We start from the raw sequence: 57,671 nt of genomic DNA, 5'->3' as shown, positions 1-57,671 counted from the left end.
AGCGCATTAAAATTGCTGTTCGGGCTGATACTGTTTGCGGCGCTGGGCATATTTGCACTCAACTGGTACCAGAAGCCCGTCGATCGTGAGGGCGAGGTCATCAGCTTCGGCTGGCAGCAGGAGATAGGCGTCGAGGAGTATAATACATACCGTGAAAACGGCTGGAACGTGCCGAGCGGCGGCACCGTCGTCTCGTCAAATCGTGAAGTGCGCTCTTATAAGCAAGTCCTCGACCACTACGAGACCAAAACCAAAAGGGTCGCCAAACAGGTAAAGGACGGCTACGATGTCAAGTATAAGGATATGGGCAACGGGCAGTACAAAGAGGTAAAAACGCCCCGCTACAAGACCGTCTACGAGAACAAGACCTACAAAGAGCCTGTCTACCGGAAAGAGCCTGTATATGACACCAAGTATTATTACGACATAGACAAATGGAAAGAGACCGATGTTCTGCGGACAAGCGCCGACGACCACGAACCGAAATGGGCAGAAACAGACCTGCCCGAGAAAGTTGATTCGCCAAAGTACGGCGATAAACGGCAGGGCAGCCGCAGAGGCAAATACTGGGTGATAATAAAGGACGATAAAGGCAACGAACAAAAGCTGGAACGGAGCCTGGACGAATGGAAAGATCTCAAAGAGGGCGACAAAGTCAAATATCAGACCCACCGCAATTCCGACGACCCTCTGTAAATATGAAAGGATAAAACTATGAAAGGTTACATACTTTCCCTTGACCAGGGTACAACATCTTCAAGAGCATTGATATTCAACGAAAAGGGCGAAAAGCTGTCCTGCTGTCAGAAGGAATTTCCCCAGATATTCGTAAAAGGCGGCTGGGTGGAGCATGACCCCAAGCATATCTGGCAAAGCCAGCTTGATGTTGCAAGGCAAGCCATAGAAGATGCAGGCATCACCCCCGGGGAGATAAGCGGGATCGGTGTCACCAACCAGCGTGAAACCACTATTTTATGGGACAAAACCACAGGCGAGCCTGTCTATAACGCCATTGTGTGGCAGTGCAGACGTACCGCCGATATGTGCGCCAGATTTACCCGGCAGGGGCTTGAAAAGTTTTTCAGCGATAAAACAGGACTTGTCATCGACCCCTACTTCTCCGCTACAAAAGTAAAGTGGATTCTTGACAACGTGGAGGGCGCACGTGAAAAAGCGCAGAACGGACAGCTGCTTTTCGGTACGGTGGATACCTGGCTCATATGGAACCTCACCGCCGGCAAGGTCCATGCCACCGACTATACCAACGCATCAAGAACTATGATGTTCAACATACACACCCTTCAGTGGGACGATGAGATACTGGGACTTCTGGGAATACCAAAGTGTATCCTGCCCAGGGTGGTGGATTCAAGCGGTGAGATAGGCGTAACAGACAGCTCACTGTTTGGTGCTCCAATAAAGATATGCGGCTGTGCAGGCGACCAGCAGGCAGCACTTTTCGGACAATGCTGCTTCAATAAGGGCGACGTTAAAAACACCTACGGAACAGGTGGTTTTCTGCTGATGAATACAGGCTCCGAGCCTGTGAAAAGCCGCAGCGGACTGCTTACCACTATCGCATGGGGTATCGGCGGAAAGATAAGCTATGCCCTTGAGGGCTCCGTGTTCGTAGCAGGCGCAGTTGTAAAATGGCTCAGAGATGAGCTTAAACTTATTGACTCCGCAGCCCAGACCGAGGAGCTTGCACGCAGCGTTGAAGATTCAGCGGGAGTCTATATGGTACCCGCCTTTGTGGGGCTGGGCACACCCTACTGGGATCCTAATGCCAGGGGCAGTATCTTCGGGCTCACACGAGGCTCCGGCAAAGCGCATATCGTCCGTGCCTGCCTTGAAGCTATCTGCTACCAGACCGCCGACGTTATCGACGCCATGGCAGAGGACACCGGCAGCCTTAATACTATCCGTGTTGACGGCGGTGCATCAGCCAACGATTTTATAATGGAGTTCCAGTCCGATATCCTTGGCAGAAGCATTATCAGACCTGAAAACGTAGAGTCCACCGCCACCGGCGCAGCCTTCCTTGCAGGTCTTGCCTGCGGAGTGTGGTCCTCAAAGGAAGAGATAATCCAGATATGCGCCATCTCCAAGGAGTTCCTCCCCTCCATGAACAGCGAAAAGCGCAGCTGTCTGAGAGCAGGCTGGAAAAAGGCTGTTAAAAGGAGCCTCGCCTGGGAGGACCGGTCCCCTATTGCTTGACTTTTCACGGCGTATATATTACAATATCAATGTAACATTACGGGCGTTTTCCGCCCCTATGAAAGTGAGATAACCACCATGAGTAAAAAGGTCTTTGACAACAGAGAGCTTTCCTGGCTTAAATTCAACCAGCGTGTGCTTGAGGAGGCACAGGACGAAAGCGTGCCCCTTATGGAGCGTCTGCTGTTTGAATCTATATATTCCAGCAACCTTGATGAGTTTTTTATGGTCAGAGTCGGCTCCCTTTACGATTCCTCCCTTGTGGACGACGACGAGAAGGATAATAAGACCAAAATGCGCCCCTCTGAACAGCTCAGTGCGATATTCGCCAGAGTCAGAGAGCTTGTTGCCGTCAGAGACAGGTCCTTTGAAGCGCTGATGAAGGAGCTGAAGGCAAAGGGTATACACCACCGCAGCATCAAAAACCTCTCACGGCTGGAAATGGAATTTATCGAAGGGTACTATGCCTATGAGATAAAGCCGTTTCTCAACGCCAACATCATAGATAAACGTCACCCGTTCCCCTTCCTTGCAAATAAAAGCATCTACGTCATCACCCGTCTTAGTGCAAAGGGTACAAAGTCCCTTGGCATGATATCCTGTACAGATAAATTTGACCGTGTGGTGTTTGTTCCCGACGAAAACAGCGGGGATATAAACTATGTGCTGGTGGAGGAGATAATCTCCCACTATGCAGACAGCATTTTTGAAAACTATAAGGTTGAAGAAAAAGCCCTTATGCGTGTGACACGAAACGCAGACATCGACGTGGACGAAAGCTACGATTCCGAGCTTGACTTCAGACAGAATATGTCCGTTGTCATAAGCAAGCGCAAAAGGCTCTGCCCCGTCAGACTCCAGATATCAAAAAATCTTTCGGACAACGTGATAGATACCCTTTGTGAAAGACTGGAGCTTTCCAAAAAACAGGTGTTTGTTGAAAAAGCCCCCCTTGATATGTCCTATGTGGGTGACCTTTTCGGCAAGGCTCAGAGCAAAAAGGGACTGTTCTTTGATGAGTTTGAGCCCCAGCGTTCACCTGTGGTGGATCAGCTGGAACCGATGATATCACAGATCGATAAGCATGACCTTTTGCTGTCATATCCCTACGAGTCCATCGACCCGTTCATACGACTGCTCAGCGAAGCCGCAGAGGATCCGCAGGTAGTGTCCATAAAAATGACGCTTTACAGAGTCGCCAAAAACTCAAAGGTAGTAAGAGCACTGTGCAAAGCAAGCGAAAACGGCAAGGAAGTCGTTGTGCTGGTGGAGCTTCGTGCAAGGTTTGACGAGGAGAATAATATCGGCTGGTCAAAAGCCCTTGAGGAATTCGGCTGCCATGTTATCTACGGACCGCCGAGAATGAAGGTACACTCCAAGCTCTGCCTTATAACCAGAAGCGTGGACGGTCAGGCTAAATACACCGTTCAGGTGGGCACAGGAAACTATAACGAAAAGACCGCAAAGCTGTATACCGACTTTTGTCTTATGACCTCAAACAGCGACATCGCAGCCGATGCCGCCCAGGTGTTCAGAGCACTTTCCATGGGTGAGCTGGTGGAGAACGCAAAAACGCTCCTTGTGGCTCCGAAATGCCTGCAAAACAAGGTCATCGAGTTCATGGACAACGAGATCGCCATTGCAAAAGCAGGCGGCGAGGGGTATGTTGCCGCTAAGCTCAACTCTCTCACCGATAAGGTGATAATCGACAAGCTTATAGAGTGCTCCCAGGCAGGCGTAAGAGTGGAGCTTGTGATAAGAGGTATCTCCTGCCTTGTTGCAGGGGTAAAGGATGTTTCCGATAATATAACCATACGTTCCATTGTGGGCAGATTTCTTGAACATTCAAGAATTTACATATTCGGCGCTGGCGTGAGAAAACAGGTCTATATCTCCAGCGCCGACTATATGACAAGGAACACCACACGCCGTGTGGAAGTTGCCGCACCTATCCTTGATGAAGACATAAAAAAGCGTGTGCTTGATTACTTTGATATACAAATGCACGACAACGTCAAAGCAAGGATAATGCAGCCCGACGGTACATATGTACGGGCATTTGACAGCAGCGCCCATTGCTGCGCCCAGGAGAAATTTATTGCCATGGCATATGAAAGCGCACCGGAGCTTGTTACAGCGCCTGCGCCCCAGCCAGTCCAGCCAACTCAACCTGCTGCAGCCGACTTATCGCAGCAGCAGCAAGCGGTACAGAAAAAGGGCTTGTGGGCAAAAATCAAAAGTTTATTCAGCCGTAAGAAGTAGCGGCATAAAGCGGGGAGCTTTCTCCGCTTTTTTCCTGACAAAAATCACCGGGAAGGAGTGACCGATAAATGTTCAGACTGGCAAAATATCTGAAAAACTATAAGCTGCAAAGCATTATCGGTCCCCTGTTCAAGCTTATAGAAGCCTGCTTTGAGCTTGCCGTCCCCATTATTATGGCGGACATAATCGATACGGGCATAAAAAATCAGGACTCGTCCTATATTCTGTGGCGAGGAGGAATACTGGTGCTGCTTGGGGTACTGGGGCTGAGCTGCTCGCTGACCGCCCAGTATTTTGCCGCCAAAGCCTCTGTCGGCTTCGGACAGGAGCTTCGTACTGCGCTTTTCAAGCACATAGGCACCCTTTCGTATACCGAGATAGATAAGCTCGGAAGCCATACCCTTGTAACAAGAATGACCTCGGACATCAACCAGGCGCAAACAGGCGTGAATATGATACTGCGCCTCTTTCTGCGCTCTCCGTTTATCGTCCTTGGCTCGGTGATAATGGCGTTTACCATATCTGTCAGACTCACGCTTATATTCCTGATAATGTCCCCTGCGCTTGCGTTTGTTATCTATAAGATAATGTCCTCCACCATTCCCCGCTATAAAAAGGTACAAAAGACCCTTGACAAAACAAATCTTATAACCTCGGAAAACCTGCTGGGTACAAGAGTGGTAAGAGCCTTTTCACGCCAGAAAGACGAGCAGGCGGAGTTTGAAAAGAATTCCGAGGAGCTTCGCAGAATGCAGCTCACCGCAGGCAGGATATCTGCCATAATGAACCCTGCCACATATGTGCTTGTGAACCTTGCAATAGCCGCAATACTCTGGTTCGGCGGAAAGACTGTCTATGCAGGCAGCATAACCCAGGGTGAGGTCATCGCACTTTTAAACTACATGAACCAGATACTCCTTGCCCTTCTGGCGGTAGCCCTGCTGGTTACCAATATTACAAAAATGTACGCCTGCGCAGGGCGGATAAATGAGGTCTTTGACGTACAGACTTCCGTTTCCGACAACGGCAATGAACCGGCTGCACCTGTAAACGGCGCAGCAAAGGTGGAGTTTGATAACGTCTGCTTCAGATATTCCGGCTCCGGAGAGCATATCCTTGAAAATATAAGCTTTAAAGCAGCCCCCGGAGAGACTGTAGGAATTATCGGCGGCACAGGCTCGGGCAAAAGCTCCCTGGTAAACCTTATCCCAAGATTTTACGATGCCTTTTCAGGCAGCGTTCTGGTGGACGGGGTAAACGTTAAAAGCTATCCCTTCGGGCAGCTGCGTGGCAAAATAGGTATCGTGCCCCAAAAAGCCGTGCTTTTCAAGGGCTCGATACGTGAAAATATGCAGTGGCGTGATAGTACCGCAAGCGATGAACAGATATGGCAGGCGCTTGATATATCCCAGGCATCAGAGTTTGTCAGACAAAAGGACGGACAGCTTGACTTTGAGATACTCCGTGACGGCAAAAATCTTTCGGGCGGTCAAAGGCAAAGACTCACCATTGCCAGAGCACTGGTGGGAAGCCCGGAAATACTTATTCTTGACGATTCCGCCTCCGCCCTTGACCTTGCCACCGACGCAAAGCTGCGCAAGGCGCTTAGCGAAATAGCAGGCAGCATGACCGTGTTTATCGTTTCCCAGCGTATTTCCTCCATCAGCAGCGCAGACAAAATAATAGTCCTTGACGACGGCGTGATCGCAGGCATAGGTACCCATGCTCAGCTTTATAAAAACTGTGGCGTGTATAAAGAGATATGCCTGTCTCAGCTTTCCGAAAAGGAGGTGGCACAGCATGGCTGATAAAAAGCTTTCTCCCAAAAAAGGCAGCGATTCAAGACAGGCGCTGCGGATCCTTATGGGTTATGCATCGCCGTATAAAAGCCTGTTTGCGCTGTCTCTTGTGTTTGCCCTGATAAGCGTCGGTGCGACCTTATATGCTCCTATCCTTATAGGTCAGGGCGTGGACGTTATTGTGGGCAAAGGTGATGTGGACTTTGATAAGCTTATCCCCATCATCATTATTCTGCTTGTCACCGTGGCAGTCACCGCACTTTGCCAGTGGCTCATGACTGTGTGTACCAACAAGATCACCTTCAATATCGTCCGTGATCTGAGGAACGAAGCCTTTGCAAAGCTTGAAAAGCTGCCCCTTTCATATATTGACTCCCACCCTCACGGTGACCTTATAAGCCGAGTGATAACCGATGTGGAGCAGATCTCCGACGGCTTACTCATGGGCTTTGCCCAGCTTTTCACAGGACTTTGCACCATCGTGGGCACCCTTATCTTTATGCTGACCATTAACCTGAAAATAACCCTTGTGGTAGTGCTTATAACTCCGCTGTCGCTTTTTGTGGCACGCTTCGTATCGGACAACACCTATAAGCTTTTCCATAAGCAGTCTGTTGCACGAGGCGAGCTTACAGGACTTATCGAGGAAATGACGGGCAACCAGAAAACCGTCAGTGCTTTCGGCTATGAACAGCAGGCACAGCAGCGTATGCAGGAGCTGAACCAGGAGCTTTCAAAGGTAAGCGTTAAAGCAATTTTCTTTTCAAGTCTAACCAACCCCACCACAAGATTTGTCAACGGGCTTGTTTACACAGGCGTAGGTATCGTAGGTGCCTTTACGGTCTTTTCCGGGGGCATGACCGTAGGTCAGCTCTCCAGCTTTCTCACCTACGCCAACCAGTACACCAAGCCTTTCAACGAAATATCCGGCGTTATCACCGAGCTCCAGGGCGCATTGGCATCAGCTCACAGGGTTTTCTCTCTGCTCAGCGAAAAGGAAATACCCGACGACAGCCGCTCAAAAGTCCTTGAAAAAATCGACGGAAGCGTGGATGTTGACTCGGTAGACTTTTCCTACACCCCGCAAAAGCCGCTTATACAAGGCTTTGACCTGCACGTTAAAAAAGGTCAGCGCACCGCTATCGTGGGACCTACCGGCTGCGGAAAGACCACAATGATAAACCTGCTTATGCGCTTTTACGACACCGACAAAGGGGAGATAAAAGTAAGCGGCGAAAACATACGGGATGTAACCAGAAAGTCCCTGCGTGCAGGCTATGGCATGGTGCTCCAGGAGACCTGGCTGAAAACAGGCACTATACGTGAAAATATCGCATACGGCAAGCCCGATGCCACCGACGAGGAGATCATCGCCGCCGCCAGGGCAGCCTATTGCCACAGCTTTATAAAGCGTCTGCCATTGGGTTACGATACGGTCATCTCCGACAGCTATTCCACCCTTTCCGCAGGGCAGAAACAGCTTTTGTGCATCGCACGTGTAATGCTTTGTGTTCCACAGATGCTCATTCTGGACGAAGCCACCTCCTCGATCGACACAAGAACGGAAATACTTGTCCAGAACGCCTTTGCCAAGCTAATGCAGGGCAGAACGAGCTTTATAATCGCCCACCGCCTTTCCACCATAAAAGAAGCGGATACCATAATCGTTATGAAAGACGGGACCATTATCGAGCAGGGCGACCACAAAAGCCTTATGGATAAAAACGGCTTTTACGCACAACTCTACAATTCTCAGTTCGCAATTTCCTGAAAAGGCGCATAAACAAAAGACTGCCGCATTTTTACGGCAGTCTTTCGTATTTTTGTGGAAGGAAGAAGAAAATTATTATAACAAATCTCCGCCTGACTCCGGCTAAGTAAGGGGGAGAAGTTCCCGGGCAGCCGCCCTGCAGCGAACCGCCCGGGGAGGTGTTTGTTTTGTCTATGTTTAAAGTATAACCGCCTTAGCTTAAATATACTTTAATCTAAAATGAAAGCTCTGTGAAAAAAGACGCAAAAAAATCTCCCCGGGAAAGGGGAGTTTTTTTATTCGTATTCGCCTATAAGCCGTGAGATCCCCGAGGACTTCACAAGCCTTATATAATCCTGTATGGTGTGTATTTTTTCATTAAATATCGTCACCCCGCAGCCTTTGTCCGCCGTGTCATGCCTGTCCGAGCCTGCGGTCTTTGTAAGCCCGTAGCTGTCAGCGTACCATAACGCACGGCGGTTGAACTGCGCATCATGATTACCCGCATTGAATACCTCCACAGCGTCCACCTCGTAAGGATACAGCCTTATGGTGTCAATGTACCATGCCTCTCTGAACGGGTGAGCGTGAACGATCATACCGCCGCTTTCGTGAACGAGCTTTATATACTCGTGAACATCTATCTCCATGACCTCAGGGTGTGCCTTCAGCCAGTCCTCGTCCACACCGTAAGTCAGCAGGTCTGTGCCCTTGTATGAATACTCAATACCGAACATGACCGTCAGACCTATCCGGTCGCCTACACGCTTTGCGTCTTTGTATCCGGCGCAGTAAAGCTCGCACCTTTTCTCCCAGTCAAGGCTCTGGTCGATGCAGGTGTTGCCATTGAAAAAATGGTCTGTGACAATAATGCCGTCATAGCCCCGGGCTTTGTAAAACTTTGCAAGCTCCCCTCCCGTCACCGATGCACAGGCACTTGCCTGAGAGGTGTGGCAGTGGGTCTCATACAAATATTCCATCAATCAGCTATCCTTCTTGCCTCAACATAATATCTCTTGTCCCATGCATGACCCATAGAGAAGGTCTTTCTGGGAAGCGCACCGTCACAGATAACTGTGGGGAAAAGCTCCGACTTTGCCATATCAGGCAGCAGCACTCCCAAAGCGTCACCGCTGTTTGAAAGGCTGTCTATTACCTCTGTTCCGTGGATATAGTCTATCTTTCCGCCGTTTTCCTTCATGTAAGCGTCAAGGAAATTCTGAAGCGAACCCACAGTCAGCTTTGAGCTTGGCTTGTGGATATAAAGATCTTCGTGCTTTGCGTCTGTAACAACGGTTATCTTCTGCTCGCTCGGCTCCTTTGAAAGCCCCAGAGCCTCGGTCATCTCAGCCATAAGCTTTGCTCTGTCAATGCCTGTGCAGATCCTGTGTATAGCCTCAAACTCCAGCGCAGGAGAATGAAGGTCAACTATCTCCACAAGCGCATACCTGCACCTTGCATTTGTCATGTCCTTGCCGGGGTTTTGCGCCTTCTGCTCCTCATAAAATGCCTTTGCCGTTGCCAGAGAGTGGTTTCCGTCGCCCATTGCAAAAGTAAGGGGAGCTTCGTTTTCGTAACCGTAACGCTCATTGAATTCAGCCTGTGAGTCCAGCTTGTCAAAAGCAGCAAGCAGCTCGCTCTGTGTCTGCTTGTCTATAAGCCAGCCGGTTATGTGACCGCCGTTTTTCATCATGTCAAAGTCATACACCTTTTCAAAGCTGTCCTTCTTTGCAGCCAGCGGCTCCACTACCTGCTTTTTCACATCGTCTATCAGTATCATTATGTGGGGCAGCTCCACAGGCGCACCACGCCTTACCTTTATTCTCGGTGGTATGCGCTCAACAACAGTTGCCTCGGTAGCCCTTACCTTGCTCTTTGACCCTTTGTTGTAGTCATATTCTTCAAGGTCGATAGCGCCCACAATGCCTGCTCTCACCTTTCCGTCCGCCTGAGTACGCTCAATATAGATAAGCGAATCCTTGTACTCGGTGAAGGAATCCTGTGCCGTGTACTCGTTCATCTTCTCGTGGATACGTGCGATACGTGTATCAACATCGTCTCCCTCAAGGTAAACCTCGGGCAGGATAAGGTCAAGGGTAGTTTTGCTGCCCTGAGTTATCTTTTCAACGTCCGCCCAGTACTGCGGCTCGCTGGTGTACTGGTCGCAGGCAACCACCGCCCACTTTGTCATATCCGTATTCTTTGGCAGAAGAATATCTGCCGGCTTGAATGCTGTCATTTTTATCAACCTTTCGTTATTGGATTTCAATTTATCATCAGCATAATGCTGTATATACTGTTCAAAAGGGCTTTTGCTGATTATTTTTACCGACAGCAGCAATGATTTTTAGCACTGCATTGCTTCCCCCTATCCAGCTGCATCTCGCTTTGCATCTGCACAAAGCCGTACTTTTCGTAAAGTGGTCTGCCCATATCCGTCGCCTCGAGCGTGATGTGCTCCACTCCCCTTGCCTTTGCGTCTTCAACCAGCAGCTCGAGCGTCTTGTAAGCAATACCCTGCCGTCTGTACTCGGGGTCGGTGTACATATTCATCACATACGCCTTTTTGCCTGTGGGCACATCACAGGTGGGCATAACGCTGTAATAGCTCATGCCGCCCGTACCGATAAGCCTGTCGCCGTCAAACACGAGATACGCCGTGTGGCTGCCGTCTGCAAGCGCTTTTTTGTAATACTCCCTCGACTGCGCCTCGATCTCGTTCATATCTGCATCATCAGGCAGCTTGTTCGCCGCCCTGAGCACCATTACCCTTGACGAAACAAGCATCTCAAGGTCGCCCATATCCGCCATTCTGTAAACGTACTGCATATTTATCTCCCGCCGAAATCATTGTTCTGATAATTGTTGTTCGGGTCGTATGGATAGTACCCATTGGGGTTATTCTGATAGTTCGGGTAATTCCCGTTCTGATAGCTGGGATAATTAGGATAGCTTACATTCTGATTAGGATAGTTCTGATAATTGGGATATCCACCGCCGGGATAGCCCTGATACATACTGTTATATTGTGTATTTACAGGGTTTGCATAAAACCCGTAGGGAACATTGTTCCGGGGCTTATCCTTGCTTTTGACGATGGCTCCGATAAGTGTTCCCATAAACTCCATAAACAGTATCGGCGATACGAGAAACAGCATCATAAAAGCGTATCCGAACTTGTCCGGTGCGTTTTGGCTATTAAAATAAACCAAACCGAAAATAAAATCTACCACAAAGCAAATTCCCGTAAATACCGCAAAGATCACAAGCACGTTCCCCTTCGGCTTGCCCTGCGCCATTCTCGCCTTGTTGTAAAAGTACCCTATCCACGCCGCCACGGTGACCGGAAGCATTATCATAAACCCTATAAATCCGACCACCCAAAATATGAACAGGTCCATATACCATGCAAATGCTGATGCCAGCAGCTCTATAGTACAAATCAATGCCAGTGCGTTCATAGTCTCCCCCGCTATCTGCGCAAACAGGGCGGAAAAATCTCCTTTACCGCCCTGCACTGTGATTTATTCTTCCGACTTATCCTCGTCTTTTTCCTTTGTGTCCTTACCGGACTTTGCGTCCTGTGCGGTGGTAGTCTTGTTTGCACCGCAGCAGTTCTTGTATTTCTTGCCGCTTCCGCATGGACAAGGAGCATTTCTGCCTATCTTTTCCTTTCTGCGGATAGTCATGTTGTGATGTACCTTGTTTTCCTTGTAAACGTCTTCACGCTGTGGAGCTTCCTCGTTTCTTCTCACCTGAATGGTAAATACCATTCTTACTGTGTCCTCACGGATAGAAGCCACCATGTCGTCAAACATATCCATACCCTCAACACGGTACTCGACAACAGGGTTCTTCTGACCGTAGGAACGAAGGCCGATACCCTTTTTCAGCTCCTCCATGTCGTCGATGTGAGCCATCCACTTTGTGTCCACGACTTTGAGCAGGCAAACTCTTTCTACCTCGTGAAGCAGCTCTGTTCCCAGCTCCTGCTCACGCTTTTTGTAAATAGCCTCTGCCCTTTCGGTAAGCTCCTTGACGATATCTTCCTTGTTCACATCGTCAAGCTCCTGAACGGTGTAGTTGAAATCGTCCTCTGTGGTAAGGATACCTGCCAGATGATCCCTAAGACCTGTGAGGTTCCAGTCGTCCTTGATGTCATCGTCCAGCAGATAAGCGTCTACCGAATCCACAACATACTGGTTTATCATGTTTACGATATAATCGTGAACGTCCTCGCCGTCAAGCACCTTTTGTCTTTGTGAGTAGATTATCTCACGCTGAGTGTTCATAACGTCGTCGTAGTTGAGGACATTCTTTCTGATATTGAAGTTTCTTCCCTCTATCTTCTTCTGTGAAGACTCGATGATGTTGGAAAGCATCTTTGACTGTATAGGTGTGTTCTCGTCCACCTTCAGAGCGTCCATTATGCCTGTTACCTTGTCGCCGCCGAAAATTCTCATAAGGTCGTCCTCAAGGGATAGGAAGAATGTGCTCTCGCCCGGGTCACCCTGACGTCCCGAACGACCACGGAGCTGGTTGTCTATACGCCTTGCCTCGTGTCTTTCGGTACCGATAATGTAAAGTCCGCCTGCCTCTCTTACCTTGTCGGCAAGCTCTGCTACCTCGGCAGAATAATCCTTATAAAGCTCTGTGTATCTCTTTCTTGCCTCAAGTATCTCCTCATCCTCCGTTACCGAAGGACCGGAAGCTGCCACAGCCACTTCCTCGGTGTAGCCTTCCTTCTGGAGCTGTGCAAGAGCCTTGTACTCTGCGTTACCACCCAGCATAATATCGGTACCACGTCCTGCCATGTTGGTGGCAATGGTAACTGCACCGAACTTACCTGCCTGTGCAACGATAAGTGCTTCCTTGTCATGATACTTGGCATTGAGCACTTCATGCTTGATGCCCTTGTTTTTCAAAAGCTTGGACAGGTATTCACTCTTTTCGATAGATACCGTACCGACCAGGACCGGCTGTCCCTTTTCGTGACATTCCTTTATCTGCTCGATAACAGCGTTATACTTGCCCTTTTCCGTCTTGAAGATAACGTCCGGGTGGTCTATTCTTGCGATAGGCTTGTTTGTGGGCACCTCGATAACGTCCAGTCTGTATATCTCTCTGAACTCGTCCTCTTCTGTGAGGGCAGTACCTGTCATACCTGAAAGCTTTTCGTAAAGCCTGAAGTAATTCTGGAAGGTAATGGTCGCAATAGTCTTTGACTCTCTTGCCACCTCAACGCCTTCCTTAGCCTCGATAGCCTGGTGCAGACCGTCATTGAAACGTCTGCCTATCATGATACGACCGGTGAACTCGTCAACAATGAGCACCTGACCGTCCTTTACAACGTAATCTATATCCTTTCTCATGGTGCCGTTGGCTTTGATAGCCTGGTTGATATGATGCAGAAGCGTCATATTTTCGGTGTCCATAAGGTTGATGACGTTGAAAGCCTTTTCAGCTTTCTTCACACCGCTCTTGGTAAGTGTTGCAGTCCTTGCCTTTTCGTCAATGATGTAGTCGCCGCCCAGAGCGTCGTTATCAGCCTTGTCGTCCATTTCCACTACCTTGACCGCCTTCAGGGTCTTGGCGAATCTGTCTGCAAGGGTGTAAAGCTGGGTAGACTTGTCTCCCTGACCGGAAATAATAAGCGGAGTTCTCGCCTCGTCTATGAGTATGGAGTCCACCTCGTCCACGATCGCAAAGGAGTGTTCTCTCTGGACCTTGTCCTTTTTGTAGATGACCATGTTATCACGCAGATAGTCAAATCCGAATTCGTTGTTGGTACCGTAGGTAATGTCGGAGTTGTACGCTATGCGCTTATCGTCGTTGCTCATTCCCGGCAGAACACAGCCGATAGTGCAGCCCAGGAACTTGAACACCTTTCCCATTTCCTCGGACTGGAATTTTGCCAGATAGTCGTTGACGGTAACAACGTGAACGCCCTTGCCGTCAAGGGAATTTGCATATGCCGCAAGACAAGCCACCAGCGTCTTACCTTCACCTGTCTTCATCTCGGCGATACGTCCCTGGTGAAGCACGATAGCACCGATTATCTGTACCGGATAAGCTTTTTTGTCAAGAACTCTGTACGCCGCCTCACGGCAAACCGCAAGAGCATCCGTGAGCACATCGTCAAGCGTCTCACCGTTTTGTACTCTCTCTCTCAGCACCTGTGTCTGTGAAGAAAGCTCTTTGTTATCCATAGCGCTGTACTTTTCCTCAAGGTCAAGCACAGCCTGCTTCAAAGGCTCTATCTTTTTAAGCTCCTTCTTGGAGTAGTTTCCGAAAATTTTGTCAACAAGACCCATTTTATCTTTCCACCTTTATTTTTAGTTCGCATTTTGTTGTCTTTATCCTGTGGGCATACTCTCATATAGCTACAAAAATACACTATACATTATACAACAATGGCTCCTGATTGTCAATAATATTCCCAAAACTTTTAACATACTGTGCCATTCATTGACATATGATTCAAAAAGTATTATAATAGGTGTGTATTATAACATCGCCCGGTACAATCGCCCGGGGCAAAGGAGGTCATAAAATGGCAAAGATAAAGGTCGTCACCATAGGCAGAAGATTCTGTGCCGGAGGAAGCGATATCGGCAAGCTGGCGGCAGAAAAGCTGGGTGTAAAATGCTATGACAGAGAGCTTGTGGAGCAGGCTGCCGAAAAGGTTGGCGTGCCCATGACCGAAGTGGCAAAATACGAGGAAAGCATGATGAACTGGCTCAAAACCCCTATAAACATCTTCGGTCAGTCGGAGCTTACCCTTGCGGAGAAGATTTTTGCCGCAGAAGCCGAGATAATACTTGATATCTGCTCCAAAGAGCCTTGCGTTATCGTGGGAAGATGCGCCGACTACATCCTTAAAAACAAGGTCAAGACACTGAGCGTGTTCATTACCGCACCCCTTACCAAGCGTGTGCAGAACGCAACTGAAAATCACGGGATCGAGTATGAGGACGTTGAGGACAGACTTAAAAAGTACGACACAAAGCGTGCAAAGTATTATTCCTCCAATACCAATAAGGTCTGGGGCAGCATCGACAGCTACGATATATGCCTTGACAGCGGTAAACTGGGCTATGAGACCTGTGCGGACATAATCGCAAAGATAGTGGAGATGTCCGAGTAAATGGGTAAGGCAAAAAAAGATAAGGACATAAAGACAAATGCCATGCGTATTCTGGACAGCAAAGGGATAAACTATGAGGTGAACACCTATGAGTGTGACGAGTTTATCGACGGCATTCAGATCGCTCAAAAGCTGGGACAGGACTGCGCAAGCTCCTTCAAGACCCTTGTGACAAAGGGAAAAAGCGGGGGATATTTTGTTTTCGTTATCCCCGTGGACAAAGAGCTTGATATGAAAAAAGCCGCCAGGTCTGTGGGGGAAAAATCCGTGGAGATGCTCCATGTAAGGGATATAAATTCCGTCACAGGGTATATCAGAGGAGGGTGCTCCCCTCTTGGCATGAAAAAACTGTTCCCCACCGTGGTGGATCTGTCCGCACGTGAGCATGACAGAATAATCATAAGCGGAGGAAGGCTGGGCTCGCAGATACTTCTCTCCCCCTCCGACCTTGTCAATGCCTGCGGCGGCAGCTTTTCCAGCATTATTTATGAAAACAGCGATATCTGAAAATGGTATTGAACATACCGGGAAAGGAAAGTAATTATGAAATTAAGAAAACTTCTCTCTACCATTGTCAGCACTGCCTGCGCAGCAGTAATGGTGCTTTCAATGTCATCATGCGGACACAACAGCTCAAGCACTGCCGACAGCAGCAAAAGCTCATCTCAGGCTCAGGAAAGCAGTTCATCTGTGGGGCTGGATGAGAACAAGAGCTTTGTTATCACCCTTTACAGCGAGTATGCCCCCGTGACCTGCGAAAACTTTGAAAAGCTGGTCAAGGACGGATTCTACGACGGTACCGTGTTCCACAGAGTTATCGAAAACTTTATGGCTCAGGGCGGCGGCTTTGACCTGGACGGAAAACAAAAGCAAGCCTCAACTATCAACGGCGAGTTCTCCGCCAACGGTTTCAGCAAAAATACCATAAGCCATAAAAGAAGCGTTGTCTCAATGGCAAGAACAACCGATCCCAACAGTGCATCCAGCCAGTTCTTTATCTGCTATTCCGACAAAGATACCTTCCTCGACGGGAACTATGCTGCTTTCGGCATGGTGACAAAGGGTATGGAAGTGGTTGACGATTTCCTTAAAATAGAGCGTAAAACAGGCGACGACGGCGAAAAATCCGCCCCCATCACCCCTATCACTATCCTTAAAGCGGAAATGATCGGCGACGACAGCAGCGGTCACCACCAGGCAAAGTTCTACGTAAGTTTCTGAATAGAATAGGCAGCAAAACAGCTCCGCCGAGGATCGGTTCCCCGACGGAGCTTTATTTTTTACATTAAAGTATTTCCGGTTAGTGCGGCTTGTCTCCCTGCTTACAGCTCGATCTTTCCCACCTTCACCTCGCAGATCTCCTTGTCGTCAAAATACACCTTTACTGTGTCGTCCTCTTTCATTTCCGGGTGATTTTCATATACAAGATAGGAAACGGTGTCCTTGCTGTCAGCATCTATGGTTTCCTTTCCGCCCATGAACCGTATGATCTTATTGTCGTCCCCGTCCAGCTTCAAGGTGAATTTTCCCGCATCAAAAGAAACGCTTTCGTCTGAACTGTTTTTTACGTCAAACTTGAATGTGGCGTCGCTGCCACGAACAAGATCCACCTGTATATTGCTCACATCGACCCCGTCAAGCTCGTATTTTTCTTCACCGCAGCCCACAAAAAGCACAGCGCATATCATTATTAGCACAGAAAGTGCAAAACAGCGTTTCTTCATGCCTTTCCTCCTTGTCCGGGATATGTTTGTTATGGTGGCTTACGGTTGTTCTCCCCTGCCGCCGGATATCCCTCCGCCGTCCGCCTCCCGTAAGAGCCCAAGGGCAGCGGCAGATCTTACCCCAAAATCCTTAGGATAAGTATAACATAGCCTGCCCCGTTTTTCAAGAGAAATTTTTTAGAAAAGGGCTTGACAAATCAAATTATATTTGATACAATATAATTGTAAAAAATATAAAAAGGAGGGCTAAAAATGAACATTTATGATTATTATGTAACAGCACCGGACGGCACACAGGTATCCCTTTCGGATTTCAAGGGCAAGGTAATGCTCATAGTCAACACCGCAACCGGCTGTGGGTTCACACCACACTACAAGTCACTTGAAAAAATGTATGAACATCACCATGACAACGGCTTTGAGATAATCGATATCCCCTGCAATCAGTTTAAGGGGCAGGCTCCCGGTACAGACGAGGAGATACATCAGTTCTGCACACTTAAATACAACACCCGGTTCCCACAGATGAAAAAATCGGACGTTAACGGTCCGAATGCACTTCCATTGTACGGATATCTGAAGTCACAGCAGGGATTTGAGGGATTCGGAAGCGGTGTAAAGGCAATGGCTATGAAGGCTATGCTTAAAACAATAGATAAGGACTATAATAACAATCCGGAGATAAAATGGAACTTCACCAAGTTTGTTGTTGACAGACAGGGAAATGTTGTTAAGCGTTTTGAGCCTACTGTGAGCATGGACAAGGTCGAGGAGTATATTGCCGGGATAATGTGAGATGATAAGTATGACAAACAATGAATACCCTGCTTTGAGGCTGGAAAACCAGCTTTGCTTTCCGCTTTATGCCTGCGCAAGGCAGATAGTTAAGCAATACACCCCCTATCTCAAGCCTCTGGGGCTGACCTATACACAGTATATTCTGATGATGGTGCTGTGGGAGGGCGGCAGTCCCACCATGGGCGAATTAGGCAGGCGGCTGTTTCTTGACAGCGGAACGCTGACACCTATGCTTAAAAAGCTGGAAAAACAGGGGTATCTTAAACGCAAGCGTGAAAAGAAAGACGAGCGTGTGGTAAGGATAAGTCTGACTCAGCAGGGCTGGGATCTGCGGGAAGCGGTAAAGGATGTTCCCGCCTGTGTGGCACACTGTGTCAACCTGAGCATTGAGGAGCTGGAGTCTATTTACGGCATTCTTTACAAGATGCTTGGTCATTTTGAAGAAGGGAGCGATGAGGATGAGTATCCGACTTAATCAGGACAAGGAGACTGTTAAGGCAATAAAAGAGGGACTTGCAAAAAAGGGTGGATACTGCCCTTGCAGGCTGGAAAAGACCGAGGACACAAAGTGTATGTGCAAGGAGTTCAGAGATCAGATAGCAGACCCGAATTTTGAGGGCTTTTGCCACTGTATGCTTTATTACAAATCAAAGGATTAAAAGAAAGGCGGAATGAAAAATGGCAGTTATAAACCTGACTAATTTAAATTTTGAAGATGAGGTAATGCGCTCGGACAAGCCTGTGCTTATTGACTTTTTCGCAACATGGTGCGGACCATGCAGAATGGTATCGCCTCTGGTGGACGAGATCGCACAGGAGCGCAGCGACATCAAGGTATGCAAGGTGGATGTTGACGATCAGGGAGAGCTGGCATCCGAGTTCGGTGTGAGCAGTATTCCCATGCTGGTGGTGCTGAAGAATGGACAGATCTCCGCAAAGAGCGTGGGTGCTATGCCAAAGGAAGATATACTGGCACTTTTGGACAAGTAAAAAAAGAAAGTCATCACGGAAACTCTGTGATGACTTTTTTAGTAGTTTCACTCTATAAACGACTTCATGCCTCTTTCACGGCGAAAGTCAAGGAATTCTTCGTATGTTCCCATTCTGTCAAGACAGCCCTCGGGGGTTATCTCGATAACTCTGTTTGCCACTGTCTGGGCTATCTCATGGTCGTGGGTCGCAAATATGACAACGCCCTTAAAGTCGGACAGTCCGTTGTTTACGGCGGTTATAGACTCAAGGTCCAGGTGGTTGGTAGGTCGGTCAAGTATCAAAACATTTGACCCGAAAAGCATCATGCGTGAGAACATACACCTTACCTTTTCGCCTCCCGAGAGGACCTTGACGGGCTTATATATCTCGTCTCCGGAGAAAAGCATTTTGCCCAGGAAGCCACGCAGGTAGGTATCGGTTATTTCCGAGCGGGAATACTGACGCAGCCAGTCAACTATGGTGGTATCGTTGTCGTTGAAATAGCTTGAGTTGTCTATGGGGAAATATGACCTTGAGGTGGAAACGCCCCATTTTATCGTTCCCTCGTCCGGCTCTTCCTCCTCGGCAAGTATTTTGAACAGCATGGTTATCGCCTGCTCCGACTCGCCGATAAAAGCAACCTTATCGGTCCTTGAAAGTGTAAAGGACACGTTATTGAGCAGCTTTACACCGTCAACAGTCTTTGATATGCCGTTGACTTTCAGCACGTCCTTGCCCAGCTCCCTGTCCATTGTAAAGCCGATAAAGGGGTATTTTCTCGATGATGCCGGAAGCTCCTCAACGGTGAGCTTGTCAAGCAGCTTTCTTCTCGATGTCGCCTGCTTGGACTTTGACTTGTTCGCCGAGAACCTCTGGATAAATTCCTGCAGCTCCTTTATCTTTTCCTCGGTCTTTTTGTTCTGGTTGTTTATCATTCTCTGCATAAGCTGTGAGGACTCATACCAGAACTCGTAGTTTCCGACATACATCTTTATCTTTGTGTAGTCTATATCCACGATATGGGTGCAGACATTGTTGAGGAAGTGTCTGTCGTGGGATACCACAAGCACGGTGCCGAAATAGTCGGTGAGGAAATCCTCAAGCCAGCTTATGGCGTCAATATCAAGGTGGTTGGTAGGCTCGTCCAGCATTATTATATCAGGGTTGCCGAAAAGTGCCTGTGCAAGCAGGACCTTGACCTTCTCGTTACCGCTGAGGGTGGACATCCGGGAATAAAGTATTTCCTCGGGCAGACCCAAGCCCTGTACGAGCTTTGAGGCGTCGGCTTCCGCTTCCCAGCCGTTAAGCTCTGCAAACTCGCTTTCAAGCACGCCTGCACGCTCGCCGTCCTCCTCGGAAAAATCCTCCTTGGCATAAAGGGCATCCTTTTCCTGCATTATGTCATAAAGGCGCTTATTGCCCATTATCACCGTGTCCAGAACGGTATACTCGTCAAAGGCAAAGTGATCCTGACGCAGGACGGAAAGGCGGGTATCCTTTGGGATAATCACCTCTCCCGTGGTTGGCTCCAGCTCTCCGCAGAGGATACGCAAAAAGGTTGATTTGCCTGCACCGTTGGCACCGATGATGCCGTAGCAGTTATTCTCGGTAAATTTTAGGTCAACGTCCTTGAAAAGTGTCTGACCTGCAAACGAAAGACTTACGTTTGAGACTGTGATCATTTTTTACTCTCCTTTATATAGTACAGTGAACGGTTTATTATAACATTTCTGAACGTCCGTGTCAAATACAGACTGTAAACAAAGGATAAAATAAAACGGCATTTCGTACCTTGATGTGCAAAATGCCGTTATTTTTTCTTTTTTATATCCGTTCTGCCCAGAATATAATCGGTGGAAACGCCGTAGATGTCGGCAAGGATAAGCAGATGTTCAACGGGGATAGTCAGAGCTCCACGCTCGTAGCGGGAGTAGACGGTCTGGCTTGTAAAGAGCAGCTTTGCGACCTGCGCCTGGGTCATGTCTGCGTCCTCACGCAGGTCACGGAGCCTTGGAAAATACATAAAAATCACCCCACAAATTTGTAATATCTGCTAAAAAGGTTTTAGTACCTTTCGGTACTATTAACTTTAACATATTTTTGACGTATAATTGTGATTATAGTACTTATTGGTACTAAAAATATTTTTTGAGGAGCGTGTTCCTATGAAAAAGTTTCTATTATAAGTTCTTTGTGCCGTATTGCTGGCTATGTGTCTGACCGCCTGCGGAGACAGTTCAAGCACGGCAGACAGCGGCAGTTCAAGCGAACAGGACAATACCGAAATGCTTAAAACTGCAAACGAAAATGCAAAACTCGCATTCAACACGGCAGACAATTATATCTCGGACCTCGTTGTTGAAGCCCAACCCGTTGACCCTTTGGAATACACCGGACCTGTTGACAAACTACCTGATGACAATGCGGTCGGAAAGGAAGTCAAAGCTGCATTGAAAAAAGAAGGTATAGAAAACGGTTACATTTCCATTTCAATAGATAAAAATGGTCATGCAGATCCAAGTAATTACGCACAATGGTCAGAAACGGAAGACAGTTCTCTTGTCGGACAATATCCTGATCCGCCTAAAACAGTTGATAAGGCATTGGATATTACTCTCGGCAAAAAAGCATAACACATCAAAAGCAGCTCTCGGGCTGCTTTTTTGCTGTGTGTGCAAATTTGTCTTGCATTCTTTCTTATTATATGGTATAATAGTTTGTGTTTTTATTACTTTAAAGGAGAGATAACTATGACAAACAGCTACGAAAGCCCATTCTGCACACGATACGCAAGCAAGGAGATGCAGTTCGTATTCTCCGCAGACAAAAAATTCTCTACATGGAGACGGCTATGGGTGGCTCTTGCCCGTGCGGAGATGAAGCTCGGTCTGAACGTTACTCAGGCGCAGGTGGACGAGCTTGAGGCTCACCTGGACGATATCGACTACGAAAAGGCGGCTCAGTACGAAAAGAAATTCCGCCACGATGTTATGGCCCACGTTCACACCTACGGTGACGCCTGCCCGGGGGCAAAGGGCATTATCCACATGGGTGCCACCTCATGCTATGTTGGCGACAACACAGATGTCATAATCATGCGTGATGCTATGCGCATAGTTAAGAGAAAGCTTGTGAAGGTCATTGACCAGCTGGCAAAGTTCGCCGACAAATACAAGGCACTCCCCTGCCTGGCTTACACCCACCTCCAGCCTGCTCAGCTCACCACTGTGGGCAAGAGGGCAACGCTTTGGTGCAACGAGCTGATAATGGACCTTGAGGATCTTGATTTCCAGCTTGGCAGACTTAAACTTCTCGGTTCAAAGGGCACGACAGGCACGCAGGCATCTTTCATGGAGCTTTTCCACGGTGACACGGACAAGGTCAAGGAGCTGGAAAAACTCATTGCTGAGGAAATGGGCTTTGACGCTGTGGTACCCGTTTCGGGACAGACCTATTCAAGAAAGGTCGACTATGCTGTATGCTCTGCACTGGCAGGCATCGCTCAGAGCGCAATGAAGTTTGGCAACGACATCAGACTTTTACAGTCTTTCAAGGAGATAGAAGAGCCTTTTGAAAAGACCCAGATCGGTTCTTCAGCTATGGCTTACAAGAGAAACCCCATGCGTGACGAGCGTATATGCTCGCTGGCAAGATACGTGATGTGCGATGTGCTCAACCCTGCTTTCACCGCAGGAACACAGTGGTTCGAGAGAACTCTTGACGACTCGGCTAACAAGCGCATTTCGGTTGCAGAGGCTTTCCTTGGCGTTGACGCTATACTCAACATCATGCTCAACGTTACAGATCCCGAAAACGGATTGGTAGTATACGAAAAAATGATCCGCAAGCGTGTTATGGCAGAGCTGCCGTTCATGGCAACAGAGAACGTTATTATGGACGCCTGCGAAAAGGGCGGCGACAGACAAGAGCTCCACGAGCATATCAGAGAGCTTTCAATGATCGCAGGTGCTCATGTCAAGCAGGACGGTCTGGAAAACGATCTTGCCGATCTTATCGCTGCCGACCCCATATTCAAGGTCACCCGTGAGGAGCTTGACGCAATAATGAAACCTGAAAACTACATTGGCAGATGTCCTCAGCAGGTAGAGGAGTTTATCCAAAACTGTGTAAAGCCTGTTATCGAGGCGAACGGCGTTTCGGACGATGTGGCGGAGATAAATGTATAATGAATGCGACTGTCTACAAGAAATGTGCCGACGAGCTTTTCGCACGATTATTGACCGGGCTCAAGGGTTTTGACGGCAGTTTGCATCCCCAGTCATTTTTATGCTGTATCGGGGCTCTTTGCGGATACGCCTGTCAGCAGGATGTTATTAACGAATACGTAAAAGGCAAGGGGCTTGCGCCGGGCAGCGTGTTTGACATTATCCCATCCAAGTCCGGCGAAAAATATCTGTTCTCCGAGCTTGTGGATAATAAGCTTGCAGGCGATGACCACTCCCTGTGGACTTACGTCAGCGCAGTGCTGGTGAAAGCGCAGGCAAAGTCACCCGATATAGAGAACATCTTTGAGTACGCAGTCAAAAGCTGCGGCAGCGAGGATTTCGGCAAGGTCAGAAACTGCGAGACCGGTGAAACGATCACAGATTATGTAAAGCTGATGTGGCGTGCGGCGGAGGGGATAATTGATGAATGCCCTGTGGGGACAATGTACGCTGCTGTTGCAATGGCGGCTCAAAAGGCTATGAACGCTTTTCGCAGCGTTATCCCGCTCACCGAGCAGGCGAGAATCATAATGGAAAGTGCTGCACAGGCTGCTAAAATAAAGATATAGATACTGATAGCAGGTGTCGGAATGCTTGCATTTGGCATCTTAACTATAAAGAAGGTAAAGTCAAACAAGCAATCAGAATAACACTTCTGATAATATAAAAACAAATAATAAATGATATAAAATATCGAAAGGAACTGATGTAAAATGAAGATCGAAACACAATGTCTGCACGAGGGCTACAAGCCAAAGAACAGCGAACCGAGAGTTATGCCAATCGTTCAGTCAACGACCTATGTGTACGATAAGACCAGCGACGTAGCGGACGTTTTTGACGACCCTACCAAGAGCCTTATCTACTCACGTTTTGAGAACCCTACCACCGACTGCGTTGAAAAGAAGATTGCTGCTCTCGAAGGCGGTGTCGCTGCAATGTGTACTTCCAGCGGTCAGGCGGCTTCCCTGCTGAGCCTGCTCAACATTTTGCAGGCAGGCGACAGCTTTATCTCGGCTGCAACTATCTACGGCGGAACGATAAACCTTTTCGCTTACACCCTCAAAAAGCTGGGTATCGAGTGCATTTTCGTAGATGCAGACGCCAGCGAGGAGGAGCTCAACGCTGCTTTCAAGCCAAACACAAAGGCTGTATTCGGCGAGACGCTTGCTAACCCTGCGCTCACAGTGCTTGACATTGAAAAGTTCGCAAAGGTGGCTCACGCTAACGGTGTTCCTTTAATTATTGACAACACCTTCGCAACACCATACCTTTGCCGTCCTATCGAGTGGGGCGCAGACATCGTTGTCCACTCCACAACAAAATATATGGACGGTCACGCAGTACAGGGCGGCGGAGTTATCGTAGATTCGGGCAAGTTCGACTGGGCAAACGGCAAGTTTCCCGAGTTCACCGAGCCTGACGAGAGCTACCACGGCACCATCTACACAAAAGCTTATCCTTTCGCACCATACATTGTCAAGGCAAGAATGCAGTTGATGAGAGATTTCGGCTGCTATCCTGCTGCTCACTCCTCTTTCCTGCTCAACCTCGGTCTTGAGACACTTGCTGTGAGAATGGACAGATACTGCGAGAACGCACTCAAAGTTGCAAAATACTTTGAGAATTCGGGAATGTGCGAGAGCGTGAACTACCCAGGTCTTGAAAGCGACAAGTACTACGAGCTTGGCAAAAAGTATATGCCAAAGGGCACAAGCGGCGTAATCTCCATATCCATCAAGGGCGGCAGAGATGCAGCTGTTAAGTTTATGGACGCTCTGGAGCTTGCTTCTAACGAGGTTCACGTGGCAGACATCCGTACCTGCGTGCTCCACCCTGCTTCCGCTACTCACCGCCAGCTCACCGACGAGCAGCTTGTAGCGGCAGGCATTGACGGCGGTCTGGTAAGATTCTCGGTAGGTCTTGAAAATGTTGACGACATTATCGCTGACATCGAAAAAGGCTTTGCGGCTATCAGATAACCGTATATCATAATCGTACACCACATAACCGATGCTTTGCTCTGCGCAGGCATCGGTTTTTTTTGCACGTACCAGCCAAACAGGATACCGGCAAGCATTACCACAATGCGCTTGGGCGAACGGGTGAAATTGGCATTTTACACAATACAATCCACAATATATTGCGTGCTATTGTCAAAGTATACAAATCGAACGGCGCAAATTTGTGAAACAATTTTCTCACAAAATCTATACAAAGCCTTTAAAATGTGGTATACTGAACTTACGGTAAGATTTATCCCGCCGTGGAAAGGAGTGCTTGTTTTATGAATTCCGTTATTACTATCAGCCGTGAGTTTGGCAGCGGCGGACGTGAAATAGGCAAAAAGCTTTCCGAAAGGCTGGGTATACCCTTCTACGATAAGGAGCTTCTGGAGCTCGCTTCAAAGGAAAGCGGAATTTGCCGTGAGCTTTTTGACAGAAATGATGAGGCTTACACAAACAGTTTCCTCTATTCTCTGGTAATGGGCAGCTACCCTGTTGGCTCGGACGGAAGAATAAGCCCAGAAATGCCTATGAACCAAAAGATATTTCTTGCACAGTTCGAGACTATAAAACACATTGCTCAGCAAGGACCGTGCGTTATCGTTGGTCGCTGCGCAGATTATGTTCTCAAGGGAGAAAAGAATGTTGTGAACTTCTTTATTACAGGCAATACAGCCGAGAAGAAGCGCAGGATCCTTGAGAGATACGACATAGAAAAGAACAAGGTGGAGGACTTTATCAAAAAGACCGACAAGCGCCGTGCTTCGTATTACAACTACTACACAGACATGAAGTGGGGCGAGGCAAGGAATTTCGATCTTTGCATTAACACCTCCAGGACAGGTATCGACGGTGCAGTTGAGCTTATGAAGTCGTATATCGACATCAAAGAAGCTGCCGCTAAAAAAGACTAATTCCATTTTTAATTCATTTTACTTTCCTTACTACGAGACAGGTCGGGTTAACAGCCGGCCTGTTTTCGTGTTTTACAGAACTTTTCTCCTTCGGCGGACAGGTTATATGAAGTGCAAAAAGCGGTTTAGAAATTCTAAACTTTCATTAGAAAACAACGTAGATACGTTGGTTTTGCTGTTAGCGCCGGACAACACCGGGGATATTGAAGTTTTGAAAACAAAACGTTTTTGGGAAAATCAGGCGAGTTTCGTTTTTTTGGTGGAAACGGACCATTTTCGGGCAAAAAATATATGTAAAATTACCCCAAAATGCTCCCTTTGATTTATGAAATACGTAGAATTTAAAAAACCTACAAAAAAGGTATGCAGAATTGTTTTGCGAAAATTTCGGAAATATGATTAGTTTTGTTTAGGTAACTAAACTTGAAACGAAGGAACACAGTCATTTTTATTGTTTGATTCGCACAATGTTTCGGCTGTTTTATGCACGCATCTCACAAATATTTAACTGAAAATTAACGCCGAGCGAAAACCGGTTTTCGATTCCATCCGAAAGCCTCAGGAAGACTCAAAAAACAGCAATTTGCTTGAATTTTCACGTATTTTGTTGTATAATCAAGTTGTGGCACAATGGGTATGTAATGCTCTGTTGCGCCCGTATTTTATGCGTTTGCTATTTTTTATTATCAGCTATGGCAAAATTTATTGAGGAGGTTATATTATGTCAGAAAAAACCCTGAACGAATTTAAGGGTACTGCTGAGCAGGAAGCTGCTCTCAAGGACGTGATCGCTAAGCATCACGACCAGCCGGGCGGACTGATGCCTGTACTTCAGGAAGCACAGGGCATCTACGGCTATCTTCCCTTGGAGGTACAGCAAATGGTCGCTGACGGACTGGGTATTTCCCTTTCCGAAGTGTACGGCGTTGCTACCTTCTATTCTCAGTTCTCCCTTACACCAAAGGGCAAGCATCAGATCAGCGTTTGCCTGGGAACTGCCTGCTATGTTAAAGGCTCGGACAAGATCCTTGAGGCTGTTGAAAATCAGCTGGGCATCAAGAGCGGTGAATGCACTCCCGACGGTCTTTTCTCCATCGATTCATGCAGATGCGTAGGCGCTTGCGGACTTGCACCGGTCATGACTATCGGTGAGGAAGTTTACGGAAAGCTTGTTCCCGATCAGGTTAAGAAAATACTTGATTCATACCGCAACGAGGGAGGTGCAGCTGAATAATGACCATCAATGAACTTAATCAGATAAGAGAATCCAAATCCGACCTTATCAAGGTCAGACGTATTATCGCTTCAGAGGCTGAAAAGCTGGCTGAAAAGACCGGCTACCGCAAGCAGGTGCTTGTGTGCGGCGGTACAGGCTGCCAGTCATCAGGAAGTAAAAAAGTGCTTGCTGCTCTTGAGGACGAGCTCAAGCAGCAGGGCATCGAAAACGAGATACTCGTTGTAAGAACAGGCTGCTTCGGTCTTTGTTCACTGGGTCCTATCATGATCGTTTATCCTGAGGGCGTTTTCTATGCGCAGGCTACTCCCGAGGGCGTAAGAAGAGTTGTTAAGGAGCATCTCAAGGAAGGCAACATCTGCAAGGATCTGCTTTACCAGGAGACTATCCACGAGGACGGCTCTATCATCTCTCTTGCAGAGACTAACTTCTATAAGAAACAAAGACGTATCGCTCTGCGTAACTGCGGCGTTATTGACCCTGAAAACATCGAAGAGTACATAGGAACTCACGGATATGAGGCTCTGTACAAGGTCCTCACCTCCATGTCTCAGGACGACGTTATCAAGGAAGTCCTTGATTCCGGCATCAGAGGCAGAGGCGGTGCAGGCTTCCCGACAGGTAAGAAATGGATGTTCGCAAAGGCTTCACAGAACGATATAAAGTATGTTGCTTGTAACGCCGACGAGGGCGACCCGGGCGCATTCATGGACAGATCTATCCTTGAGGGTGACCCGCACGCTATAATCGAGGCTATGGCTATTGCAGCTTACGCTATCGGCGCTCATCAGGGCTTTGTTTACGTTCGTGCAGAGTACCCTGTTGCCGTTCACAGACTTTCAGTAGCTCTGCAGCAGGCAAGAGAAAGAGGTCTGCTGGGCAAGGACATCTTCGGCACAGGCTTTGATTTCGACATCGAGATCAGACTTGGCGCAGGCGCATTCGTTTGCGGTGAGGAAACAGCTCTTATGACTTCAATCGAAGGTCACAGAGGCGAGCCTCGTCCACGTCCTCCGTTCCCTGCTGTCAAGGGACTTTTCGGCAAGCCAACCGTTCTTAACAACGTTGAGACTCTTGCCAACATCGCTCAGATCATCCGCAAGGGTGCTGCATGGTACGCTTCTATGGGTACCGAAACATCCAAGGGCACAAAGGTATTCGCTCTGGGCGGAAAGATCACCAACGTAGGTCTTGTTGAGGTACCTATGGGTACTACACTGCGTGAGGTAGTTGAAGAAATAGGCGGCGGTATCCCTAACGGAAAGAAGTTCAAGGCTGCTCAGACAGGCGGTCCTTCCGGCGGATGTATCCCTGCTAAGTATATAGACACTCCTATCGACTATGAACACCTGGTAGCTCTGGGCTCTATGATGGGCTCCGGCGGACTTATCGTTATGGACGAGGACACCTGTATGGTGGATATCTCCAAGTTCTACCTCGAGTTCACCGTTGACGAGTCCTGCGGTAAGTGTACTCCTTGCCGTGTGGGCACAAAGAGACTTCTCCAGATCCTTGAAAAGATCACCTCCGGCAAGGGCACCATGGAGGATATCGACAAGCTGGAAGAGCTTGCTACTCACATGAAGAGCTCCTCTCTGTGCGCTCTGGGTCAGTCTGCTCCGAACCCTGTTCTTTCTACACTCAAGTCCTTCAGAGATGAGTATGAAGCTCATATCAAGGATAAGAAGTGCCCTGCAGGCGTTTGCAAGAGCCTGCTGAGCTACGAGATCGTTGCCGATAAGTGCAAGGGCTGTACCCTTTGTGCAAGGAACTGTCCTGTTAAGGCTATTAACGGTACAGTTAAGCAGCCTCACGTTATCGACCAATCCAAGTGCATCAAGTGCGGCGTATGTATGTCCAACTGTAAGTTTGATGCGATCATAAAGAAGTAAGGTAGAGGAGGGTAAGTAACTAATGGAAAATCAGATGATTCATGTAAAAATAAACGGCATCCCCGTTGAGGTACCCGAAGGCTCTACTATCCTGGACGCTGCAAAGGCTGCAAATGTAGAGATACCTACACTTTGCTACCTCAAGGATGTTAACTGCATAGGCGCTTGCCGTATCTGCGTTGTTGAAGCAACAGGCGCAAGAGGACTGGTGGCTGCTTGTACTCACCCTGTATCAGAGGGTATGGAGGTACAGACCAACACTCCTAAGGTAAGAGCTTCAAGAAAGACAACTGTTGAACTGCTGCTTTCCAACCACAAGAAAAAGTGTCTTTCATGTATCAGAAACAATCACTGCGAGCTGCAGAAGCTTGCTATAGACTATCAGGTGGACGAGGACAGATTCTCAGGCGAGGGCGATCCCGAGTATGAGCTTGACACCTCTTCACCATATCTCATCAGAGATAACAACAAGTGCGTTAAGTGCATGAGATGTATCGCTGCTTGTAAGGACGTTCAGAGCGTTTCCGTTATCGGTAAGATCGAAAGAGGATTCAAGGTACACGTTGACTGTGCTTTCGACAAGAACCTTATGGAGTCCCCATGCGTTGGCTGCGGACAGTGTATCGTAGCTTGCCCTGTTGGCGCTCTGCGTGAAAAGAGCAACGAGGACGCTGTATGGAACGCACTGGCTGATCCTGAGAAGAAGGTTGTATTCTTCACAGCTCCTGCTGTAAGAGCTACTCTGGGTGAAGCTTTCAATATGCCTATGGGCACAAACGTTGAGGGCAAAATGGCTGCTGCTATCAGAAGACTGGGTGCAGACGGCGTATTCGACATGAACGTTACTGCCGACCTTACCATCATGGAGGAGGCTAACGAGCTTATCGAGCGCATCAAGGGCGGAAAGACCCTGCCGATGTTCACATCATGCTGCCCGGGCTGGGTGAAATTCTGTGAGCATTATTACCCTGATTTCCTGGATCACATTTCTACATGTAAGTCGCCTCAGCAGATGTTCGGCGCAGTTCTCAAGAGCTACTACTGCGAGAAGAACGGCATCGATCCTAAGAACCTGTTTGTTGTCAGCGTTATCCCTTGTACCGCAAAGAAGTTTGAGGTCACAAGAGAAGAACAGAGAACTCAGGAATTCGACGATGTTGATGTTGCTCTCACCACACGTGAGCTGGGCAGAATGATCCAGTCCGCAGGTATCGACTTCGTAAACCTTCAGGACGAGAAGTTCGACCAGCCTTTCGAGACCGCAACAGGCGCAGGCGTTATCTTCGGCGCAACAGGCGGTGTTATGGAGGCTGCTCTCAGAACCGCAGCTGCTACTCTTGACGGCACCTGCAAGGCTGTTGAGTTCAAGGAAGTCCGTGGCACACAGGGTATCAAGGAAGCTACCTATAAGGTTGGCGGAGTTGAGCTGAATGTGGCTGTTGCTTCCGGTCTTGCTAACGCAAGAAAGATCGTTGACCAGATCATCAGCGGCGAGAAGAATTACCACTTCGTTGAGGTAATGGCTTGTCCCGGCGGTTGTATCAACGGCGGCGGTCAGCCTGTTACAAGCGACAGTGTCCGCAACTATGTTGACTACAAATCCATCAGAGCTTCCGCTCTTTACAACTCCGACGAGGCTAACCAGCTGAGAAGGTCTCACGAGAGCCCTGTTATGAAGCTGCTGTATGACGAGTACTTTGAGGCTCCGGGCAAGGAGAAGGCTCACAAGCTGCTGCATACAACTTATGTTAAGAGAGGTCACCACTGATCTTAAACAGAACATGACTTTAAGCCGTCCGTTTTACGGGCGGCTTTTTGTGTTTAATAAACAACTCTCTTTTTTTAGTAATTGTGACAAATTAAATGAATTTTTTTGAACATACACTTGACTTTATAGCGAAAATAAGTATAATTATCATTAGTGACGTGTATATTTTCGTGAAAGATATATGAGCGCCTTTGACAGGCGTTTTTGGGGAGAAACAAAAAAGTGAAGATTTTAGGTTATATATTCCTGGGATTGATAGGCATTATACTTCTGACCGCAATCATCATCTTCTTTTACGTCAGAAGAGGACTAAAAAAAGTCGCCCGTGAAATGTACGGTACCGACAGTATCATAGATGCCCTCAATCAGAGCAATAAAACTCTGGAGGATACCCATAAATCCGTAAATTCAATGACAAAGATATATCTGCCGCAGATAATGAGGGACTTCCCCGAGTTTAACTATGAGCAGTTCAAAAATAAGGCTGAGCACGCTCTGCTTTCCGCTTTCGCTGCACTGTCCTCAGACGACATGAGTGTGGTGACGGACGCAAGCGACGATATGCGAAGCAAGATCAGATCCCTGGTGGAGATGAATCAGGCTAACGACTACGACGAGGACTACTCGGACTGTATCATTCACCAGACGGACATCACTCAGTATACCAAACGAGCAGGTATATGCAAGATAACCTTGCAGAGCGCTCTTGAGTATTACCATACGGTCAAAAGAAGATCCGACGGAAAGGTGGTCCAGGGTGACCCCAACAGAAAAGCTCAGGAAAAATACAACGTTGAGTTTATCTACGTCCAGGATAAGACCAAAATGGAAAAGATCGGTCACGGAAATGACTCCATCGGAAGTCATTGTCCCAACTGCGGCGCACCGGTAACGGTGCTGGGCGCAAAGCATTGCGAATACTGCGGTTCTGCACTTTTGCAGATAAATGTACTTGTTTGGTCAATCAATAACTTTACTAAAGTATAGAGGAGGAATAAGTTATGGGACTTATTAAAGCACTTGCCGGAGCAGTCGGCGGCGGATTGGCAGATACCTGGCTTGAAGTCATCGAGCCTGCCAACATGGGCGAGCACACTGTCTGCACACCGGGTGTGTTCGTAAGAAAGGGAGAGAGATCTTCCAACACTAAGGGTACACGTGATACCGTTTCAAACGGATCTATCATCCACGTTTACGATAACCAGGCTATGCTGCTGGTTGACGGCGGTAAGATGGTAGGTTACACCGATGAGCCGGGCTATTATAAGGTGGATAACTCATCTCTGCCTTCTATTTTCGGCGGCGGTATCGGCGCATCTATCAAGGAAACTTTCGCCCGTTTTAAATACGGCGGAACAGAGCCTACTTCCCAGAAGGTCTTTTTCATCAACCTTCAGGAGATCAAGGGCAACAGATTCGGCACAAGAAACCCTGTAAACTACTTTGATACTTTCTATAATGCAGAGCTTGAGATCAGAGCTAACGGTACATATTCTATCAAGATCGTTGACCCGATCCTGTTCTATCAGAACGTTGTTCCGAGAAATCAGTCTCAGGTGGAGTTTGACTCGATCAGCGAGCAGTTCCTCGACGAGTTCCTGGAGGCTTTCGGCTCCGCTCTCAACCAGATGTCTGCTGACGGCGAGAGAATTTCTTTCGTAAGAAGCAAGGCTGTTGAGCTGGGTAAATACATGAGCAACATTCTTGATGAAGAGTGGACTCAGAACCGTGGTATGATAATCCAAAGAGCAGCTGTGGGCGATATGTCTTACAGCGAGGAGTCCAAGAAGCTGCTTAATATGCGTAACCAGGGTGCTATGCTCCAGGATGCTACCGTTCGTGAGGGCTACCTCCAGGGCGCTATCGCTCGTGGCTTTGAGGCAGCAGGATCTAACGAGAACGGCGCTATGAACGCATTTATGGGCATGGGCATGGCAGGAAATATGGCAGGCGGTCTTGCAGGCGGCTTCAGCCAGAACAACGCTATGCAGATGCAGCAGCAACAGCAGATGCAGCAACAGCAGATGCAGCAGCAGCAGGCTCAGGCTGCACAGCAGGCTCAGGCAGCAGGCTGGACTTGTCCGGAATGTAACCAGGGCGGCAACACCGGCAACTTCTGCTCAGGCTGCGGCAAGCCAAAGCCGGCTCCACAGGCTGACGGCTGGACTTGTCCGGAGTGCGGTCAGGCAGGTAACAAGGGTAACTTCTGCTCAGGCTGCGGCAAGCCAAAGCCAGCTGCTGACAACGGCAAGTGGACCTGCTCATGCGGACAGGAAAACGACGGTAAGTTCTGCTCTAACTGCGGAAATCCAAAACCATAAGCAAAAATAAATTGATATTTCCCCTGCCAAAAACAGGGGAAATATTTTGATTAAACATCAAGGGGTAATAAATATGCCTGTACTGGAATATAAATGTCCTAATTGCGGCGGCGGTCTTGAGCTTAATCCTGTGAACCAGAAAATGAAATGTCCTTTCTGTCTCAGTGAGTTTGAACAGGCAGAGATAGAAAAGATCTTTGCAGAGCAGGAACAGGCTAAATTCAACACCGACGGCGCAGAGGAAGAAGAAAAAGCAAGAAAAGATGCTGAATTCAGCGGCTCTACCAATATTTACAGGTGCCAGAGCTGCGGTGCCGAGATCATGGCGGACGACACTACCGCCGCTACTTTCTGCCTTTACTGCCACAACCCGGTGGTTCTTTCGGCAAGATGCTCGGGCGAACTGCGTCCAAGCAGACTCGTTCCGTTTATGACCACCAAGGAACAGGCAATATCAAACTATCAGGCGTGGTGCGGTAAAAAGTGGTTCGTTCCCAAAGACTTCAAGGCTATTACCACCGCAGAAAAGATCAGCGGTGTGTATATCCCGTTCTGGCTGGCTGACTGCTCGGTGGACGGAATGGTCCATGCAGAGGGTAAGAAAATAAGGACCTGGACCAGTGGTAATTACAGATACACCGAAACAAGAATATATGATGTTGCCCGTAAGGCAAAAGGTATGTTCAGAGGTATTCCTGCCGACGGTTCAAGCAAGGCTGAGGACGGTCTTATGGACGCATTGGAGCCTTTTGACTACTCCCAGCTCAAGGAGTTCTCAATGAACTATCTGTCAGGCTTCCTGGCAGAAAAATACGACGTTGACAGAAAGGATGTTTTCCCCAGGATCAAAGCAAGGGTAGACGAAAACACCGAGGCTGTTATACGCAATACCATGCACTATGATTCGGTCAGGGTGCTGGAAAAGAATATTGTTATCGAAAAGACTGACTGGGAATATGTTATGATGCCTGTATGGTTCATGACGTACAAGTATCTTGACCAGAACTACTACTTTGCCATGAACGGCGAGACAGGAAAGGTCACAGGTATTCTGCCTCTGGCTAAGGGCAAGCTGTTCTGGGTAAGCTTCCTGGTGGGAATGATAGGATTCATTCTGGGTATCATAGGAGGTGGTCTCTTCTTATGATAAAGCTTTTCAAAAAACTGTCGGCAGTTATTTGCGCAGGTGCTATCGCCTGCTCGATGCTGGCGTTCAACACATTCGCAGAAACTAAAAGATGCCTTGTGAACGACAACGCCATAAGCTCTTCCGATGCCTCGGAAATAGAGGATATTCTCAACAAGGCTTCTGACAAGCAAGGCATTGAGTTCATGGCTTTGTATATCAACGACAGCTCTATGTCAGATTCGCAGGTCTCTGCAATAGCTCGTTCCTATGTCAACAAGTTTACAGACGGCGCAGTTATGATAAATAACGCCGGCACAAGATACACCTACGTTGCGTTCTCCGGAAAGGCAAAATCAAAGATAACCGATAAGGAGACCAGCAAGATCGTTGACAACTACGTAAACAAGAAATTCAAAAACAGCGATAATGTCGGCGCAGCGGAGGCTTTCACAAAGGGTGTTAAAAGGTATATGTCGCTTCTTAACATCTCCCCTTTGGTGATCGCAATAGGTGTGGGATGTTTCCTCGTATTCTTCCTTATAACCTATTTCAGTGTGAGGGCAAAATACAAGTTCCACGAAAAGCCTAACACAGGCGCTTACCTGGAAGGCGGAGATCTCAACTACGAGGTCATGGAGGACGTTTTTGTATCGGAACACACCTCAAGGACTTCTATCAGTTCCTCTTCTTCCGGAGGCGGCGGAGGCGGTCACTCCGGCGGCGGAGGAGGTCACTATTAAAGCATATTTCAAGGGCATCTCACGGCGGGATGCCCACTACCCGGCGAGGGCAGCATAATTTCTCTGCTTAACAAAAAAGGCTACGAAGTTAAAAGGCTTGAATAATATCAACTATATCCCGGAGACACTTTACTGTTTCCGGGGTTTTTTCACTTCCCTGCACAGCAGGCATTTTGTAAAGTTGCACAGACTGTCGGTTAGTTGCATCTAACTAATTGTGCACCCTTACAATTTGCTTTTTACAGGCGGTGTTTTGTCTTGACAAATCGGCTCAGAGGGAGTATTATTGTTATAGAGTTAGATTAGACTAACCGATAAATTGACAGGGATCATGTCACAGGCGGCAGGAGTCCCTCACGGAGAAAACAACTATGTATAAGACCACTTTGAACATAAGCGGAATGATGTGCTCCATGTGCGAGGCACACATAAACGATGCAATAAGAAAAAGTTTCGATGTAAAGAAGGTAAGTTCATCCCACAAAAATGGCATCACCGAGATAATTTCCCAAGAGCAGTTACCCCAGGATAAACTTCAGGCAGTCATTGCCGAAACGGGATATGAGCTTGGGGATATAAACTCTGAGACCTACCACAAGAAAGGATTGTTCGGCAGATAACAGCTGTCAAGACAAAAAAACTATGGACAACTACGGCAAAGCAAGCGAATCGGCAGACGATTATTTAAAGACAATATTCATTCTCTCCCAGGACAACTCCCAGCCTGTGCGTGTGACTGACATTGCACGGCTTATGGGCTACACCAAGGCGAGTGTGAGCAGAGCGGTACGGAATCTGCTTTTTGAGGGTAAGATCAGTCTTACACCTAACAAACGGGTCGTACTTACTCCTGACGGTCTATCCGAGGCAAAGGGCATTTACGAGAAAAACAGGTTTTTCAGAAACATTCTTGTTGATGCGGGAGTGGACGAAAAAACGGCTGATGACGAAGCCTGCAAAATGGAACACGCACTATGTGTGGACAGCTTTGAAAAACTGAAAAGACATCTGGGCGGCGCCGTGCAGGAGCCTTGTGATTGAGCAAGGCATTAAAAGACAACAACGGGTTTTCATTTTTTGACGACCTCTCCATAGCTGAGTAATACGAAGCAGGGCGCATCTGCTTCGTATTTCTTTCAATAAGGGGCTAACGCCCCGTCATTCAGGCATGACCGCTGCCTAAGAGGCGGAGGTCACGGGTCGTGGTTATAACTTTGAAATGCACAAAGGAAGTGAGCGTATGAGGCATGAACTTCTGGTCGGACTGCTGCTCCCATTTTTAGGGACCGCACTTGGCTCGGGCTGTGTGCTTTTCATGAAGCGGCAGCTGGGCAAGGGCGTACAGCGTGCTCTCACAGGGTTTGCATCAGGCGTTATGGTCGCCGCTTCCATCTGGAGTCTGATAATCCCGGCAATAGAACAATCAAGCGACAAAGGCAAGCTTTCTTTTCTGCCTGCTGTGATAGGATTCTGGTGCGGGATACTGTTTCTGCTTTTGCTCGACAGCGTTATCCCCCATTTACATATGGATGCAGAAAAAGCTGAGGGTCCGCCCTCAAAGCTTACACGCACCACAATGATGGTGCTGGCGGTGACGCTGCACAACATACCCGAGGGAATGGCTGTGGGAATAGTGTACGCCGGCTTTCTTTCAGGCTCAGCTGAGGTCACTTCAGGCGGAGCATTTGCTCTGGCTCTGGGCATAGCTATACAGAACTTCCCCGAGGGTGCAATAATCTCAATGCCCCTTTATGCCAACGGAAAAAGCAAAGCCAGGGCGTTTGCAGAGGGTGTGCTGTCAGGTGCGGTTGAACCAGTCGGTGCAATTCTAACCGTGATCTTCGCAGGGTTGTTTCTCCCTGCTATGCCATACCTTATGAGCTTCGCCGCAGGAGCTATGCTGTATGTGGTGGTGGAAGAGCTTATCCCGGAAATGTCACAGGGGGAACACTCAAACACCGGTGTACTCATGTTTTCCGCAGGGTTTACCCTTATGATGACTCTTGATGTGGCGCTTTCCTGAAACACACTGCAATAAAACGGAAAACAGCTATTTAAGAAGCACGGCATAACATAAAAGTATAGGCTTAGGTTAGTCATGTCTAACCACGCTTATGCCATATGAATAAAGCAATTTAAACTACAAAGAATAATAAAAAAACGAGGTGATGAACTACGGATCACAGTAATTGTGTTTGCTTTGAACACAAGTTAGCGGTCAACTCTGCTCCTTCCCTTCTTGGGATAAAGGCAGCGAGTCTGATGAGCCTTGACAAGAACGAGGTCGACGTTTACTCCGGCGTGGAGAGCTTCAACAAGAGGGCATCACGCAAGGGGTTGAAAATAAAGGTGCTTTGCGAGTGCGGACAAAGATGTCTGCTTATGCTTTACGACAAACGGCTGCTGGAAAGGCTTCTGCAAGACTCAGCACGCAGGCAGCTGCTTGAAAAATGGGGATACGGCAAGGATATGGACGCTGCACAATGCCTTGACAAGCTGGCGCAGCGCTGCAAAGGAGCGAGTGGTTTTCCCCATGAGATCGGTGTGTTTCTGGACTACCCTGTGGAGGATGTAAAAGGATTTATTCTTCACAAGGGCTGCGGATTCAAGCTATGCGGTTACTGGAAAGTGTACGGCGACGAGGAGCAGGCAAGGAGCACATTTAAAAAATACGATAAGTGCAGAAGATATCTGTGCAATAAATTAGGTGAGGGACTGGATCTTTATCAGATACTCAGGATCTCATAAGGAGGATACTTTTATGAAAACAGCAGTAATATTCTGGAGCGGAACAGGCAACACCGAGGCAATGGCAAAGGCTGTTGCGGAAGGTGCAGGCGTTGAGGCTACACCGGTGGGTTCATTCAGCGGTGATCTTTCCGACTACGAGGCTGTGGCTCTTGGCTGCCCTGCCATGGGTGCAGAGGAACTGGAGGACAGCGAATTTGAGCCGTTCTACACCGCAAACGAGGCAAAGCTTGCAGGCAAGAATGTGGCTTTGTTCGGTTCATACGACTGGGGCGACGGCGAATGGATGCGTCTTTGGGCTGACAGGGCAAAGGCAGCGGGAGCAAAAATAGTTGACGGCGAAGGTCTTATTGCCAACAACACTCCTGACGATGAGGCACTGGCTAAGTGCAAAGCTCTGGGCGAAAAGCTGGCAAAGGGTGGCTGATCCCATACAAGGCGACACATAATATGGCACAAAAAAGCGGAGGACTTCTCAGGGAAGCTCTCCGCTTTTCTTCTGTTTTCAGACTATATTCAGATAGTCAGCAAAGCCTGTGATATTAAATATCTCCATAACTTTCTTGTTGACGTTCTTAAGAGTAAAACTTCCGCCCTTTTCGCTCATCAGGTCATTGGCGTTAAGTATTGCTCTGAGCGCAGCCGAGCTTACATACTCCACATCTTTCATGTCAAGCACCAGATCATCGCTGTGCGCTCCCAGCTTGCTCATCTTCTCTTCAAACTCGCCCACGGTAACGTGGTCTATCTTTCCGCTTGGAGCAATAACGCTTGCTCCGTTTTCCTCATAAACTTTGATCTGCATTGTTGATCCTCCTCTTTATTTTGTTTCATTCAGCATATCGCTGATTATTCGGTTGCCAAGTTCATTAAACTCCTCATTGCGCAGGAACATCTGAATTACAAGCAGCTGCTGTCTTGAATATTGTGATGCCAGATACTCGTTCATATCCTGCACAGAAAGCTCTTTGCGCTTTTGGTTATCCTCCGGGTTCTGTCCACGCATAGCCCACAGCAGTGTGCCTGCCCAGTTTTTACAATCCTTTCCGAAGCCTTCGTCAAACTCCTTCAGCGCTTCGTGATCCCCGCTTAAAAGCTTGTCATGGACACTGCTGCGGCGATAAAACTCCTCCAGCTGCTGCTTATCATCATATACACAGCCAAACTCGGTGCGCAGCACACGGTGGGGTATGGGGACAACGCCGCTGTCGGATATTTCAAGCTCCAGCACCAGCCCTTCGGCAAGCTGGGGTGTCACATTGTCTCTGAAATGGAAGCAGAAATTCCCCTGTCCATAGAGCAGATATGCTCCGTTATAGGTTTCCTGCTCGCCGATAGCATGGGTATGCTGAGAAATGATAACGTCGGCACCGTTATCCGCCATGCGGTGAAAGCGTCGGCGCATTACTTCGCTGTTATAATGCGTTCCCTCGATACCTCCGTGGTAGAAAACTATCAGCACATCGCTTTGCTGCTTCAGCTCTTTCAGCCGGGCACACACACGGTACTCGTCATAAAGATTCACACCCGGGCGATCCGTTCCGGGGGCATTTTCAAACTGCTCGGTAACGTTATACAGGGTTATTCTTCTTCCCTCATGGGTAAAGGTTAGGTGAGTGATGATATGGTCAATGTCGTCGCCCCAGCCGAAATACTCAATGCCTGCTTCACTTAAAGTTTTACAGGTATCGGCATAGCCTTGTGCGCCGAAATCCATGGAATGTGTATTGCCAAGGGTGGCATAGTTTATTCCCAGTTCCTTCACTGCCTTTACTGCCGCTATGGGAGCTTTGATATTGGGACCTGCTTTTTCAACAGGTGTTTCTCTGTCGGTAAAGCTGCCCTCAAGGTTGCATATCCTTATATCCGCCGAGGCAAACATTTCACAAAGCCTGCTGCCAAAGAGCGTTTGTATATCGCCCTTTTCAAACAAGCTGTAATTACATGGCATGGGGAAAAGGTCACCTGCGATAATGATGCGGGTAGGCTTGCTCATTTAAACTCCTCCTAAAAGTCTTTTTCTATGGTCAGCACGTTCTGCCCGTTTTCATAACGGTAGCTTACGCTGTCCATAAGCTTGCAAACGATATGGATACCCAATCCGCCGGGGCTCCTTTGCTCAAGCGGCAGGGTAACATCAGGTTTTTTTGCCAGCAGCGGGTCGAAAGGTTCCCCGCTGTCCTTGAACACTATGCAGACTCTGCGGCCACGGGAAATGGTCATTATCTCTATCTCTCCCCCGTCTTCGTAGGCATAGGATTCAATATTGGCAAGTATTTCGGAGGACGCAGCCAGTATATTATACACAACGTCCGTGCTGCAGCCGTATTCTTTACACCGCCCGGAGATATATTCCTGGACGCTGTCAAAGCTCTCCATGGTGAGAAAGAAGTTTTTGGTCTCATACTGCGGTTGGGACATTAGCTTTTTAAGATCAAATGCTTCGATGGTAATATCATCGCTTGGCACCCGGTCTTTGCTGAACGTATCTACCGCTTTCCATATCAGGTAAACAAGCCGCTGTGCGCTTTCAGAGCCGCAGGCACTTAATGCTTCCAGCAGTCTTTCGTCGCCGAAAAATTCATCCTGACGTGATACTGCCTCGGTAACGCCATCGGTATAAAGTACAAGTCTGTCTCCCTCATTCAGCTTAATATGCTTTTCACTATAAGGTGCAAGCCGTCTTCTGCCAAGGACAAAGTCAGTCTTTGATTTAAGGAACTCAGCCCTTTGTTCCTTCCGCAGCAAAACAGGATAGTTATGTCCTGCATTGGTATAGCAAAGCTCTCCTGTTGTCAGGTCTATTATTCCCAGCCAACAGGTCACAAAAAACTTCTGGGGGTTTGCTGAAACAAGGTATTTATTAGTTCTGGATATTGCCTTATCGCACGAATATCCGCTTTGTACATTGACTTTGATAAGGGTCATGGACAGCATCATAAACATTGCCGCAGCCATTCCATGACCGGAGACATCTCCTACGACCAGGGCAAGATGAGTATCGTCCACCATAAACTGATCGTAAAAGTCGCCTCCGACTTTAGATGCTGTGACCATATCTCCGTAGACGGAATAAAACTCGTTATCAGGGAAATCATGTGACATAGCACCGTCCTGGATAGACCTTGCCATTATGAGCTCTGCCTTTGAGGCGGCGTTATCGTTTAAAAGCATTGCCTGGCGATAGTAAAAGATCCTTCCGCTGAAAGACATATAAATCGCTATGCTCATCATCGCTGCTGCAAAGACGAACATACAGATCCGACCCACACTTGCCAGCTCACTGACCGTGGAAAAGTCAAAGGCTTTGGACAAAATTGAGAACAGGTTTTGCAGATCAAAATCTTCCATCTGTGTGCCATGGCTGAAGTCCACTCTGTTGAACATCACCACCCACAGGGTCACCAAAGATGCTGCGGAACTGATCACGGTATACTTAGGGTAGTAATAGAAACTGCTGAGAAACGACGGCAGGATAAAAAGCATGAAAAACTCACTATGGTTTATCTCTCCCACCAACATGAACGATATCAGCATCACTATCATATTCACATTCTTCACCCAGTGATGCAGATGCCTGCTGAACACCAGATTCAGCACTATCACCAATGACAGCAATATAGCCGGCACACCGCAGAACACTGTCACATTAGCTGCTGCGGTATTCGTGAATACCTGTATGAGCAGCGACACATCTATGACGATAAGAATTATGGTCACGATAAGGTTAATCCGCAGCTCATTGCCGTCCAGCATTTCCTTTGTATGGTCGTGTAGATTTACTCTTGTATCTATCATCTTTATCTCCGTTAATACGAAACAGTTACATTGGTAACATTAAAGCCCAGGATACGGTTATAGTTGATGCCGGAGCTGAGCTTTCGCACAAGCTCAAGACCGGTTATCTGTCTTCCGCTGTTATCTATATAGTCCGTAGGGTCAAATTCATTTCCGCTGTCACGGATACGGACATTGACCTTGTTTTCAAGGATACGCACACACACATCTACCGTATCGGCAGACCCGGAGCTTGCGTATGTGGCGATATTGTGGCAAAGCTCCTCAACGGTGACACCGACAATGTTTGCGATGTTTTCGGGAACGCTGTTCTTTTCGCAGAAAGACATAGCTTCCTCTGAGGCTTTGATAGCCTGGCTTACTTCGTTTTTTATGGAAAAGTCATAGGCGATGCCCTCGGGTTCATCAAGTCCAAGTATGTCTTTTTTGTTGCGGGCTTTTTTTGTAACGACCATTACTGCTGCAACAATTACAAGAGTCAGGACCTTGGAAACAGGGAACGCTGCCCACAGCCAGTAGATATTATATTTTGAGAACCAGTACATAAGCGGTACGATAGTCAAAAGCCCGTCAAGGATAACCAACAGATTTGCAAGTCCTTTCTGCTTTGTTGCCTGAAAGAAGGAACGCATTACATATATAACTGCAAGCACAGGTATATTTGACGACAGCAGGCGGAAGGTGACGTTGAACACCTTGATCGCTTCCTGGTCGGTAAAGCCGTAGAGTGATGCAAGCTGTTCGGGGAACAGCACTGATACCGCCGTAACGATGAGCGACAGGACTATGGTAACTATCATTCCGTATCGCAGGGTGAGTCGCTGACCCTTTGTGTCCTTTTCACCATACAGCGCTCCCAGTATGGGCAGGAGGGTCATTGATGCGCCCTCCACAAATATGAATGCGATACTGTTGAGCGAGAAGGATACCGAAGCTATTTTTCCGCCGAACACACCTGTTGAGGAAAGGATAATGGCGTTGACAAAGAAAAGCCGCAGGAAGTTGCACACATATATAAGTGCCGAGGGCAGTCCCACACTTATCACGCCGCCAAGATATTTCAACTGTCTGAATGCAGCCTTTACAAAGTGCACCGTTCTGCCTTTTGCTTTGAAATAGTACACAGCCATAATGCAGCCTACGGTATAGCCTGTGACTGTTGCCCAGCCTGCGCCTGCGAGTCCCCAGCCAAATATCTTCATATACACATAGTCGCATATGATGTTAACTATATTCGACACAATGGGCAGACTTATGGCAAGCTTACGCATACCGTCGGTACGGGCGTACGCAGCCGTCTGGTTCACAAGCGCTACCAGAGGTGTGACTGCCCACAAAGGATAAAGGTACTCAAGCACAAGTGTGCTGACCTCAGTTTTATTCTGCGAGAGCAGGTCGGCGGTAGGCTTTGCAAATATTATGCCGATGACAGCCATCAGGGTAGTTACGATAAAGCCGAAAAGAAATGAAAGTGTGAACACTACATCGGCAGTCTTGTGGTCGCGCTTGCTTTTGTGAATAACACTCAGGGTATTCCCTCCGAAGGTGGAGATCGCCACAGGTATAGCTCTTAAAAATACTATAAGCGAGGTAAGGTTGATGGCATACACCTCTGCTGTGCCAAGGATCCGTCCCACCATTATGCTGTCGAGTATGCCGGACAGATAGGTGGAAGCGGTCATTGCCAGAGTTGACACAAGCAGTGCACGGTATTTACGGTTGAGAAGAGTTCCGCTGCGTTCCATTTGCAGCCTCCTTATCGTTTGAGATTATCTTTGTTAAAGAATCTGAATCCACGCAGCACGTTGATAAAGTCGTTTACATATCTTTCGTTGCTCTGGTTCCAGAAAAAGCCCATTCGTGCAAGGATCTGAGTGGTGTAATGTGCTTTGCAGGGCAGCGCAGTTATTTTCTTTCCATGTGCGGTATTCATATAAGCGGTCATGCTGGAAAGTATGGCTGCCTTTTCGGGGTCCTGCTGGGCTTCATTAAGCGCCTGTGCAAAGGTATCATACTCAACGAACTTAACGTCCATGCCGTTTTCGTTCATTTGTCTGATTATATCCCCCAGGGGCAGAGTGTGGTTATTGACCGCATTGAAGACGCAGCACGCCTGCGGTGTACGGGCAAGTTTTAAAAATGCCTCGCAGGAACGGTCGATAGGTCCCATGCAAACCTGATTTTCTATCATACCATACGGGAAGCAGCCAAGCAGGGCGTAGGAACGCAGTCTTCCCATAAAGTTATTGGTAAGGAAGTTTATCTGGAACTCGCCGTCGGATTCTCTTGCGGCAAGTGTTCCCACTCTTATCACCTTTGCATCAAGTCCTTCTGCGGCAGCCTCAAGCACCATACGCTCACCCATAAGCTTGGATGAGGTATACTTATTGTCAAGGGTCTGACCGAAGTAAAGGGACTGCTCGTCAAGATCCTGCCTATCAAGCTTTGAAACATCGTCTGTGGTTCCCGAAACGGAAACGGTTGAGAAATGAACAAGTCTTACGCCCAGTTTCTTACAAAGCCTGATGCAGTTCACTGCGCCGCCCACATTGATATCCTCAATGTCCGTGCCGCTGGAAAAATGCTTTACATTGGCTGCGCAGTTAAACACGGTATCCACAGGCAGGCTTTCAAACCGCTCAAAGCTTGCATAGTTCACCACATCTCCGTCAAACACCTGCACTCGCTCGTTCACTGCCTCCTCAAGGTCGGAGCCGAAGTAGTAGAACATCATATTTTCAAGGCGCTCCTTGGCGGTATCAAATCTGCCCTTTCTTACCAGACAGTACGCTGTGCCCTTTTCGCTGCGCAGATACTCCGCAAGCAGGTGGGCACCCATATAGCCGGTTGCGCCGGTAATGAGAACATTGCCCACATCACGCTGTTCCCCATTCAGGAAAGCTTCCACGGTATTGCCCTTGAGGAGCTCATTTATCCCGGTATAATCGTAATCGTCAAAATCAAAAAGCTTTTCCGTATCGTTTACCTCTCCGTCCTTGAAAAGCTGTGCAAGGGCACGGGGAGTGGTATGCTTGAACACGTCGCCGTAGGTTATCTCAAAGCCTTTTTCCGAGGCTGCCAGCACCACAGAGGTCACGATAAGCGAGGTTCCGCCTATCTCGAAGAAATCATCCAATGCTCCCACACGGTCAAGGTTGAGTGCCTTTTCAAAAGCCTCACAGAAGAACTTTTCCGTATCGTTCTGCGGAGCGCAGTACTCTGTGCCGGACAGGGAAACAGGCTCGGGCAGACGCTTTGTATCCGTCTTTCCGTTTGGTGTTATCGGCATTTCGTTGAGCTGAAGATATGCAGTGGGGACCATATAATGAGTAAGGCTCTTTTTAAGCTCGTCACGCAGCGCAGTTATATCTATCTCGGTATCTGCTGTGAAGTATGCGCACAGATTATCCTGTCCGCCAAGCTTTTTGATTACCACGGCAACCTCTTTGATATGCGGCTGAGCGGCGATAAGTCCCTGTATCTCTCCAAGCTCGATACGCAGACCTCTCAGCTTGACCTGGTCGTCAAGTCTGCCGAGTATCATCACATTGCCGTCTTTGTCCAGCTTAGCATGGTCGCCTGTACGGTACATCCTTTGTCCGCTGAACTCAACGAAAGCCTGGGCTGTCTTTTCGGGAAGGTTCTTATAGCCCTTTGCCACGCCGATCCCGCCCACATAAAGCTCGCCCACTACGCCGCAGGGAGCTATGTCGCCGAATTTGTCAACAACATATTCCTTATAATTCAGCAGCGGTCTGCCAACAGTAACATACTGTGCATCCGTCAGCTCTGCTGCGTTGCAGGAAACGGTTATCTCCGTAGGACCGTAGGTGTTGAATATTCTTATATCAGGCGAGCACTTCTTTATCTCGTCACGCAGGGACATAGGATATCCCTCGCCGCCGGACATTACCATTTTACACTTTGCTATGCACTCTCTGAACGGCTGATACTGCATATACTGCTGAAGTCTTGAGGGGGTGGCATTGATACAGTCGGCATTGTATTTTTCCATAAGCTCCGCAAGTGCTCTTGGGTCGTTCATCTCATCCTCTGCTGCAAAGATAAGTGTCTTACCGTTGCAAAGGGCAGCGGTATGCTCCTTGAAGGACATATCAAAGGATATGGTGGTTACCGAGAGATAATTCTCCACGTTGTTTTTCAGACAATACATATGTATATTTGCAGGGTGAGGCATAAGGTAGTTACAAATGCCCTTATGGCGCAGCATTACGCCTTTGGGCTTGCCGGTGGAGCCGGAAGTATAGATCATATAGCTCAGCTCTTCCCCGGTCATCTCAACATCAGGATCGGTTGTCTGCGTCCCATTAAGTATTGCCTCAACGTCGATAACATTGTGATCCTTATGCTCGGCAAGCTTATCCTTTGTGGTTATGATGAACACAGCTCCGCTGTCCTCAATGATGCTGTTGATACGGTCAGCAGGATACTGCGGGTCGCATGGGATAAACGCTGCGCCTGCTTTATTAACGCCGAACATACAGCTGAAGAAACAGCTTTCTCTTGGCAGCAGCAGGACGATGCTGTCCCCTGTTCCGACTCCCTTGCTTATCAGCTCATTGGCAACGATATTTGCGCTCTCGTTCAGCTCACGGTAGGTCATTGTTCTGTCCTTTGCAATAAGGGCAGTCTTATCTGCATTTTCCTTCGCACTTTGCTCAAACAGCTTATGCAGAAGCAGCGGTGTTACCTCCGACTGTGCCCGGACAGAAAGGCGTTCAAGCTCCTGCGCCTGCTGCTGTGGCAGTGTCAGCACTTCCCTCACAGTTTTCAATCTGTTGTTTCCAAGCAGTTCAAGGGTATGCTTCACCTGAGCGATAAAGTTTTCTACCACCCGATCCTCAAACAGCTCTGAGGAATACTGCACCATACAGTGCAGACCGTTTTCGCCCTTACGGAATACAAATCCTATGTCACGTCCCATCTTCTGAAGCGGCGAATAAAGCTCCACAGTCAGTCCGTTCTTGCTGTATGCAGGCGGATTCCACATATAGTTAACGCTTACATCGAACATTGGGTTGCGGCTCTCGTCACGATGCTTTACAAACTGCGAAACTACCTCCTCAAAGGGCAGGTATGCGCCGTAGGTGGCATTTCTTACGGATCGGCTTACCGATGCAAGATAATCCCCAAGCTCCATGCTCCTTACAGGTCTTATCCTTACAGGTGCAGTATTAACGAACATTCCGATCAGGTTTTCACCGCCGTCGGGGCGCATATTTGTAGGTATGCCAAGCACCACGTCTTCGGATGCGGTATACTTGCCAAGGGTCATTGCCACAGCAGAGAACAAAAGCTCAAACTCCGTTACGCTGTAAAGGCGGGCGATGTTATCTATGGTTTTAAGCTGATCGTTATCGTAATCAAAGTCTATCTGTCTGTCAGACAGTGGGTGCACTCTGGGGCGGCTGCCCTTAACAGGCATTTCATTTACAGGCACGCCGTCTTCAAACATCTGCTTATAATAAGCCATTCCTTTTTCATACTTTTCGCCCATATCCATATCATAGATGTCCGAAAGATCTATCTCCGCAGGGCTTACGCCGAGCCCGTTAAGTCCGTCAATCAGCTCAGCCGCAAAGGTCTTAGCAGATCCGCCGTCAAAAGCGATATGGTGTATCTCAATATGAACGATCAGACTTTCGCTGCCCACCTGATAAACCGCTGCACGCACAGGTATGCCTGCGTTAAGGTCAAATGGCACAACGGCACTTTCGTCCACGATCTTCAGCACATCTTCACGGCAAGCGGCTGTCTTTTTCTCAATGCACGGCAGCTTATCTGAAACGATACGCACAGGCAGTCCGTTCTGCTCGCCATAGTAGGAATGGAACGCCTCGTGGGCTTTGAACACCTGATTCAGAGCATTTTCCACGGTCTGCATATCGCTGCCCTTGATAATGGCTGCGATATTAAGGTTATAGACGGTGGATCTTTCGTTGAGTTTCTGCTCAAGATACATTCCCCTTTCAGAAGGTGTGAGGGGATAAACTCTAACGCTCTGTTCTTTTTTGGTGATCTTCTTTTTCTGCGCTTTCTTTATCATCAGGCGCTCTATCATGCGAGGAGTTTTGCCTTCAAAAATGTCTGCGGTGGATATTTTATAGATATCACATTCAGCCGACACCATTGCGCATTTTATGGAGTCTCCGCCCATAGCAAAGAAATCGTCGTCTGCTCCGACATTCTCAACGCCGAGCACCTTTTCAAAGGCTGCGCACAGAGCCTTCTGCATATCCGTTTCAGGGGCAGCATACTCCGTTTTGAAGTTTCCGGCCTCAGGCGCTATAAGGGCATTCCTGTCGAGTTTTCCGTTTGCGTTCACAGGAAGCTTATCCAGCTTTACAAAGAAAGCAGGTATCATATACGGCGGCAGCTTCTTTTCTATTGCGTTCTTTATATCCTGTGGATCCACAGGCTCATTATCGACATAATAGGCAACAAGATAGACCTGTCCGTACTGGTTTTTGAAATCCTTTATGGCAGCGTCGGCTACACCGGGGACATTTTTGATTATTGCCTCTATCTCACCCGGCTCAACACGCTGACCGTTTATCTTGACCATCCAGTCCTTGCGGTTGAGGTATATAATATTGTCCCGGTCGTCTTTTTTTACTATATCCCCCGTATGCAGCAGCTTATCAAAGCCGTCCTGCTGTTTGAACGGGTTCGGAGTAAAGGTCTTTGCGGTCTGCTCGGGAAGGTTAAGATAGCCGTCGGCAAAAATGCCGGCAAGGCAAAGCTCACCCTCATCGGCTTCGTTTCCGTTTTCGTCAAGAATGTACGCTTTGATATCACCAATAGGTTTGCCGATAGGAGTATTGTCATATTTATTGTCAAGTCTGAAACATAGCGCTGCCGAGGCAGACTCAGTCTGACCGTACATAACGATTATTTCAAATTCATCGGTATAGATGTTGCTTACACGCTCGCTGCCGGTAACTACTGTTTTCAGGTAGCTGCCCTTCTGTTTGAACACACGCAGCATTTTAGGGCTGATAAAAACACGGTTTATCTTATTATCGTAGATATAATCCGCCAGCAGCACAGGGTCACGCATTGCCTCATAGGGCATAAGATACGAGGTGGTTGCACAGTAAAGGGGAACAAATATGCCCTGTACCGAGGCAACGAAGGTAAAAGGTGCACCTGCTGCCGCATGGAATCCCTCCGGGGCAGGGGTATACTCGCTGTATCTGATTATGGAGTTGTTTATACTTGCGTGAGAGTGCAGCACGCCCTTTGGCTTGCCTGTTGAACCGGAGGTATAGATAAGCAAAGACGGGTCCTCAGGCTGTGGGGCATTGGTTGGCTCATACGGCTGCTCTTTTTCTATACCACGCAGGAACTTTTCGTCTATTACAAGATTTGCGCCACAGTCATTGCGTATGTACTCAAGTCGCTCCGGGGGATATACCGGTGAAAGTGGTGCGAAAGCGGCACCAACCAGCCACACAGCATACATTACAGCCACATACTCCTTATTTCTCGGAAGCTCTATGGTGACAAAGTCCCTTCGTCCCACATTCAGACGATGCAGCTTGCCTGCGACACGCCGTGCAAACTCATCAAAGCTCTTGTAGGTATAAAAGTTGTTTTCGCCCTGGTCCACCAGGATAACACGCTCGGGGTAATCCTTTACGTTCTGGGCAATTTTCAATACGACGCTTGGGTGCATAAGGCAGTTTCCTCTCTCTCTTTATTCTTGATTTTCCGGCTCGGACAGCTTTTTTAAGCCGCCATAAAGCACCGATAAACACATTATAATTATACACTACATCCTATATATTGTCAACGAAAAAAAGACTCCGAAATCGTTTTCAGCAAAAGAAAAATGCGCCTGCCTATTGCAATCGGCAACAAAAAAATGTATAATTCAAAGAGAAGATACTATTTGCATTTTGCATTCGTTCGGTGGTGTTTATGAAAAAGGTAGTTCTGATAATAATACTGCTGCTGTCTGCCGGCGCACTGATATTTGTCTACAACGATGATTTCCTGTACTCAAGACAGGTAATGAAGATAACGGATATAGAAACGGTCCGTGAGGAAGTTTCCCGCAACTCCATGGGACTGAGCGAGGAGCATTACACCAGAAAGATCACAGGTGTGGTGCAAAACGGAAGGGACAAGGGCTCGACAAAACAGATGCTTTACGAAGAGACTTACTCCTCCGTGGTCACAGACAGATTCAGGGTAGGCGACAAGGTGCTCATTGACGGCACAGAGCTTCAGCTGAAGCGGGATTTCTATGTGGCTCTGATAAGCTGCGCATTTGTAATACTTATATTCATTGTGGGCTCTTTCAAGGGGCTTTTGTCCGTTGTAAGCGTTATCATTAACTCTGTTATTTTCTACATTGGTCTGCACCTTTACATCAGAGGGGTCGATCTGCTGTTTTTATGCGTGGCGGAAATGATCATCTTTTCGGTGCTGTCCCTAATCTTTGCAAGCGGAGTGAACAAGAAAACCCTGTCCGCAGTTATCTCGGTGGTCATTTCCACTTTTGTTATGCTTGCACTTTTGCTTATTGTAGTCAAGACTACATCTTACAGCGGCGTGAATTTCAACGAGCTTTCATTCCTTAATGTCCCTGCGGAGGACATAATCCTGCCGGAGCTTCTTATCGGCTCTATTGGTGCGGTCATGGACGTTGCCATAACCATATCCTCCTCCATGTCAGAGCTTATCGACAAAAACGCAGAGATAACCGAAAAGGAGCTTAACAAGTCTGCCAAGGAGATAGGCAAGGACATTATGGGCACCATGAGCAATGTGCTGTTTTTCACATACCTTTGTGCAGGACTGCCTGTTTTTGTTCTTGCCTTACGCAACGGTTTTATGTTCAAAAACTACATTTCCAGCAACTTCTCCCTTGAGCTGGCAAGATTTCTTGCGGGAAGCAACGGCATTGTAATGACTATACCAATAAGTGCGTTTGTTTCCATCAGGATAATGAAGCGAGGTGCAAAAAAATGATAATAGTGCTTTCGGTGATCCTTCTCGGGCTGATGATATATGTTGATAAAAAGCGGGGACTGAAGCTTTTTGTTTCGCTGGTGCTCAACTTTATTATCCTTATGGTGATCTTCTATCTTATTGCGCTGGGTCTTAACCCTGTTGTGTGCTCGCTTATCGGGTGCTTTGTGGTAAGCTGTGTGATGCTGTTTTTTGTAAACGGAGAAAGCATAAAGACCGTTTCCAGCATCAAGTCCATAGCTATTGTTCTGGTGATACTGTCGGTGCTTATATTCTCCATGACCTATGTTTCAAGGATCGCAGGTTTCGGGTATGAATCCTACGAGGAGATAAATATGTTCTCCTACGACGTAAAGCTGGACTTTACGGACATAGCGATCTCAATGATACTTATCAGCCTTATAGGTGCCACGGTGGACTCATCTATAGCAATTTCATCTGCACTTTACGAGGTGCATGAAAACAACAAGGGGCTTTCAAGAAAAGAGCTTTTTGTTTCTGCCATGAACATAGGCAAGGATATTCTTTGCACCACCACAAACACGCTTATGTTTGCATTCCTCGGAGATTTCATGACGCTGATGATATGGTTTTACACCTGCAATTATTCTTTCTTTGAGATAGTCAACGCAAAGACGTTTGCAGCTGAGATAATTAGGATCCTTTTCAGCGCAATAGGCTGTATCATTGTTATACCTATTACGGCGTACATTACCGCAGGCGCATTAAAAAAAGAGAAAAAAGCTTAAACAAAAAAACAAAAGCCTGAGAGCAAGCAATTGTTCTCAGGCTTTTTTATTATATCAATCTGAAATATCCGAATCGGGGACTATCATTACCGAATAGTCCGGGTACATTTCCTTTGTCTGCTTTGTCAGTATTTCCAGTGCCTCTTTGCTGTCCACATCAAAGCTTATGACCACATCAAAATGTATGGTTTTTGCTTTGGTGTCGGTATAAAATCCGTGCATCTGCAAAGCCCAGTCGTGGGAAAGGACTGCCTTTTGTATCTTGTTACGCATCTGCGCTGCCTCATCGTCTGAGGTGTTAAAGGAATACACGCCTACTCCGGTAAGTATGACTCCTGTTTTCTGAAAAACGTTCAGCTGCACCCTGCGGGTTATACGGTCCACCTCGTCTACGGTCATATTATCAGGCAATTCGATATGCACCGAGCCATAATTCCTGTTAGGTCCGTAGTTGAACAGGGTAACGTCATAAGCTCCTCTTACAGCTTCTTCCTGGCAGATTATATGCTTGAGCTTTTTTACCATTTCCGAATCGCTGCGCTGTCCGATTATATCATCAAGTGTATCAAGCATCATTTCTATGCCTGCTTTGATAATAAAGCCGGCGATGACAACGCCGATATAGGCTTCAAGTGATATGCCCCAGATAATGTAGATGACCGCTGCGGCAAGCACCGACGAGGACAGTATGGCATCAAACAAGGCGTCTGAGCCGGAGGCTATAAGCGCACCTGAATTGACCTTTTTGCCCTGCTTTTTAACATACCCTCCCAGCACCAGCTTTACCGCTACGGCAACGCCGATTATCACCAGGGAAACCGCTGAATAATCCGCAGTTTCGGGGTGTATTATTTTCTTTACCGACTCCACCAGAGATGTGATACCTGCATAGATAACGATGGCAGCCACCAGCATGGAGCTTATATACTCTACTCTGCCGTATCCAAGGGGATGCTTCTTATCGGGCTTTTTTGCACCAAGCTTTGCTCCGATAATGGTTATCACCGATGAAAGGGCATCGGATAAGTTGTTTACTGCATCAAGTATAACGGCGATGGAGTTGGAAACAAAGCCTACAAACGCTTTGAACGCTGCAAGCAGCACATTTGCCGCTATGCCCACCACACTTGTCCTTACTATGGTTTTTTCTCTGTCCGCAGCAAGGACAGCTATATCTTCCGTTTTTTCTGCCATGTAATATCCTCCCGGGTACAATTTATACAACAATTATAATCCAGCATAAAAAGCTTGTCAACCCGGCAATAAGGCAAGGCTATCCGGACGGCGGCTTATTACAGATACTGTTTATAGAATTTTTCTATTTTATCAAATGGAATGACCTTCTTTTCCCCGCCGTCATAAAGGTCTGTATGGACTGCATCCGGGATAATGAGCAGCTGTTTATTGTCTGCGTATTTGCTGTCCTTTGTCATGGCGGCATAGGCATCCTTGCTGAAGTAGCAGGAGTGTGCCTTTTCACCGTGGACGATGAGCACTGCGCTTCTTATTTCGCTGCTGTACGTATTTATAGGCTGGTTCATAAAGGACATACAGCCGATAACGTTCCAGCCTCCGTTGGAATTAAGCGAGCGTGGGTGGTATCCTCTTTTGGTCTTATAGTAGTCATAATAGTCCTTTACAAAAAACGGTGCGTCCTCGGGGAGCGGGTCTACGACTCCCCCGCCAAGGGTATATTCTCCGCTGCGGAAGTCCTTTATACGCTGGGCATTGAGGGCGGTTTTCTTTTCAAAACGCTGTTCCTCGCTGTTTTCGGAATCAAAGTATCCGTTTGCATTCACTCGTGCCATATCGTACATTGTAACTGCCACAGTGGCTTTGACACGGGTATCTATCGCCGCAGCATTTATAGACAGTCCGCCCCAGCCGCATATTCCGCAGATCCCTATTTTATCGGCGTCCACGTTGTCCTGCACGCTCAGGAAGTCAACTGCTGCCTGGAAATCCTCGGTATTTATATCCGGTGACGCCATATACCTTGGCTGTCCGCCGCTCTCGCCCGTAAACGACGGGTCAAAGGCTATGGTGACAAAGCCTCCCTCAGCCAGCGTTTGGGCATAAAGTCCCGAGCACTGCTCCTTGACAGCGCCGAAAGGTCCGCAGACAGCTATGGCAGGCAGTTTGCCATTGGCGTTTTGGGGTGTATACATATCCGCTGCAAGGGTAATGCCGTAACGGTTGGGGAAAGTAACCTTTTTATGGGTCACCTTTTCGGAACGGGGAAAGGTCTTATCCCAATCCTGCGTTAATTCCAATGTCCGGTTAGTCATAATTCTACCTCCGTTATTTTATTTGCCCGACAGATCGGCTCTGATAAAGTGGGTAGGCTGCCACGGTTCCTTTTGCGGCACGCCGAACTTTTCCCTGCCAAGGGCAATAGATTTCATCAGAAAGCTCATATTCCTTGCAAGGGTCCTCATGGTCAGCAGTCCCTCGGCATCGTACGCTGCCTCACCTGTTTCTCTGCCGTGTACACTGTTCCAGTAGGAGCTGGACGCAACGGGCATTCCGCTTATGGTAAAATACTTGTTAAGCTCGTCAAATGTCGCTGAGCAGCCACCTCGTCTTGCCACAACCACGCTTGCTCCCACTTTCATAGTCTTATCAAAGGGTGTGCTGAAAAACAGTCTGTCAAGGCAGGCAATAAGGGTTGCATTTGCTGAGGCGTAGTATACCGGAGTTGCGACCACAAGTCCGTCAGCCTCCCGGAATTTGGGGGCAAGCTCGTTTACGGCATCGTCAAAGACGCACTTTCCAAGCTGTGCACATTTACCGCAGGCTATACAGCCTCTTATTACCTTTGTACCTATCTGCACGGTCTCGGTCTGCACGCCCTCCTGTTCAAAGGTTTTTACAAGCTCATTCACGGCAATGGAAGTGTTGCCGTTTACTCTTGGGCTTGCGTTGATAATAAGTACCTTCATATGATCTCTCCTTTACCAGTTTTCATAGCGCTTACCTGTATTCAGCTCAGCCATTTTCTTCATTTCCTCTGCACTCAGCTCAAAATCAAATATGCTGAAATTCTCAAGTATATGGTCGGGATCCTTGGAGCCGGGGATGGTTACATAGCCCGCTTGCAGATGCCAGCGCAGGATCACCTGTGCAGGGGTCTTGCCGTGTGCATCGGCGATAGACTTTATGGTTTCGTTGCCAAACAGGTCCTGTGTATGACCTCTTCCGCCAAAGGGGTACCAGGACTCAACCACGGTCCCATACTGTGCCGCATATTTGCGCAGCTCGGTATTCTGATAAAACGGGTGGTTCTCGTTCTGGACAACGGCGGGCATAATATCTCCCCCTGAAACCACCCTGTCAAACTCCTGTGGAGTATAGTAGTTTGAGATGCCTATGGAGCGGAGCTTTCCGTCCTTAACGCCTTTGCACAGCGCTTTGTAGACCTCCTCGTCACCTTTTCCCGACTGGTGTATAAGCATAAGGTCGATATACTCCACTCCCAGCTTTTCAAGGGACTCATCTATGGACTTATACGCTCGGTCATAGTTTGAGGGCATGACCTTTGTGGTTATAAAAACATCCTCACGTTTTACGATACCCTCAGAGATCGCTTTTTTCAGACCATTGCCCACGCCTTTTTCGTTGCCGTAATACTGGGCGGTATCGATAAGTCGATAGCCGTCTTTGAGTGCGCAATAGACCGAGTTTTCTGCGGTGGCGTCGTCCAGCGTCCATGTTCCCAGACCAAGCAGAGGCATATCATATCCGCTGTTGAGCTTAACAGTCTTTTTGGCAAAGTCAAATTTATTATTTGCGCTTTGCACCTTTACAGTCTTCCGGGAAAAGCCCACATTGACGCTGCCCTCACCAAGAGCCTGTTCAAGGTCATCGGTATCGTTTATATGACCTATCTTAGTATAGCTGTAAGATGTGGAAAAGCTCTTATAAAATATCACTATGCAGTTATCCTCATAAAGCATCACATCGCCCTTTGTGATATTACCGACCTTTGCAGGCGCACTGGGCAGGGACTTATCAAGATAATGATATTTTTCGTTTCCATTCAGCTCCTTCATATCCAGCTTTGCAGGAAGAAGCTTTTTAAATTCCTCAACAGTTTCGTTTTCTTCAAGTGTCACCTGAAACGTCTTATCACCTGCGGATAATTCCATAACGACCTCACTTTCACTGATATCATCGGATATTGAGCTTTCTGCGGCACCTCCGGAGTCCGGGGAGCTTACAGCGGAACTGCTGTCAGAGCTGCGGCTGCTCATTATCTCATGCTGTCTTTCAATGACCTCTTTGTTCTTTCCCTCTGAGCCACACCCCCACTGCCAGTGCCGATATCAACAAAACTATCCTTTTCATTTCAGACCATCCCTTTTCATTTTATGCACCAGATAGTCAAGGCAGCTGATGCTGTGCTCTTTTGCGTGCACCTCATCAAGCAGCTCCCTGCGGTGCTGTGCAAGCATCTTTTCACACTGCTTTTCGTCACACATACAGCAGTCAAATTGCTTTATGAATTTTTCGTCGCAGCCTGCGTCAATCAGGTTTTGTCTGATGCTGTCTTCCAATTTTAACACCTCTGTTCACTTCGTTTTTTTTAGTATACCACACAGGCGGCTGAATTACAAATACCTATATCAAATATATGCTTATGCTTGACAGTAATATCCGGGCTGTGATATAATTTATATCAAGGGAGGCGTTAATATGGACATACGTGTGCTGAAATACTTTCTCGCCGTGGCACGGGAGCAGAGCTTCTCGGTGGCGGCACAGAGGCTTTTTCTTTCCCAGCCTACACTTTCAAGGCAGTTAAGCGAGCTGGAGGATGAGCTTGGCAAGCCGCTTTTTATCCGCTCAAACAAGGGCGTGACTCTGACCGACGAGGGAATGATGCTTCGCAAGCGGGCAGAGGAGATAGTGGAGCTTGTTGAAAAGACCGAACAGGAATTAAAGCAAAGCAGCGACAACATCTCCGGGACCGTATACATAGGTGCGGGGGAAACTTATGCGGTAAAGCTTATCGCAGACACCGCACGGGAACTGCGTGCCGACTACCCGGAAATACAATACAGCTTTTTCAGCGCAGACGGCACCAGCGTACTTGAGAGGCTGGACAAGGGACTGCTTGATTTCGGGCTTGTTTTTCAGCAGGCGGACAGGTCAAAGTACGAATCTATCGAGATACCTCTGCATGACATCTGGGGCGTGCTTATGCGCCGTGACGGTCCCCTTGCACAAAAAAAGGCGGTGAGCCTTAAAGATATTTCGGGGCAAGAGCTGCTTATCCCTCGCCAGCCCAACCACAGCACAATGCTTTCTGACCTTATTGCGGAGAAAGCGCCTTCCTCACACATTGCCGCAGAGTATAATCTTATCTACAATGCCTCGGTAATGGTCCGTGAAGGAATGGGCTGCGCCATAACTCTTGATAAGCTGATAAACGTCAGCGGAGACAGCGAGCTATGCTTCATCCCCTTTGACCCTCCTATGGAAGCGGTATGTCATTTTATCTGGAAACGCTACCCTGTTTTCACAAAAGCCGCAAGCACCTTTCTTGAAAAATTCAAAAGCGTGCTGGAAAGATACAGGACCTGAAAAATATCAAAAGCCCGTGAGCGAGTTTTCGTTCCCGGGCTTTTTTCGTCAGAATGTCTTAATCGGGCTGCTGTCCGTCATGCGCTTTCCAGGCACAGGGTGTTATCTGCATATCTGTAAACACCGCTTTGAAGCTGGAATCCTCGGGGCTGCAGGCGTAGATGCCAAAGCTTATTTCCCCTGCGCCTTCCCACATATGGCAAACTCGCATCTGTGAGAAAGTCACTCCGTTCTGAGAGCACTCGATACAGTAATCGTCCTCTCTGCGGCTGAGGCGGTACCACATTGTTTTAACATACGCAGGTATGGCTGTGGTCGCCCAGTCTGAATAGCCATGATTAGTGACCACAGACCCCAGGTGCTGAAAGCTGTCATTCTCATATTCCACCGAGGCTTTCAGCCAGTTTTCCGAGTCAAGATACATAACTATCCCACACTGGTCAAAACGGTGGTGGCTTTGGGCAAAGTCGGTCTTTACCACAAAAGAGAAGAACTTTTCCTTGGTTTTCATCTGAAGCACCGGGGCATTGTCATTGCGGAAATGATAGTATGTTCTCTGCCACAGGTCGGTAAAGGGTCCGGTGGTTATCTCCACCCTGTTGTCATCTGCGTGAAAATCAAGTGGCTCTCTTGTCCATTTCATGTTCTGTATATTCATCAGATAGCCCTTTCTTTGCTTTTTACCAGTTTGTTTTATCCGGGTCCATTGAAAGACCTACGCAGCCTGTCAGTCCTGCTATCAGGTCAGCATCATCCTTTGACAGCTCAAAGTCAAACACATCAAGGTTTTCCCTTATCCTTGCGGCGGTAACCGATTTGGGCAGCGGCAGCCAGCCGTTTTGCAGGCTCCAGCGGATACATATCTGTGCAATGGTTTTGTTGTATTTTACG

Annotated in this window: 51 protein-coding genes and 1 pseudogene (2 of these 52 cut by a window edge); 32 read left to right on the top strand and 20 right to left on the bottom strand. The window is 47.9% G+C overall.

Annotation, left to right across the window (positions count from 1 at the left end):
• The 5 genes from T494_RS0105205 to T494_RS0105185 form a co-directional block, all read left to right on the top strand.
• Nucleotides 1–696, top strand: the 3' portion of a protein-coding gene (locus T494_RS0105205) for a zinc ribbon domain-containing protein (protein ID WP_028505381.1). Its footprint begins 357 nt before the window's first position; the window shows 696 of its 1,053 coding nt (coding positions 358–1,053); the start codon falls outside the window, past its left edge; its stop codon occupies nt 694–696.
• A gap of 18 nt (nt 697–714) precedes the next feature.
• Nucleotides 715–2,217: a glycerol kinase GlpK gene (gene glpK / locus T494_RS0105200; protein WP_028505380.1), complete on the top strand. Its 1,503-nt coding sequence runs from the start codon at nt 715–717 to the stop codon at nt 2,215–2,217.
• Nucleotides 2,218–2,295: 78 nt separating this feature from the next.
• Nucleotides 2,296–4,479: a polyphosphate kinase 1 gene (ppk1, locus tag T494_RS12390; protein ID WP_037343985.1), complete on the top strand. Its 2,184-nt coding sequence runs from the start codon at nt 2,296–2,298 to the stop codon at nt 4,477–4,479.
• Between the two features lie 68 nt (nt 4,480–4,547).
• The gene (locus tag T494_RS0105190; protein ID WP_028505379.1) at nt 4,548–6,287 is read left to right on the top strand and encodes an ABC transporter ATP-binding protein; all 1,740 of its coding nucleotides are present in this window, start codon (nt 4,548–4,550) and stop codon (nt 6,285–6,287) included.
• 55 nt (nt 6,288–6,342) lie between these two features.
• Nucleotides 6,343–8,049 carry an ABC transporter ATP-binding protein gene (locus T494_RS0105185; RefSeq protein ID WP_155984046.1) on the top strand — a complete coding sequence of 569 codons (1,707 nt, stop codon included), beginning with the start codon at nt 6,343–6,345 and terminating at the stop codon, nt 8,047–8,049.
• A 275-nt stretch (nt 8,050–8,324) separates the two neighbouring features.
• On the opposite strand, the gene T494_RS12385 is transcribed toward T494_RS0105185, so the two are convergent.
• The 5 genes from T494_RS12385 to secA form a co-directional block, all read right to left on the bottom strand.
• Nucleotides 8,325–9,008, bottom strand: a complete 684-nt coding sequence (locus tag T494_RS12385; RefSeq protein ID WP_037343983.1) for a PHP domain-containing protein — start codon at nt 9,006–9,008, stop codon at nt 8,325–8,327.
• Nucleotides 9,008–10,267 (bottom strand): DUF1015 domain-containing protein, encoded by a 1,260-nt coding sequence (locus tag T494_RS0105175; RefSeq protein WP_037344044.1) that lies wholly within the window; start codon nt 10,265–10,267, stop codon nt 9,008–9,010. The genes T494_RS12385 and T494_RS0105175 overlap by 1 nt, the downstream gene beginning before the upstream one ends.
• An 86-nt stretch (nt 10,268–10,353) precedes the next feature.
• A complete protein-coding gene (locus T494_RS12380; protein ID WP_051540111.1) occupies nt 10,354–10,857 on the bottom strand; it encodes a GNAT family N-acetyltransferase in 504 nt (167 codons plus the stop codon).
• Nucleotides 10,858–10,859: 2 nt separating this feature from the next.
• Entirely contained in the window at nt 10,860–11,546 is a 687-nt protein-coding gene (locus tag T494_RS0105165; RefSeq protein WP_028505376.1) for a hypothetical protein, read from the bottom strand.
• Nucleotides 11,547–11,552: 6 nt separating this feature from the next.
• Entirely contained in the window at nt 11,553–14,342 is a 2,790-nt protein-coding gene (secA, locus tag T494_RS12375) for a preprotein translocase subunit SecA (RefSeq protein WP_081777227.1), read from the bottom strand.
• Between the two features lie 239 nt (nt 14,343–14,581).
• On the opposite strand from secA, the gene T494_RS0105155 reads away from it, so the two are divergent.
• Genes T494_RS0105155 through T494_RS12370 form a run of 3 tightly spaced genes read left to right on the top strand, consistent with a single transcriptional unit; the run spans nt 14,582 to nt 16,396 of the window.
• Complete coding sequence (locus T494_RS0105155; protein WP_028505375.1) at nt 14,582–15,175, top strand: cytidylate kinase-like family protein; 594 nt, start codon at nt 14,582–14,584, stop codon at nt 15,173–15,175.
• Complete coding sequence (gene ybaK, locus T494_RS0105150; RefSeq protein WP_028505374.1) at nt 15,176–15,682, top strand: Cys-tRNA(Pro) deacylase; 507 nt, start codon at nt 15,176–15,178, stop codon at nt 15,680–15,682. It begins immediately after the preceding gene.
• 36 nt (nt 15,683–15,718) lie between these two features.
• Nucleotides 15,719–16,396 (top strand): peptidylprolyl isomerase, encoded by a 678-nt coding sequence (locus T494_RS12370; RefSeq protein ID WP_051540109.1) that lies wholly within the window; start codon nt 15,719–15,721, stop codon nt 16,394–16,396.
• Between the two features lie 101 nt (nt 16,397–16,497).
• Here the strand turns inward: T494_RS12370 and T494_RS0105140 are convergent, their stop codons facing one another.
• On the bottom strand, nt 16,498–16,899 hold the full coding sequence (locus T494_RS0105140; protein ID WP_028505373.1) for a hypothetical protein: 402 nt from the start codon (nt 16,897–16,899) through the stop codon (nt 16,498–16,500).
• 252 nt (nt 16,900–17,151) lie between these two features.
• Between T494_RS0105140 and T494_RS0105135 the strand changes: the two genes are divergently transcribed.
• The 4 genes from T494_RS0105135 to trxA are packed head-to-tail and all read left to right on the top strand — an operon-like array spanning nt 17,152 to nt 18,687.
• Complete coding sequence (locus tag T494_RS0105135; RefSeq protein WP_028505372.1) at nt 17,152–17,694, top strand: glutathione peroxidase; 543 nt, start codon at nt 17,152–17,154, stop codon at nt 17,692–17,694.
• A gap of 10 nt (nt 17,695–17,704) precedes the next feature.
• Nucleotides 17,705–18,172 (top strand): MarR family transcriptional regulator, encoded by a 468-nt coding sequence (locus T494_RS0105130; RefSeq protein WP_037344034.1) that lies wholly within the window; start codon nt 17,705–17,707, stop codon nt 18,170–18,172.
• Entirely contained in the window at nt 18,156–18,356 is a 201-nt protein-coding gene (locus T494_RS0105125) for a ferredoxin-thioredoxin reductase catalytic domain-containing protein (RefSeq protein ID WP_028505370.1), read from the top strand. The genes T494_RS0105130 and T494_RS0105125 overlap by 17 nt, the downstream gene beginning before the upstream one ends.
• 19 nt (nt 18,357–18,375) lie before the next feature.
• Nucleotides 18,376–18,687, top strand: a complete 312-nt coding sequence (trxA, locus tag T494_RS0105120) for a thioredoxin (RefSeq protein ID WP_028505369.1) — start codon at nt 18,376–18,378, stop codon at nt 18,685–18,687.
• 47 nt (nt 18,688–18,734) lie between these two features.
• Here the strand turns inward: trxA and T494_RS0105115 are convergent, their stop codons facing one another.
• Both T494_RS0105115 and T494_RS0105110 read right to left on the bottom strand, forming a co-directional pair.
• Complete coding sequence (locus tag T494_RS0105115) at nt 18,735–20,351, bottom strand: ATP-binding cassette domain-containing protein (protein WP_028505368.1); 1,617 nt, start codon at nt 20,349–20,351, stop codon at nt 18,735–18,737.
• A gap of 128 nt (nt 20,352–20,479) precedes the next feature.
• On the bottom strand, nt 20,480–20,692 hold the full coding sequence (locus T494_RS0105110; protein WP_028505367.1) for a helix-turn-helix transcriptional regulator: 213 nt from the start codon (nt 20,690–20,692) through the stop codon (nt 20,480–20,482).
• Nucleotides 20,693–20,954: 262 nt separating this feature from the next.
• Between T494_RS0105110 and T494_RS0105105 the strand changes: the two genes are divergently transcribed.
• The 17 genes and pseudogenes from T494_RS0105105 to T494_RS0105020 all read left to right on the top strand — a co-directional run bounded on the left by T494_RS0105105 (nt 20,955) and on the right by T494_RS0105020 (nt 38,074).
• A complete protein-coding gene (locus tag T494_RS0105105) occupies nt 20,955–21,302 on the top strand; it encodes a hypothetical protein (protein ID WP_028505366.1) in 348 nt (115 codons plus the stop codon).
• A gap of 117 nt (nt 21,303–21,419) precedes the next feature.
• Nucleotides 21,420–22,856 carry an adenylosuccinate lyase gene (gene purB, locus T494_RS0105100; RefSeq protein WP_028505365.1) on the top strand — a complete coding sequence of 479 codons (1,437 nt, stop codon included), beginning with the start codon at nt 21,420–21,422 and terminating at the stop codon, nt 22,854–22,856.
• Complete coding sequence (locus tag T494_RS0105095; RefSeq protein WP_028505364.1) at nt 22,856–23,464, top strand: hypothetical protein; 609 nt, start codon at nt 22,856–22,858, stop codon at nt 23,462–23,464. The genes purB and T494_RS0105095 overlap by 1 nt, the downstream gene beginning before the upstream one ends.
• 144 nt (nt 23,465–23,608) lie before the next feature.
• A complete protein-coding gene (locus T494_RS0105090) occupies nt 23,609–24,877 on the top strand; it encodes an O-acetylhomoserine aminocarboxypropyltransferase/cysteine synthase family protein (protein WP_028505363.1) in 1,269 nt (422 codons plus the stop codon).
• Between the two features lie 305 nt (nt 24,878–25,182).
• Complete coding sequence (locus T494_RS0105085; RefSeq protein ID WP_028505362.1) at nt 25,183–25,815, top strand: cytidylate kinase-like family protein; 633 nt, start codon at nt 25,183–25,185, stop codon at nt 25,813–25,815.
• A 721-nt stretch (nt 25,816–26,536) separates the two neighbouring features.
• Nucleotides 26,537–27,049: an NADH-quinone oxidoreductase subunit NuoE gene (nuoE, locus tag T494_RS0105075; RefSeq protein ID WP_028505360.1), complete on the top strand. Its 513-nt coding sequence runs from the start codon at nt 26,537–26,539 to the stop codon at nt 27,047–27,049.
• Nucleotides 27,049–28,941 carry an NADH-quinone oxidoreductase subunit NuoF gene (gene nuoF, locus T494_RS0105070; RefSeq protein ID WP_081777225.1) on the top strand — a complete coding sequence of 631 codons (1,893 nt, stop codon included), beginning with the start codon at nt 27,049–27,051 and terminating at the stop codon, nt 28,939–28,941. The genes nuoE and nuoF overlap by 1 nt, the downstream gene beginning before the upstream one ends.
• 22 nt (nt 28,942–28,963) lie before the next feature.
• Nucleotides 28,964–30,709: an NADH-dependent [FeFe] hydrogenase, group A6 gene (locus tag T494_RS0105065; RefSeq protein WP_028505358.1), complete on the top strand. Its 1,746-nt coding sequence runs from the start codon at nt 28,964–28,966 to the stop codon at nt 30,707–30,709.
• Between the two features lie 222 nt (nt 30,710–30,931).
• The gene (locus T494_RS12365) at nt 30,932–31,696 is read left to right on the top strand and encodes a TIM44-like domain-containing protein (RefSeq protein ID WP_051540106.1); all 765 of its coding nucleotides are present in this window, start codon (nt 30,932–30,934) and stop codon (nt 31,694–31,696) included.
• Between the two features lie 14 nt (nt 31,697–31,710).
• Nucleotides 31,711–33,030, top strand: a complete 1,320-nt coding sequence (locus tag T494_RS0105055) for an SPFH domain-containing protein (protein ID WP_028505357.1) — start codon at nt 31,711–31,713, stop codon at nt 33,028–33,030.
• 73 nt (nt 33,031–33,103) lie between these two features.
• Nucleotides 33,104–34,177, top strand: a complete 1,074-nt coding sequence (locus T494_RS0105050; RefSeq protein WP_028505356.1) for a hypothetical protein — start codon at nt 33,104–33,106, stop codon at nt 34,175–34,177.
• Nucleotides 34,174–34,899, top strand: coding sequence for a TPM domain-containing protein (locus T494_RS0105045; protein ID WP_028505355.1), 726 nt, complete (start codon nt 34,174–34,176; stop codon nt 34,897–34,899). The genes T494_RS0105050 and T494_RS0105045 overlap by 4 nt, the downstream gene beginning before the upstream one ends.
• 371 nt (nt 34,900–35,270) lie before the next feature.
• Nucleotides 35,271–35,519, top strand: coding sequence for a heavy metal-associated domain-containing protein (locus tag T494_RS0105040; protein WP_028505354.1), 249 nt, complete (start codon nt 35,271–35,273; stop codon nt 35,517–35,519).
• Between the two features lie 22 nt (nt 35,520–35,541).
• A complete protein-coding gene (locus tag T494_RS0105035) occupies nt 35,542–35,940 on the top strand; it encodes a metal-dependent transcriptional regulator (protein ID WP_028505353.1) in 399 nt (132 codons plus the stop codon).
• A gap of 199 nt (nt 35,941–36,139) precedes the next feature.
• Nucleotides 36,140–36,922 (top strand): ZIP family metal transporter, encoded by a 783-nt coding sequence (locus T494_RS0105030; RefSeq protein ID WP_028505352.1) that lies wholly within the window; start codon nt 36,140–36,142, stop codon nt 36,920–36,922.
• Between the two features lie 200 nt (nt 36,923–37,122).
• Nucleotides 37,123–37,647 (top strand): annotated as a pseudogene (locus T494_RS12360) (DUF3793 family protein); the annotation flags it as partial.
• A gap of 13 nt (nt 37,648–37,660) precedes the next feature.
• Nucleotides 37,661–38,074 carry a flavodoxin gene (locus tag T494_RS0105020; protein ID WP_028505351.1) on the top strand — a complete coding sequence of 138 codons (414 nt, stop codon included), beginning with the start codon at nt 37,661–37,663 and terminating at the stop codon, nt 38,072–38,074.
• Nucleotides 38,075–38,152: 78 nt separating this feature from the next.
• Here T494_RS0105020 and T494_RS0105015 read toward each other — a convergent pair whose 3' ends face one another.
• Genes T494_RS0105015 through T494_RS0104995 form a run of 5 tightly spaced genes read right to left on the bottom strand, consistent with a single transcriptional unit; the run spans nt 38,153 to nt 49,126 of the window.
• Nucleotides 38,153–38,452 (bottom strand): STAS domain-containing protein, encoded by a 300-nt coding sequence (locus T494_RS0105015; protein ID WP_051540101.1) that lies wholly within the window; start codon nt 38,450–38,452, stop codon nt 38,153–38,155.
• Nucleotides 38,453–38,467: 15 nt separating this feature from the next.
• A complete protein-coding gene (locus tag T494_RS0105010; RefSeq protein ID WP_028505349.1) occupies nt 38,468–39,643 on the bottom strand; it encodes a CapA family protein in 1,176 nt (391 codons plus the stop codon).
• Nucleotides 39,644–39,654: 11 nt separating this feature from the next.
• Entirely contained in the window at nt 39,655–41,445 is a 1,791-nt protein-coding gene (locus tag T494_RS13390; RefSeq protein ID WP_028505348.1) for a SpoIIE family protein phosphatase, read from the bottom strand.
• An 11-nt stretch (nt 41,446–41,456) separates the two neighbouring features.
• A complete protein-coding gene (locus tag T494_RS0105000; protein ID WP_028505347.1) occupies nt 41,457–43,190 on the bottom strand; it encodes an MATE family efflux transporter in 1,734 nt (577 codons plus the stop codon).
• Between the two features lie 11 nt (nt 43,191–43,201).
• The gene (locus tag T494_RS0104995; protein WP_242836390.1) at nt 43,202–49,126 is read right to left on the bottom strand and encodes a non-ribosomal peptide synthetase; all 5,925 of its coding nucleotides are present in this window, start codon (nt 49,124–49,126) and stop codon (nt 43,202–43,204) included.
• 263 nt (nt 49,127–49,389) lie between these two features.
• On the opposite strand from T494_RS0104995, the gene T494_RS12350 reads away from it, so the two are divergent.
• Together T494_RS12350 and T494_RS0104985 are read left to right on the top strand one after the other, a co-directional pair.
• On the top strand, nt 49,390–50,445 hold the full coding sequence (locus T494_RS12350) for a YibE/F family protein (RefSeq protein ID WP_051540099.1): 1,056 nt from the start codon (nt 49,390–49,392) through the stop codon (nt 50,443–50,445).
• Nucleotides 50,442–51,194 (top strand): YibE/F family protein, encoded by a 753-nt coding sequence (locus tag T494_RS0104985; RefSeq protein WP_028505345.1) that lies wholly within the window; start codon nt 50,442–50,444, stop codon nt 51,192–51,194. The genes T494_RS12350 and T494_RS0104985 overlap by 4 nt, the downstream gene beginning before the upstream one ends.
• 54 nt (nt 51,195–51,248) lie before the next feature.
• Here T494_RS0104985 and T494_RS0104980 read toward each other — a convergent pair whose 3' ends face one another.
• The 5 genes from T494_RS0104980 to T494_RS0104960 all read right to left on the bottom strand — a co-directional run bounded on the left by T494_RS0104980 (nt 51,249) and on the right by T494_RS0104960 (nt 55,759).
• Entirely contained in the window at nt 51,249–52,388 is a 1,140-nt protein-coding gene (locus T494_RS0104980; protein WP_028505344.1) for a cation diffusion facilitator family transporter, read from the bottom strand.
• Nucleotides 52,389–52,486: 98 nt separating this feature from the next.
• Nucleotides 52,487–53,482 carry an alpha/beta hydrolase gene (locus tag T494_RS0104975; protein WP_028505343.1) on the bottom strand — a complete coding sequence of 332 codons (996 nt, stop codon included), beginning with the start codon at nt 53,480–53,482 and terminating at the stop codon, nt 52,487–52,489.
• Nucleotides 53,483–53,500: 18 nt separating this feature from the next.
• Nucleotides 53,501–54,136 (bottom strand): flavodoxin family protein, encoded by a 636-nt coding sequence (locus T494_RS0104970; RefSeq protein WP_028505342.1) that lies wholly within the window; start codon nt 54,134–54,136, stop codon nt 53,501–53,503.
• A gap of 12 nt (nt 54,137–54,148) precedes the next feature.
• Nucleotides 54,149–55,447 carry an aldo/keto reductase gene (locus tag T494_RS0104965; protein WP_197021126.1) on the bottom strand — a complete coding sequence of 433 codons (1,299 nt, stop codon included), beginning with the start codon at nt 55,445–55,447 and terminating at the stop codon, nt 54,149–54,151.
• A gap of 90 nt (nt 55,448–55,537) precedes the next feature.
• Nucleotides 55,538–55,759 carry a hypothetical protein gene (locus T494_RS0104960; RefSeq protein WP_037343978.1) on the bottom strand — a complete coding sequence of 74 codons (222 nt, stop codon included), beginning with the start codon at nt 55,757–55,759 and terminating at the stop codon, nt 55,538–55,540.
• A gap of 130 nt (nt 55,760–55,889) precedes the next feature.
• Between T494_RS0104960 and T494_RS0104955 the strand changes: the two genes are divergently transcribed.
• A complete protein-coding gene (locus T494_RS0104955) occupies nt 55,890–56,780 on the top strand; it encodes a LysR family transcriptional regulator (RefSeq protein WP_028505339.1) in 891 nt (296 codons plus the stop codon).
• A 58-nt stretch (nt 56,781–56,838) separates the two neighbouring features.
• Here T494_RS0104955 and T494_RS0104950 read toward each other — a convergent pair whose 3' ends face one another.
• Complete coding sequence (locus T494_RS0104950) at nt 56,839–57,438, bottom strand: DUF1349 domain-containing protein (protein WP_028505338.1); 600 nt, start codon at nt 57,436–57,438, stop codon at nt 56,839–56,841.
• Nucleotides 57,439–57,460: 22 nt separating this feature from the next.
• A protein-coding gene (locus tag T494_RS0104945; protein WP_028505337.1) for an aldo/keto reductase crosses the window boundary here: on the bottom strand, nt 57,461–57,671 show its final stretch. The gene runs 629 nt beyond the window's last position; only the last 211 of its 840 coding nucleotides appear in the window; the start codon falls outside the window, past its right edge — the gene reads right to left on this strand; its stop codon occupies nt 57,461–57,463.

Source organism: Ruminococcus sp. FC2018 (assembly GCF_000621805.1).
GTDB lineage: Bacteria > Bacillota > Clostridia > Oscillospirales > Ruminococcaceae > Hominimerdicola.
Note: the sequence above shows the minus strand (reverse complement) of the source record. Positions and strands in the feature narration are given on the sequence as shown.

Bases quoted from the DNA above. Each gene is read 5' to 3' on its own strand.
- glpK (WP_028505380.1), top strand. From the start codon at position 715: ATGAAAGGTTACATACTTTCCCTTGACCAGGGTACAACATCTTCAAGA.
- ppk1 (WP_037343985.1), top strand. From the start codon at position 2,296: ATGAGTAAAAAGGTCTTTGACAACAGAGAGCTTTCCTGGCTTAAATTC.
- T494_RS0105190 (WP_028505379.1), top strand. From the start codon at position 4,548: ATGTTCAGACTGGCAAAATATCTGAAAAACTATAAGCTGCAAAGCATT.
- T494_RS0105185 (WP_155984046.1), top strand. From the start codon at position 6,343: ATGGGTTATGCATCGCCGTATAAAAGCCTGTTTGCGCTGTCTCTTGTG.
- T494_RS12385 (WP_037343983.1), bottom strand. From the start codon at position 9,008: ATGGAATATTTGTATGAGACCCACTGCCACACCTCTCAGGCAAGTGCC.
- T494_RS0105175 (WP_037344044.1), bottom strand. From the start codon at position 10,267: ATGACAGCATTCAAGCCGGCAGATATTCTTCTGCCAAAGAATACGGAT.
- T494_RS12380 (WP_051540111.1), bottom strand. From the start codon at position 10,857: ATGCAGTACGTTTACAGAATGGCGGATATGGGCGACCTTGAGATGCTT.
- secA (WP_081777227.1), bottom strand. From the start codon at position 14,342: ATGGGTCTTGTTGACAAAATTTTCGGAAACTACTCCAAGAAGGAGCTT.
- T494_RS0105155 (WP_028505375.1), top strand. From the start codon at position 14,582: ATGGCAAAGATAAAGGTCGTCACCATAGGCAGAAGATTCTGTGCCGGA.
- ybaK (WP_028505374.1), top strand. From the start codon at position 15,176: ATGGGTAAGGCAAAAAAAGATAAGGACATAAAGACAAATGCCATGCGT.
- T494_RS12370 (WP_051540109.1), top strand. From the start codon at position 15,719: ATGAAATTAAGAAAACTTCTCTCTACCATTGTCAGCACTGCCTGCGCA.
- T494_RS0105140 (WP_028505373.1), bottom strand. From the start codon at position 16,899: ATGAAGAAACGCTGTTTTGCACTTTCTGTGCTAATAATGATATGCGCT.
- T494_RS0105135 (WP_028505372.1), top strand. From the start codon at position 17,152: ATGAACATTTATGATTATTATGTAACAGCACCGGACGGCACACAGGTA.
- T494_RS0105130 (WP_037344034.1), top strand. From the start codon at position 17,705: ATGACAAACAATGAATACCCTGCTTTGAGGCTGGAAAACCAGCTTTGC.
- T494_RS0105125 (WP_028505370.1), top strand. From the start codon at position 18,156: ATGAGTATCCGACTTAATCAGGACAAGGAGACTGTTAAGGCAATAAAA.
- trxA (WP_028505369.1), top strand. From the start codon at position 18,376: ATGGCAGTTATAAACCTGACTAATTTAAATTTTGAAGATGAGGTAATG.
- T494_RS0105115 (WP_028505368.1), bottom strand. From the start codon at position 20,351: ATGATCACAGTCTCAAACGTAAGTCTTTCGTTTGCAGGTCAGACACTT.
- T494_RS0105110 (WP_028505367.1), bottom strand. From the start codon at position 20,692: ATGTATTTTCCAAGGCTCCGTGACCTGCGTGAGGACGCAGACATGACC.
- T494_RS0105105 (WP_028505366.1), top strand. From the start codon at position 20,955: ATGCTTAAAACTGCAAACGAAAATGCAAAACTCGCATTCAACACGGCA.
- purB (WP_028505365.1), top strand. From the start codon at position 21,420: ATGACAAACAGCTACGAAAGCCCATTCTGCACACGATACGCAAGCAAG.
- T494_RS0105095 (WP_028505364.1), top strand. From the start codon at position 22,856: ATGAATGCGACTGTCTACAAGAAATGTGCCGACGAGCTTTTCGCACGA.
- T494_RS0105090 (WP_028505363.1), top strand. From the start codon at position 23,609: ATGAAGATCGAAACACAATGTCTGCACGAGGGCTACAAGCCAAAGAAC.
- T494_RS0105085 (WP_028505362.1), top strand. From the start codon at position 25,183: ATGAATTCCGTTATTACTATCAGCCGTGAGTTTGGCAGCGGCGGACGT.
- nuoE (WP_028505360.1), top strand. From the start codon at position 26,537: ATGTCAGAAAAAACCCTGAACGAATTTAAGGGTACTGCTGAGCAGGAA.
- nuoF (WP_081777225.1), top strand. From the start codon at position 27,049: ATGACCATCAATGAACTTAATCAGATAAGAGAATCCAAATCCGACCTT.
- T494_RS0105065 (WP_028505358.1), top strand. From the start codon at position 28,964: ATGGAAAATCAGATGATTCATGTAAAAATAAACGGCATCCCCGTTGAG.
- T494_RS0105055 (WP_028505357.1), top strand. From the start codon at position 31,711: ATGGGACTTATTAAAGCACTTGCCGGAGCAGTCGGCGGCGGATTGGCA.
- T494_RS0105050 (WP_028505356.1), top strand. From the start codon at position 33,104: ATGCCTGTACTGGAATATAAATGTCCTAATTGCGGCGGCGGTCTTGAG.
- T494_RS0105045 (WP_028505355.1), top strand. From the start codon at position 34,174: ATGATAAAGCTTTTCAAAAAACTGTCGGCAGTTATTTGCGCAGGTGCT.
- T494_RS0105040 (WP_028505354.1), top strand. From the start codon at position 35,271: ATGTATAAGACCACTTTGAACATAAGCGGAATGATGTGCTCCATGTGC.
- T494_RS0105035 (WP_028505353.1), top strand. From the start codon at position 35,542: ATGGACAACTACGGCAAAGCAAGCGAATCGGCAGACGATTATTTAAAG.
- T494_RS0105030 (WP_028505352.1), top strand. From the start codon at position 36,140: ATGAGGCATGAACTTCTGGTCGGACTGCTGCTCCCATTTTTAGGGACC.
- T494_RS0105020 (WP_028505351.1), top strand. From the start codon at position 37,661: ATGAAAACAGCAGTAATATTCTGGAGCGGAACAGGCAACACCGAGGCA.
- T494_RS0105015 (WP_051540101.1), bottom strand. From the start codon at position 38,452: ATGCAGATCAAAGTTTATGAGGAAAACGGAGCAAGCGTTATTGCTCCA.
- T494_RS0105010 (WP_028505349.1), bottom strand. From the start codon at position 39,643: ATGAGCAAGCCTACCCGCATCATTATCGCAGGTGACCTTTTCCCCATG.
- T494_RS13390 (WP_028505348.1), bottom strand. From the start codon at position 41,445: ATGATAGATACAAGAGTAAATCTACACGACCATACAAAGGAAATGCTG.
- T494_RS0105000 (WP_028505347.1), bottom strand. From the start codon at position 43,190: ATGGAACGCAGCGGAACTCTTCTCAACCGTAAATACCGTGCACTGCTT.
- T494_RS12350 (WP_051540099.1), top strand. From the start codon at position 49,390: ATGAAAAAGGTAGTTCTGATAATAATACTGCTGCTGTCTGCCGGCGCA.
- T494_RS0104985 (WP_028505345.1), top strand. From the start codon at position 50,442: ATGATAATAGTGCTTTCGGTGATCCTTCTCGGGCTGATGATATATGTT.
- T494_RS0104980 (WP_028505344.1), bottom strand. From the start codon at position 52,388: ATGGCAGAAAAAACGGAAGATATAGCTGTCCTTGCTGCGGACAGAGAA.
- T494_RS0104975 (WP_028505343.1), bottom strand. From the start codon at position 53,482: ATGACTAACCGGACATTGGAATTAACGCAGGATTGGGATAAGACCTTT.
- T494_RS0104970 (WP_028505342.1), bottom strand. From the start codon at position 54,136: ATGAAGGTACTTATTATCAACGCAAGCCCAAGAGTAAACGGCAACACT.
- T494_RS0104965 (WP_197021126.1), bottom strand. From the start codon at position 55,447: ATGAGCAGCCGCAGCTCTGACAGCAGTTCCGCTGTAAGCTCCCCGGAC.
- T494_RS0104955 (WP_028505339.1), top strand. From the start codon at position 55,890: ATGGACATACGTGTGCTGAAATACTTTCTCGCCGTGGCACGGGAGCAG.
- T494_RS0104950 (WP_028505338.1), bottom strand. From the start codon at position 57,438: ATGAATATACAGAACATGAAATGGACAAGAGAGCCACTTGATTTTCAC.